Source organism: Candidatus Microthrix parvicella Bio17-1 (assembly GCF_000299415.1).
Lineage (GTDB): Bacteria > Actinomycetota > Acidimicrobiia > Acidimicrobiales > Microtrichaceae > Microthrix > Microthrix parvicella.
The window spans coordinates 1-53,493 of sequence record NZ_AMPG01000006.1; the positions used below are offsets into that span (position 1 = coordinate 1).

General features: G+C 64.9%; 67 protein-coding genes, 3 tRNA genes and 3 pseudogenes (1 of these 73 only partly in view). 58 read left to right on the forward strand and 15 right to left on the reverse strand.

The window, feature by feature from the left end:
- Positions 1-62 precede the first annotated feature (62 nt).
- The 3 genes from tuf to rpsJ all read left to right on the forward strand — a co-directional run bounded on the left by tuf (position 63) and on the right by rpsJ (position 2,715).
- Entirely contained in the window at positions 63-1,250 is a 1,188-nt protein-coding gene (gene tuf / locus MPARV_RS0117755) for an elongation factor Tu (RefSeq protein ID WP_020379226.1), read from the forward strand.
- A 92-nt stretch (positions 1,251-1,342) separates the two neighbouring features.
- Entirely contained in the window at positions 1,343-2,242 is a 900-nt protein-coding gene (locus MPARV_RS0117760; protein ID WP_020379227.1) for a hypothetical protein, read from the forward strand.
- 161 nt (positions 2,243-2,403) lie between these two features.
- Complete coding sequence (rpsJ, locus tag MPARV_RS0117765) at positions 2,404-2,715, forward strand: 30S ribosomal protein S10 (RefSeq protein WP_012229066.1); 312 nt, start codon at positions 2,404-2,406, stop codon at positions 2,713-2,715.
- Between the two features lie 80 nt (positions 2,716-2,795).
- On the opposite strand, the gene MPARV_RS0117770 is transcribed toward rpsJ, so the two are convergent.
- Entirely contained in the window at positions 2,796-3,296 is a 501-nt protein-coding gene (locus tag MPARV_RS0117770) for a serine acetyltransferase (protein WP_020379228.1), read from the reverse strand.
- Between the two features lie 464 nt (positions 3,297-3,760).
- On the opposite strand from MPARV_RS0117770, the gene rplC reads away from it, so the two are divergent.
- From rplC to MPARV_RS0117965, 40 genes and pseudogenes are all read left to right on the forward strand, one after another.
- Positions 3,761-4,420: a 50S ribosomal protein L3 gene (gene rplC, locus MPARV_RS0117775; protein WP_012229063.1), complete on the forward strand. Its 660-nt coding sequence runs from the start codon at positions 3,761-3,763 to the stop codon at positions 4,418-4,420.
- A complete protein-coding gene (gene rplD, locus MPARV_RS0117780; RefSeq protein WP_020379229.1) occupies positions 4,420-5,067 on the forward strand; it encodes a 50S ribosomal protein L4 in 648 nt (215 codons plus the stop codon). Before rplC ends, rplD begins: the two co-directional genes overlap by 1 nt.
- Positions 5,064-5,357 carry a 50S ribosomal protein L23 gene (gene rplW, locus MPARV_RS0117785; protein WP_012229061.1) on the forward strand — a complete coding sequence of 98 codons (294 nt, stop codon included), beginning with the start codon at positions 5,064-5,066 and terminating at the stop codon, positions 5,355-5,357. Before rplD ends, rplW begins: the two co-directional genes overlap by 4 nt.
- Positions 5,358-5,368: 11 nt before the next feature.
- Positions 5,369-6,205: a 50S ribosomal protein L2 gene (rplB, locus tag MPARV_RS0117790; protein ID WP_012229060.1), complete on the forward strand. Its 837-nt coding sequence runs from the start codon at positions 5,369-5,371 to the stop codon at positions 6,203-6,205.
- A 39-nt stretch (positions 6,206-6,244) separates the two neighbouring features.
- Positions 6,245-6,529 carry a 30S ribosomal protein S19 gene (gene rpsS / locus MPARV_RS0117795; RefSeq protein WP_012229059.1) on the forward strand — a complete coding sequence of 95 codons (285 nt, stop codon included), beginning with the start codon at positions 6,245-6,247 and terminating at the stop codon, positions 6,527-6,529.
- Between the two features lie 2 nt (positions 6,530-6,531).
- Positions 6,532-7,236 carry a 50S ribosomal protein L22 gene (gene rplV / locus MPARV_RS26190; RefSeq protein WP_020379230.1) on the forward strand — a complete coding sequence of 235 codons (705 nt, stop codon included), beginning with the start codon at positions 6,532-6,534 and terminating at the stop codon, positions 7,234-7,236.
- Positions 7,236-8,141, forward strand: a complete 906-nt coding sequence (gene rpsC / locus MPARV_RS0117805) for a 30S ribosomal protein S3 (protein ID WP_012229057.1) — start codon at positions 7,236-7,238, stop codon at positions 8,139-8,141. Before rplV ends, rpsC begins: the two co-directional genes overlap by 1 nt.
- Positions 8,142-8,145: 4 nt before the next feature.
- On the forward strand, positions 8,146-8,562 hold the full coding sequence (gene rplP, locus MPARV_RS0117810; protein WP_012229056.1) for a 50S ribosomal protein L16: 417 nt from the start codon (positions 8,146-8,148) through the stop codon (positions 8,560-8,562).
- Positions 8,562-8,780, forward strand: coding sequence for a 50S ribosomal protein L29 (rpmC, locus tag MPARV_RS0117815; RefSeq protein WP_012229055.1), 219 nt, complete (start codon positions 8,562-8,564; stop codon positions 8,778-8,780). The genes rplP and rpmC overlap by 1 nt, the downstream gene beginning before the upstream one ends.
- Positions 8,780-9,082, forward strand: coding sequence for a 30S ribosomal protein S17 (gene rpsQ / locus MPARV_RS0117820; RefSeq protein WP_020379231.1), 303 nt, complete (start codon positions 8,780-8,782; stop codon positions 9,080-9,082). The genes rpmC and rpsQ overlap by 1 nt, the downstream gene beginning before the upstream one ends.
- A complete protein-coding gene (gene rplN / locus MPARV_RS0117825; RefSeq protein WP_012229052.1) occupies positions 9,079-9,447 on the forward strand; it encodes a 50S ribosomal protein L14 in 369 nt (122 codons plus the stop codon). Before rpsQ ends, rplN begins: the two co-directional genes overlap by 4 nt.
- Before the next feature lie 32 nt (positions 9,448-9,479).
- Positions 9,480-9,782, forward strand: coding sequence for a 50S ribosomal protein L24 (rplX, locus tag MPARV_RS0117830; protein WP_031279177.1), 303 nt, complete (start codon positions 9,480-9,482; stop codon positions 9,780-9,782).
- 38 nt (positions 9,783-9,820) lie between these two features.
- Positions 9,821-10,399, forward strand: a complete 579-nt coding sequence (rplE, locus tag MPARV_RS0117835; protein WP_031279180.1) for a 50S ribosomal protein L5 — start codon at positions 9,821-9,823, stop codon at positions 10,397-10,399.
- Positions 10,399-10,584, forward strand: coding sequence for a type Z 30S ribosomal protein S14 (locus tag MPARV_RS0117840; protein WP_012229049.1), 186 nt, complete (start codon positions 10,399-10,401; stop codon positions 10,582-10,584). Before rplE ends, MPARV_RS0117840 begins: the two co-directional genes overlap by 1 nt.
- Positions 10,585-10,598: 14 nt before the next feature.
- On the forward strand, positions 10,599-11,003 hold the full coding sequence (rpsH, locus tag MPARV_RS0117845) for a 30S ribosomal protein S8 (protein ID WP_012229048.1): 405 nt from the start codon (positions 10,599-10,601) through the stop codon (positions 11,001-11,003).
- Between the two features lie 9 nt (positions 11,004-11,012).
- Positions 11,013-11,549, forward strand: a complete 537-nt coding sequence (gene rplF, locus MPARV_RS0117850; protein ID WP_020379232.1) for a 50S ribosomal protein L6 — start codon at positions 11,013-11,015, stop codon at positions 11,547-11,549.
- A gap of 19 nt (positions 11,550-11,568) precedes the next feature.
- The gene (gene rplR / locus MPARV_RS0117855) at positions 11,569-11,934 is read left to right on the forward strand and encodes a 50S ribosomal protein L18 (protein WP_012229046.1); all 366 of its coding nucleotides are present in this window, start codon (positions 11,569-11,571) and stop codon (positions 11,932-11,934) included.
- A gap of 2 nt (positions 11,935-11,936) precedes the next feature.
- The gene (rpsE, locus tag MPARV_RS0117860; RefSeq protein ID WP_012229044.1) at positions 11,937-12,524 is read left to right on the forward strand and encodes a 30S ribosomal protein S5; all 588 of its coding nucleotides are present in this window, start codon (positions 11,937-11,939) and stop codon (positions 12,522-12,524) included.
- Positions 12,524-12,709, forward strand: a complete 186-nt coding sequence (gene rpmD / locus MPARV_RS0117865) for a 50S ribosomal protein L30 (RefSeq protein ID WP_012229043.1) — start codon at positions 12,524-12,526, stop codon at positions 12,707-12,709. Before rpsE ends, rpmD begins: the two co-directional genes overlap by 1 nt.
- Positions 12,706-13,191 (forward strand): 50S ribosomal protein L15, encoded by a 486-nt coding sequence (gene rplO, locus MPARV_RS0117870; RefSeq protein ID WP_012229042.1) that lies wholly within the window; start codon positions 12,706-12,708, stop codon positions 13,189-13,191. The genes rpmD and rplO overlap by 4 nt, the downstream gene beginning before the upstream one ends.
- 17 nt (positions 13,192-13,208) lie before the next feature.
- Entirely contained in the window at positions 13,209-14,546 is a 1,338-nt protein-coding gene (secY, locus tag MPARV_RS0117875; RefSeq protein ID WP_012229041.1) for a preprotein translocase subunit SecY, read from the forward strand.
- Entirely contained in the window at positions 14,546-15,190 is a 645-nt protein-coding gene (locus tag MPARV_RS0117880) for an adenylate kinase (protein ID WP_012229039.1), read from the forward strand. The genes secY and MPARV_RS0117880 overlap by 1 nt, the downstream gene beginning before the upstream one ends.
- 206 nt (positions 15,191-15,396) lie before the next feature.
- Entirely contained in the window at positions 15,397-15,621 is a 225-nt protein-coding gene (infA, locus tag MPARV_RS0117885) for a translation initiation factor IF-1 (protein WP_081582421.1), read from the forward strand.
- A 51-nt stretch (positions 15,622-15,672) separates the two neighbouring features.
- Positions 15,673-15,786, forward strand: a complete 114-nt coding sequence (rpmJ, locus tag MPARV_RS23930; protein ID WP_081582422.1) for a 50S ribosomal protein L36 — start codon at positions 15,673-15,675, stop codon at positions 15,784-15,786.
- 48 nt (positions 15,787-15,834) lie between these two features.
- The gene (gene rpsM, locus MPARV_RS0117890; protein WP_012229037.1) at positions 15,835-16,212 is read left to right on the forward strand and encodes a 30S ribosomal protein S13; all 378 of its coding nucleotides are present in this window, start codon (positions 15,835-15,837) and stop codon (positions 16,210-16,212) included.
- A 73-nt stretch (positions 16,213-16,285) separates the two neighbouring features.
- Positions 16,286-16,684 carry a 30S ribosomal protein S11 gene (gene rpsK, locus MPARV_RS0117895; RefSeq protein WP_012229036.1) on the forward strand — a complete coding sequence of 133 codons (399 nt, stop codon included), beginning with the start codon at positions 16,286-16,288 and terminating at the stop codon, positions 16,682-16,684.
- A 17-nt stretch (positions 16,685-16,701) separates the two neighbouring features.
- Positions 16,702-17,319, forward strand: coding sequence for a 30S ribosomal protein S4 (gene rpsD, locus MPARV_RS0117900; protein ID WP_012229035.1), 618 nt, complete (start codon positions 16,702-16,704; stop codon positions 17,317-17,319).
- 98 nt (positions 17,320-17,417) lie between these two features.
- Positions 17,418-18,362: a DNA-directed RNA polymerase subunit alpha gene (locus MPARV_RS0117905; RefSeq protein ID WP_012229034.1), complete on the forward strand. Its 945-nt coding sequence runs from the start codon at positions 17,418-17,420 to the stop codon at positions 18,360-18,362.
- Positions 18,359-18,712: pseudogene (gene rplQ, locus MPARV_RS0117910) on the forward strand (50S ribosomal protein L17); the annotation flags it as partial. The gene MPARV_RS0117905 and the pseudogene rplQ, both read left to right, overlap by 4 nt.
- Positions 18,713-18,893: 181 nt before the next feature.
- Entirely contained in the window at positions 18,894-19,646 is a 753-nt protein-coding gene (gene truA, locus MPARV_RS0117915) for a tRNA pseudouridine(38-40) synthase TruA (RefSeq protein ID WP_020379234.1), read from the forward strand.
- Between the two features lie 138 nt (positions 19,647-19,784).
- Entirely contained in the window at positions 19,785-20,408 is a 624-nt protein-coding gene (locus MPARV_RS0117920; RefSeq protein WP_157789714.1) for an RNA polymerase sigma factor, read from the forward strand.
- A complete protein-coding gene (locus MPARV_RS0117925) occupies positions 20,405-21,406 on the forward strand; it encodes an anti-sigma factor domain-containing protein (protein WP_012229029.1) in 1,002 nt (333 codons plus the stop codon). The genes MPARV_RS0117920 and MPARV_RS0117925 overlap by 4 nt, the downstream gene beginning before the upstream one ends.
- A 347-nt stretch (positions 21,407-21,753) precedes the next feature.
- Positions 21,754-23,244 carry a molybdopterin-dependent oxidoreductase gene (locus MPARV_RS0117930; RefSeq protein WP_420886290.1) on the forward strand — a complete coding sequence of 497 codons (1,491 nt, stop codon included), beginning with the start codon at positions 21,754-21,756 and terminating at the stop codon, positions 23,242-23,244.
- Positions 23,245-23,522: 278 nt separating this feature from the next.
- Positions 23,523-23,918, forward strand: a pseudogene (locus tag MPARV_RS26270) (fasciclin domain-containing protein); the annotation flags it as partial.
- A 24-nt stretch (positions 23,919-23,942) separates the two neighbouring features.
- A pseudogene (locus MPARV_RS26275) lies at positions 23,943-24,455 on the forward strand (fasciclin domain-containing protein); the annotation flags it as partial.
- Positions 24,456-24,616: 161 nt separating this feature from the next.
- The gene (locus tag MPARV_RS0117945; RefSeq protein ID WP_012229022.1) at positions 24,617-26,020 is read left to right on the forward strand and encodes an NAD-dependent malic enzyme; all 1,404 of its coding nucleotides are present in this window, start codon (positions 24,617-24,619) and stop codon (positions 26,018-26,020) included.
- Positions 26,021-26,042: 22 nt separating this feature from the next.
- Positions 26,043-26,753, forward strand: coding sequence for an HAD family hydrolase (locus MPARV_RS23100; protein WP_031279196.1), 711 nt, complete (start codon positions 26,043-26,045; stop codon positions 26,751-26,753).
- 112 nt (positions 26,754-26,865) lie between these two features.
- Positions 26,866-26,941, forward strand: a tRNA-Glu gene (locus MPARV_RS0117955).
- Positions 26,942-27,196: 255 nt separating this feature from the next.
- A tRNA-Asp gene (locus MPARV_RS0117960) sits at positions 27,197-27,274 on the forward strand.
- 60 nt (positions 27,275-27,334) lie between these two features.
- Positions 27,335-27,407, forward strand: a tRNA-Phe gene (locus MPARV_RS0117965).
- A 91-nt stretch (positions 27,408-27,498) separates the two neighbouring features.
- Here MPARV_RS0117965 and MPARV_RS23105 read toward each other — a convergent pair.
- The 3 genes from MPARV_RS23105 to MPARV_RS0117980 form a co-directional block, all read right to left on the reverse strand.
- Complete coding sequence (locus tag MPARV_RS23105) at positions 27,499-28,482, reverse strand: DUF2017 family protein (protein ID WP_157789715.1); 984 nt, start codon at positions 28,480-28,482, stop codon at positions 27,499-27,501.
- A 70-nt stretch (positions 28,483-28,552) separates the two neighbouring features.
- Positions 28,553-28,864, reverse strand: coding sequence for an ATP-dependent Clp protease adapter ClpS (gene clpS, locus MPARV_RS0117975; protein ID WP_012229018.1), 312 nt, complete (start codon positions 28,862-28,864; stop codon positions 28,553-28,555).
- A complete protein-coding gene (locus tag MPARV_RS0117980; protein ID WP_020379242.1) occupies positions 28,861-29,913 on the reverse strand; it encodes a COX15/CtaA family protein in 1,053 nt (350 codons plus the stop codon). The genes clpS and MPARV_RS0117980 overlap by 4 nt, the downstream gene beginning before the upstream one ends.
- Positions 29,914-30,001: 88 nt before the next feature.
- On the opposite strand from MPARV_RS0117980, the gene MPARV_RS0117985 reads away from it, so the two are divergent.
- The 8 genes from MPARV_RS0117985 (at position 30,002) to MPARV_RS23110 (ending at position 38,680) form a co-directional block, all read left to right on the forward strand.
- A complete protein-coding gene (locus tag MPARV_RS0117985; protein ID WP_012229015.1) occupies positions 30,002-30,943 on the forward strand; it encodes a heme o synthase in 942 nt (313 codons plus the stop codon).
- A gap of 146 nt (positions 30,944-31,089) precedes the next feature.
- Positions 31,090-32,724, forward strand: coding sequence for a cbb3-type cytochrome c oxidase subunit I (locus tag MPARV_RS0117990; RefSeq protein ID WP_020379244.1), 1,635 nt, complete (start codon positions 31,090-31,092; stop codon positions 32,722-32,724).
- Positions 32,721-33,299: a cytochrome c oxidase subunit 3 gene (locus MPARV_RS0117995; RefSeq protein ID WP_012229013.1), complete on the forward strand. Its 579-nt coding sequence runs from the start codon at positions 32,721-32,723 to the stop codon at positions 33,297-33,299. The genes MPARV_RS0117990 and MPARV_RS0117995 overlap by 4 nt, the downstream gene beginning before the upstream one ends.
- A gap of 13 nt (positions 33,300-33,312) precedes the next feature.
- Positions 33,313-34,206, forward strand: a complete 894-nt coding sequence (locus tag MPARV_RS0118000) for a hypothetical protein (RefSeq protein ID WP_012229012.1) — start codon at positions 33,313-33,315, stop codon at positions 34,204-34,206.
- Between the two features lie 33 nt (positions 34,207-34,239).
- Entirely contained in the window at positions 34,240-35,403 is a 1,164-nt protein-coding gene (coxB, locus tag MPARV_RS0118005) for a cytochrome c oxidase subunit II (protein ID WP_020379245.1), read from the forward strand.
- A gap of 22 nt (positions 35,404-35,425) precedes the next feature.
- Positions 35,426-37,537, forward strand: a complete 2,112-nt coding sequence (gene ctaD, locus MPARV_RS0118010) for a cytochrome c oxidase subunit I (RefSeq protein WP_020379246.1) — start codon at positions 35,426-35,428, stop codon at positions 37,535-37,537.
- Positions 37,530-38,180 (forward strand): cytochrome c oxidase subunit 3, encoded by a 651-nt coding sequence (locus tag MPARV_RS0118015; protein WP_012229008.1) that lies wholly within the window; start codon positions 37,530-37,532, stop codon positions 38,178-38,180. Before ctaD ends, MPARV_RS0118015 begins: the two co-directional genes overlap by 8 nt.
- A gap of 11 nt (positions 38,181-38,191) precedes the next feature.
- The gene (locus MPARV_RS23110; RefSeq protein ID WP_012229007.1) at positions 38,192-38,680 is read left to right on the forward strand and encodes a cytochrome C oxidase subunit IV family protein; all 489 of its coding nucleotides are present in this window, start codon (positions 38,192-38,194) and stop codon (positions 38,678-38,680) included.
- A gap of 9 nt (positions 38,681-38,689) precedes the next feature.
- Here the strand turns inward: MPARV_RS23110 and MPARV_RS0118025 are convergent, their stop codons facing one another.
- Entirely contained in the window at positions 38,690-39,415 is a 726-nt protein-coding gene (locus MPARV_RS0118025; RefSeq protein ID WP_012229006.1) for an ABC transporter permease, read from the reverse strand.
- A complete protein-coding gene (locus tag MPARV_RS0118030) occupies positions 39,412-40,383 on the reverse strand; it encodes an ABC transporter ATP-binding protein (protein WP_020379247.1) in 972 nt (323 codons plus the stop codon). Before MPARV_RS0118030 ends, MPARV_RS0118025 begins: the two co-directional genes overlap by 4 nt.
- Positions 40,384-40,517: 134 nt before the next feature.
- Between MPARV_RS0118030 and MPARV_RS0118035 the strand changes: the two genes are divergently transcribed.
- Together MPARV_RS0118035 and serS are read left to right on the forward strand one after the other, a co-directional pair.
- Entirely contained in the window at positions 40,518-41,264 is a 747-nt protein-coding gene (locus MPARV_RS0118035; RefSeq protein WP_157789716.1) for an HAD hydrolase-like protein, read from the forward strand.
- Between the two features lie 95 nt (positions 41,265-41,359).
- Positions 41,360-42,646 (forward strand): serine--tRNA ligase, encoded by a 1,287-nt coding sequence (serS, locus tag MPARV_RS0118040; protein ID WP_020379249.1) that lies wholly within the window; start codon positions 41,360-41,362, stop codon positions 42,644-42,646.
- Here the strand turns inward: serS and MPARV_RS0118045 are convergent.
- Entirely contained in the window at positions 42,630-43,262 is a 633-nt protein-coding gene (locus tag MPARV_RS0118045; RefSeq protein WP_031279210.1) for a Maf family protein, read from the reverse strand. The two genes, serS and MPARV_RS0118045, sit on opposite strands and share 17 nt — an antisense overlap.
- Before the next feature lie 4 nt (positions 43,263-43,266).
- Positions 43,267-44,397, reverse strand: a complete 1,131-nt coding sequence (locus tag MPARV_RS0118050; RefSeq protein ID WP_081582436.1) for a tRNA dihydrouridine synthase — start codon at positions 44,395-44,397, stop codon at positions 43,267-43,269.
- A gap of 203 nt (positions 44,398-44,600) precedes the next feature.
- On the opposite strand from MPARV_RS0118050, the gene pdxH reads away from it, so the two are divergent.
- Entirely contained in the window at positions 44,601-45,257 is a 657-nt protein-coding gene (pdxH, locus tag MPARV_RS0118055) for a pyridoxamine 5'-phosphate oxidase (RefSeq protein ID WP_020379250.1), read from the forward strand.
- Here the strand turns inward: pdxH and MPARV_RS0118060 are convergent.
- The 4 genes from MPARV_RS0118060 to MPARV_RS24990 all read right to left on the reverse strand — a co-directional run bounded on the left by MPARV_RS0118060 (position 45,209) and on the right by MPARV_RS24990 (position 47,706).
- Entirely contained in the window at positions 45,209-46,150 is a 942-nt protein-coding gene (locus MPARV_RS0118060) for a cytochrome c biogenesis CcdA family protein (protein WP_157789717.1), read from the reverse strand. The two genes, pdxH and MPARV_RS0118060, sit on opposite strands and share 49 nt — an antisense overlap.
- Before the next feature lie 40 nt (positions 46,151-46,190).
- A complete protein-coding gene (locus MPARV_RS0118065; RefSeq protein ID WP_155852532.1) occupies positions 46,191-46,901 on the reverse strand; it encodes a TlpA family protein disulfide reductase in 711 nt (236 codons plus the stop codon).
- A gap of 48 nt (positions 46,902-46,949) precedes the next feature.
- Entirely contained in the window at positions 46,950-47,327 is a 378-nt protein-coding gene (locus tag MPARV_RS0118070; RefSeq protein ID WP_012228995.1) for a WhiB family transcriptional regulator, read from the reverse strand.
- A 166-nt stretch (positions 47,328-47,493) separates the two neighbouring features.
- The gene (locus MPARV_RS24990; protein WP_012228994.1) at positions 47,494-47,706 is read right to left on the reverse strand and encodes a hypothetical protein; all 213 of its coding nucleotides are present in this window, start codon (positions 47,704-47,706) and stop codon (positions 47,494-47,496) included.
- 164 nt (positions 47,707-47,870) lie between these two features.
- Between MPARV_RS24990 and MPARV_RS0118080 the strand changes: the two genes are divergently transcribed.
- Positions 47,871-48,572 (forward strand): acyl-ACP thioesterase domain-containing protein, encoded by a 702-nt coding sequence (locus MPARV_RS0118080; RefSeq protein WP_020379253.1) that lies wholly within the window; start codon positions 47,871-47,873, stop codon positions 48,570-48,572.
- 25 nt (positions 48,573-48,597) lie between these two features.
- Here MPARV_RS0118080 and orn read toward each other — a convergent pair whose 3' ends face one another.
- Positions 48,598-49,149 carry an oligoribonuclease gene (gene orn / locus MPARV_RS0118085; protein ID WP_012228992.1) on the reverse strand — a complete coding sequence of 184 codons (552 nt, stop codon included), beginning with the start codon at positions 49,147-49,149 and terminating at the stop codon, positions 48,598-48,600.
- Positions 49,150-49,206: 57 nt separating this feature from the next.
- Here orn and dut point away from each other — a divergent pair, with 57 nt between their 5' ends.
- Positions 49,207-49,728 carry a dUTP diphosphatase gene (gene dut / locus MPARV_RS0118090; RefSeq protein WP_012228991.1) on the forward strand — a complete coding sequence of 174 codons (522 nt, stop codon included), beginning with the start codon at positions 49,207-49,209 and terminating at the stop codon, positions 49,726-49,728.
- 51 nt (positions 49,729-49,779) lie between these two features.
- Here the strand turns inward: dut and MPARV_RS0118095 are convergent, their stop codons facing one another.
- Positions 49,780-51,090, reverse strand: a complete 1,311-nt coding sequence (locus MPARV_RS0118095) for a metallophosphoesterase family protein (RefSeq protein ID WP_020379255.1) — start codon at positions 51,088-51,090, stop codon at positions 49,780-49,782.
- Between the two features lie 315 nt (positions 51,091-51,405).
- Between MPARV_RS0118095 and MPARV_RS0118100 the strand changes: the two genes are divergently transcribed.
- Positions 51,406-52,260 (forward strand): SDR family oxidoreductase, encoded by an 855-nt coding sequence (locus tag MPARV_RS0118100; protein ID WP_012228989.1) that lies wholly within the window; start codon positions 51,406-51,408, stop codon positions 52,258-52,260.
- Positions 52,261-52,335: 75 nt separating this feature from the next.
- On the opposite strand, the gene MPARV_RS0118105 is transcribed toward MPARV_RS0118100, so the two are convergent.
- Positions 52,336-52,815, reverse strand: a complete 480-nt coding sequence (locus MPARV_RS0118105; RefSeq protein ID WP_020379256.1) for a MauE/DoxX family redox-associated membrane protein — start codon at positions 52,813-52,815, stop codon at positions 52,336-52,338.
- A 128-nt stretch (positions 52,816-52,943) separates the two neighbouring features.
- On the opposite strand from MPARV_RS0118105, the gene MPARV_RS0118110 reads away from it, so the two are divergent.
- Positions 52,944-53,493 carry the 5' end (the start) of a PQQ-dependent sugar dehydrogenase gene (locus MPARV_RS0118110; RefSeq protein ID WP_020379257.1) on the forward strand. Its footprint extends 653 nt past the window's final position, so the window shows 550 of its 1,203 coding nt (coding positions 1-550); its start codon is at positions 52,944-52,946; its stop codon lies beyond the right edge, outside the window.

Sequence of the window (53,493 nt, forward strand, 5' to 3'; positions counted from 1 at the left end):
CAATCACCCCCACCACAATCACCCCCACCACAATCACCCCCACCTGACAAGGAGCAACACTCATGGCCAAGGAGAAGTTCGAGCGGAACAAGCCTCATATGAATGTGGGGACGATGGGTCATATTGACCATGGTAAGACGACGTTGACTGCGGCGATTTCGAAGACGTTGGCTGATCGGGTGGAGGGGAACGAGGCGACTGCGTACGACAATATTGATAAGGCTCCGGAGGAGCGTGAGCGTGGGATCACGATCAATGTGTCGCATGTGGAGTATTTGACTGAGAACCGGCATTATGCGCATGTGGATATGCCTGGTCACGCGGATTATATTAAGAACATGATTACGGGTGCGGCGCAGGTGGATGGCGCGATTTTGGTGGTGTCGGCGGCTGATGGTCCGATGCCGCAGACTCGTGAGCATGTGTTGTTGGCTCGTCAGGTGGGTGTTCCGTCGATTGTTGTGGCGTTGAACAAGGTTGACATGGTTGATGATGAGGAGTTGTTGGAGTTGGTGGAGCTTGAGGTTCGTGAGCTTCTGAGCGAGTTTGAGTTCCCGGGTGATGATATTCCGGTGGTGCCGGTGTCGGCGTTGAAGGCGCTTGAGGGTGATGAGGCTGCTCAGGATCAGGTGATGGAGTTGATGGCGCAGGTGGATGCGTATATTCCGCAGCCTGAGCGTGATTTGGATCGTCCGTTTTTGATGCCGATTGAGGATGTGTTCTCGATTACTGGTCGTGGGACGGTGGTGACGGGGAAGATTGAGCAGGGTGCTGTTCATACTGGTGATGCGATTGAGATTGTTGGTTTGAAGCCGACGCAGAAGACGACGTGTACGGGTGTGGAGATGTTCCGTAAGTTGTTGGATGAGGGTCAGGCTGGGGACAATATTGGTGCGTTGTTGCGTGGTGTGGAGAAGGATGAGGTGCAGCGTGGGCAGGTGTTGGCTGCTCCGGGGTCGATTACTCCGCATACGGATTTTGAGGGTCAGGTGTATGTGTTGACCAAGGATGAGGGTGGTCGGCATAAGCCGTTTTTCTCGGCGTATTCGCCGCAGTTTTATTTCCGGACGACGGATGTGACGGGGACGGTGACGTTGCCGGCGGATAAGGAGATGGTGATGCCTGGGGATAACACGTCGATGACGGTGGAGTTGATTGCGCCGATCGCGATGGAAGAGGGTTTGCGGTTCGCGATTCGTGAGGGTGGTCGTACGGTTGGTGCGGGCCGAGTCACCAAGATCCTCAAGTAGCCCAGCCCGCCCGACAGGGCATCCAGTGACATGTTGCGACCCGGGCCTCGGCCCGGGTCGTTCCGCGTCCGAGTCTGGATAACGTTGGGCCCATGTCGCAGATCATCGCTCGACGTTCGGCGCTCGGGGTCATAGCCGGCGTCGCCGGTGCCGCTCTTGGCTCGTGTGGCTGTCAGGCACCACCGCCATCGGGCAGCGCTCTTGCGCCGTTTCGGGGTTTGGGAGCCTGGGCCTCGATGTATCAGTGGTCGCCCTCGGTGGCCGGTCACCCGGTGGTGAACCCCTCGGGGGTGGCGTCGCTGGCACGACGGGGTGTCTCGACGCTGTACATCCAAACATCGAAACAGTCGGGCACCGCTTTGCTGCTGGACCCGACCGTGCTGAAGAAGTTCGTCAGCGAGTGCCATCGTCACGCGATCGCCGTCGTGGGCTGGTACCTCCCCGCCCTGAACAACCTCGACCTGGATGTGTCCCGTCTGGTGGCCATGCGTGATGTTGGTGTCGATGCCATCGGCGTCGATATCGAGACCACCAACTACGCGCCCGCCGAACGCAGCCGTCGACAGCTTCAGGTGCTGGAACGTCTGCGGCAACGCGTTGGTCGTGGAACGGGCATCGGTGGCGTCGTCTATCCGCCCTTGCAGTTGAAACAGTTTCCGAGCATTTGGCCCAATTTCCCCTGGGCTCGGGTATCGGCGCTCTGCGACGTCCTGTTGCCGATGAGTTACTGGACCTTCCGGCGATCGCGTGCCCCCTACTGGGATAACGGATTTCGCTATACGGAAGAGAATTTCAAGATGTTCAGCCAGTTGACCGGTCGTAACGGCAACACCATTCACTCCATCGGCGGGATGTCCAGCGACCTCTTGGCGGGGCAGGCGGCTGATATGGCCAGGGCGGTCGCCAAGTACCGAGGTATGGGTGCCAGCCTGTATGAGTGGTCGGGCACGTCCAGCCGTGCGTGGAGCGAGTTGGCGCCGCTGGCCCGGTGAGATTGCCCACTCAGGTGTGAACCTGGTCCGCAGTGGTGGCCGGCCGAATCGGCCCGCTAGGGTGTCAGACCCCGGTGCACCCATCGTGCCCGCGTTCCTTGACACTCGACGATCCCCCAAAGCCGCCCCTTCCAGGGCGCGGCGAATCCAGGAGAGCCCCCATGGCCAACCAACGCATCCGCATCCGCCTCAAGGCCTATGACCACGAGGTCATCGACCAGTCGGCCAAGAAAATCGTCGAGACCGCTGTCAGAACCCAGGCTTCGATTCGTGGCCCCATTCCGCTTCCTACCGAGAAGCACCGGGTGACGGTGATCCGTTCGCCACACAAGTACAAGGACTCCCGCGAGCACTTCGAGATGCGGGTGCACAAGCGACTGATCGACATCCTTGAGCCCACCCAGAAGACCGTCGATTCGCTTCAGCGACTCGATCTTCCGGCGGGTGTCGAGATCGAGATCAAGATCCAGTAGCGACCTTCAACCCGTGAGCCGACCGAAGGCCGGGTGGCTGGGCGACGGGCGCGAGCGTCCACCGTCGAGGTTTGGCTCCGTCATGTTTTGGCGCGGTCGACGATCTCGGGGCGTGGCGGTCGAACCAGTGCCCCTGCGGGCACATCGGTGGTAACCACGCAGCCGGCCCCGATCATTGCCCCGGCCCCGATGCTGATTTCACCGAGGACGATGGCATTTGCGCCGAACTCCACCCCGTCGCCAACCACCGGACATGGTGTGAGCCCCCGGCGGCGTTTGATATTGCCGATGGTCACGCCCTGTCGCAGCATGATGTTGCTCCCAAGAACCGTGCCGGGATTGACGACGACCCCCTGGCCGTGACGGACCCGCAGCCCAGGACCGACGGTGGTGCCCGAAGGAAGCTCAAAGCCAAGTACCCAGGCGACCAGCACGCGGTAGGTCACGAGGATTGGAAGCATCGCCAGCCGTATGGCGGGGCTGAGCCGACCAAGCCAGCCGGCCTCCGCAGCCAAACGAAACGCCATGACCAACATGAGGCCCTTGGGGTCGTGTCGGTTGGCCGCAAAATCTGCACTCAAAACCTCGCGGATCCCAGGCGTGACAGCCGGCAACCCCGGGGCGACGTCTGGACGAGGCTTGGGCACGGAATACCTCCGGGGGATGGTCGTGGGCGTCCGGCTCGCAGTGTACGGGCGGTTGGGAGTGGAACGTCGGGTAGGGCCCGCGATGTGGGCGTGCACAAGCAATCCTCCACCGGTTTGTGGCTGAGCCCGACGACCGATAAGGTTTCCCTTTCGTGTGTGGGACGCCCCCGTCTCACCAACTGAGGCTCTCGTAGGCCGCCGGAACAACACCCTCGACCGCTGCGGTCACCGGGGCGCCGGATTGGAACCACGAGACACAACCGAGACGCCGCTCCGCCCGGGTTCGCCCGAGCGGAGCGTTTGCCTGAGTGGGCGAACAAATTACAGCCCCGTTATCTCGATTCGCTCGACGCACAGGCGTCGCCGGCGAAGGAAGCTACGACCAAGGACGAGCCGTCATGGCGAACAAAGCAATCGTTGGACAAAAAGTCGGCATGACCCAGGTATGGGGTGACGATTCACAGATTCAGCCCGTCACCGTGGTGAAGGTGGACCCCTGCCGGATCGTGGCGGTTCGTTCCGCCGACGGCGTCGACGGCTACGAAGCCGTGCAGGTGACCTTCGGAACAAAGTCGGCAAGCAAGCTGACGCTGGCCGAGGCGGGTCATTTCGACAAGGCGGGAGTTGATCCGGGCGTTCGCCTGGTCGAGCTCCGCATGACCGATGCATCCGCCTACGAGGTGGGTCAGCAGCTCGACGCGTCGATCTTCGCCGCGGGAGACCGGGTGGATGTTGCAGGGGTGTCGAAGGGTAAAGGCTTCGCCGGCGCCATGAAGCGCCACAACTTTGCCGGTCAGCCGGCAAGCCACGGAGCACACAAGGTGCACCGCAAGCCTGGTGCGGTCGGCGCATGTGCCACCCCGGGCCGTGTCTTCAAGGGGACCCGCATGCCCGGCCGAATGGGCGGGGAGAAGGTGACCACCCTCAACCTGGAGGTGGTGAGAGCCGATCCTGAAGCCGGCGTCGTGCTGGTCAAAGGCTCCGTACCCGGCCCGAAGGGGTCCTACATCGTGATTCGCGACGCGGTCAAGGCTCGCGTCGGCGGAGGTGAGAGCTGATGGCAACCGTTGATGTACTGAATCCCAGCGGGTCGCCGTCCGGTTCGGTCGAACTGGACGACACCCTGTTTGGCGTGGAGCCAAACGTGGCGGTCATGCACCAGGTGGTGACGGCACAATTGGCCGCTCGCCGCAAGGGCACGGCATCCACCAAGACACGTGCCGAGGTGCGTGGCGGTGGTCGTAAGCCATGGCGCCAGAAGGGCACCGGCAACGCCCGGCAAGGCTCGATTCGTGCGCCCCACTGGCGTGGCGGCGGAGTGGCCCACGGGCCCAAGCCTCGAAGCTACGCCCAGCGGACCCCCAAGAAGATGAAGCGCCTGGCATTGGCCTCAGCCCTGTCGGACCGTCTGGCCGACAACAGGTTGCTGGTGCTGGACGGTTGGGGCCTTGATGTGCCCAACACCAAGTCCGCCAAAGCAGCCCTGGCTGCACTCGGAGCCGAGGGCCGAATCCTGGTCGTGCTCGGACCCGACGATGGGACCGCCGGCCGTAGCCTGCGCAACCTTCCCGAGGTCACGCTGACCGATGCCGGGCAGGTCACCACCTACGACGTGCTGGTGTCGGATTACGTCATCTACACCCGCGGCGCCCTTCCCGGCGCTGATGCACCATCGACCGAGGCCGACACCGGAGACGAGTCATGAGGGATTCACGCAGCGTCATCATCCGTCCGGTGGTGTCCGAAAAGTCCTATGGGCTGATCGATGAGGGCGTCTACACCTTCATCGTGGCGCCCGACGCCAACAAGGTGGAGATCCGCCAAGCGGTGGAACAGATTTGGGGCGTGTCGGTGGTCAAGGTGAACACCTTGAACCGCCCGGGCAAGCGAATCCGCCAGCGCAAGCGCATGACGTACGGCTCCCGCGCCGATACCAAGCGGGCCATGGTCACCCTCGCCGAGGGTGACGAGATCGAACTCTTCGAAGTTCGCTGAGAGGGAGTTTCATGGGCCTCAGAAAGCGCAAACCAACCAGTCCGGCACGCCGGTTTCAGACCGTCTCGGACTTTGCCGAGATCACGCGGACGTCACCGGAAAAATCACTGGTTACACAGAAGACCAGGACCGGCGGACGGAACAACAAGGGCCGCAAGACCGCCCGCCACCGTGGTGGCGGTCACAAGCAGCGCTACCGCGTCATCGACTTCCGCCGCACCAAGGACGGAGTCCCGGCGAAGGTTGCCACGATCGAGTACGACCCCAACCGCAGCTGCCGCATCGCGTTGTTGCATTACCTCGATGGCGAAAAGCGCTACATCATCGCCCCCCGGAACGTGTCGGTTGGCGACGAGCTGCAGTCGGGACAAGGCGCGGAGATCCGCCCGGGCAACGCCCTTCCTCTGCGATACATCCCGGTTGGTACCACCATTCACAACATCGAGTTGAAGCCGGGTGGCGGCGCCAAAATGGCTCGCTCGGCCGGTGCTTCCGTGCAGTTGGTGGCCAAGGAAGGCGATTACGCGACGCTGCGGTTGCCCTCCACCGAGATGCGGCGCGTTCCCATCGACTGCCGGGCAACCGTCGGCCAGGTGGGCAATGTCGAGCACGAGCTGATCAAAATCGGCAAGGCCGGTCGCAACCGTTGGAAGGGCAAGCGCCCGCAAACCCGCGGTGTCGCGATGAACCCGGTGGACCACCCGCACGGCGGCGGCGAGGGCAAGACCTCCGGTGGCCGTCACCCAGTGTCGCCTTGGGGCAAGCCCGAGGGCCGCACACGAGATCAGAACAAGCCGTCTCAGAAGCTCATCGTGCGTCGTCGTCGCACCCGCGGTTCGCGCCGATGAGTATGAATCCATCGCTCAGCAACGTGAGGAAGTCCTGATATGCCACGCAGTCTGAAGAAGGGCCCCTTCGTTGACGACCACCTGTTAAAGAAGGTGGACGCGCTCAACGAGAAAAGCCAGAAGACCGTCATCAAGACGTGGTCGCGTCGCTCGACCATCATCCCCGACATGGTGGGTCACACCATCGCCGTTCACGATGGCCGCAAGCACGTGCCCGTGTACGTCACCGAGTCGATGGTGGGCCACAAGCTGGGTGAGTTCGCTCCAACCCGCACCTTCAAGTTCCACGCCGGGCAGGAGCGCACGGCGCGAGGCGGCCGATAGCCATGACCCAAACCGGAACCAAGACCAACGAGCGCCCCGGCACTCGGGCCGTCCTGCGCCATGCTCGATTCTCTGCCTACAAGGCGCGGGTCGTGCTCGACCTGATCCGCGACCTGCCCGTCGCCGAGGCCATGGACGAGCTGAACCGCTGCGAGCGCGAGGCGGGTCGTCCCATCTCCAAGTTGCTGGCATCGGCGGTCGCCAACGCCGGCAACAACGATGGCCTACCGGCCGACGAACTGTTCGTTGCGGCATGCTTCGCCGACGAAGGCCCCACCATGCGGCGCTTCCGGCCACGAGCGCGAGGGCGAGCCACCCGCATCAACAAGCGGACCACCCACATCACCATCATCGTGGGTCGGCTCTCCTCCGACGAGATCGCCGAGCGACGCGAGCGCGGCGGGGCACCCGCCGATGCCGCGGCAGCTCGTGCACGCCGTGTTGCAGCGAGCCGAGGCGACAATGCCGCCGAGGAGACACCTGCGGACGACGAGCCCGCCGAGGAGCCAATCGAGGCCTCTGAGGCGGAGTTGGTCACCGACACGGTCGACGAGAACACCGCCGCCGACCAAGCCGTCGAGGCAAGCAGCGAGACCGACGCAGACTCCGACGAGTCTGCCGACGACAGCGCCAAGACAGACACAGACGACACCAGCGCAGACTCCGACGAGTCTGCCGAAGGCAGCGACAGCAAGGACGACGCCTGATGGGACAGAAGGTCAACCCGTACGGCTTCCGGCTGGGAATCACCACGGACTGGAAGTCCAGGTGGTACGCCGACCGTGAACAGTATGTCGACTACGTGGTCGAAGACTGGGAAATCCGTCGCTACCTGATGAGCCGCATGGCGAACGCAGCCATCAGCCGTATCGAGGTGGAACGCACCCGTGACCGAGTGCGGATCGATCTGCACACCGCTCGACCGGGCATCGTGATCGGGCGTCGTGGCGCCATGGCCGACGAGCTCCGCCAGGAGCTGGCCCGCATCACCGACAACCCGAAGGTTCAGCTGAACATCCAGGAGATCAAGCAGCCCGAGCTGGATGCTGCCCTGATCGCCCAGGGCGTGGCCGACCAACTGGCCAACCGCATGGCATTCCGTCGTGCGATGAAGCGTGCGGTGCAGAACGCCATGAAGGCCGGTGCGCTCGGTATCCGGGTGCAGTGTGGTGGCCGTCTGGGCGGGGCCGAGATGAGCCGTTCCGAGTGGTACCGCGAGGGGCGGGTGCCGCTGCACACGCTGCGGGCCGATATCGATTACGGCCTCCGTGAAGCCGCAACCAGCACCGGCCAGGTCGGCGTGAAGGTGTGGCTCTACAAGGGCGACATTCTTCCGTACAAAGCGCAGGGTGAAGACAAGGCCTCCAAGGAGGCGGCGATGGCGGTGGGCGAGTCCACCGGCCAGGAGGCCACCCCACGCGTGGTCTCGTCCCGTCCGACTCCGCCGAATGCCGGCGATGCCGCCGACGAGGGCACCGAAGAACCGGCGCCGTTGTTGAAGGAAGCGGATCCGGAGTTCGAGAAGCTGCTCACCGAGGAAGAAGAAATCGAGCGCCAGGCCCAGTCACGTTCCAAGGGCCCGGAGCACTTCCGACCGAACGAGGGGGAGTGACCTCATGTTGATGCCACGCAAGGTCCGCCACCGCAAGCACCAGCGCGGACGCCTCAAGGGCAACGCCAAGGGCGGCACCGCGGTCAGCTTCGGCCAGTATGGGGTTCAGGCTCTCGAGCCGGGCTGGATCACCGCTCGCCAGATCGAGGCCGCCCGTATCGCCATGACCCGCCACATCAAGCGTGGGGGCAAGGTCTGGATCACGGTGTTCCCTGACAAGCCGGTCACCCAGAAGCCCGCCGAGACCCGCATGGGTTCAGGCAAGGGCAACCCCGAGCGGTGGGTTGCACCAGTGAAGCCGGGCCGCATCATGTTCGAGCTGAGCTACCCCGACGAGGACGTCGCCCGTGGCGCACTCGAGCGGGCCATTCAGAAGCTGCCGATCAAGGCACGCATCGTCACCCGCGAGGAGGGCATCTGATGGCCAAGAGCGACACCCCCATCCGAGAAATTGCCGATTCTGAGTTGCTGTCGCAGCTTGGCGAACGACGTGAAGAGCTGTTCAACCTGCGTTTCCAGTTGGTGACCGGGCAGCTCGACAACTCCGCCCGGCTGGGCGAAGTGAAGCGAACGATCGCACGAATCATGACCGAACTGCGAGAGCGTGAGATCGCCGCCGCCGAGAGGGAGCACGCGTAATGCCAGAGTCCACCACCAGCCCCGATGACACGGCCGCTGAAATCGCTGAGGATCGCCCCGCCCGTAAGGTGCGCGAGGGCATCGTGACCTCGAACGGCATGGACAAGACCGTCGCCGTCAGCTTCACCCAACAGGTGAGCCACCGTGCCTATACCAAGGCTGTTCGCCGCACGAAGCGCTTGTACGTCCACGATGAGGAGAACACCCTCAACGTGGGGGACCGTGTTCGGGTGGTGGAAACCCGCCCGCTGTCCAAGAACAAGCGTTGGCGTTTGCTCGAGATCCTGGAGCGTGCCCGATGATCCAACAGGAAACCCGCATGCGGGTGGCCGACAACTCCGGTGCCCGAGAGGTACTGGTCATCAAGGTGCTCGGTGGCTCGCGTCGCCGCTACGCCTCGATCGGAGACATCGTGGTGGCCACGGTCAAGGACGCGCTGCCCGGCGCCGCTGTCAAGAAGGGCGAGGTGGTGCGCTGTGTCATCGTGCGCACCAAGAAGGAGAAGCGTCGTAGCGACGGCTCCTACATCCGATTCGACGAGAACGCCGCCGTGCTGATCCGCGACGATCGGGCCCCACGAGGCACCCGGATCTTTGGGCCGGTGGGTCGTGAACTGCGGGATGCCAAGTTCATGCGCATCGTGTCCCTGGCTCCGGAGGTGCTGTGATGTCTCGTTCCAAGACAAAGGCGCCGACGAAAATGAAGATCCGAGAGGGCGATCGAGTGATCGTGTTGCGGGGCAAGGACCGTGGCACCGAGGGCCTCGTCATCAAGGCGATGCCCAGGACCCAACAGCTTCTGGTCGAAGGTGTGAACGTGCAGAAGCACCACGACAAGCCACGTGGCCAGAACGAGCCCGGCGGTATCCGAGAGGCCGAAGGGCCCATCCACGTGTCGAACGTGGCCATGGTTGAGGGCGGTACCCCAACCAGGGTCGGCTACAAAATGGCCGACGACGGCACGAAGACCCGAGTCTCCCGGAAGAGCGGAGGTGACCTGTGAGTTCCGATACCGCAACCTCACCCGAGTCGTTGATCGACATGGGCGGTTATGACGGCGCCTCACCGGGGCCTCGTCTGAAGAACCGTTACAACGATGAGCTTCGTGATCAGGTTCAGGCTGAACTCGGCCTGGAGAATGTCATGGAGGTCCCCCGCCTCACCAAGATCGTGGTGAACGTGGGTGCCGGCGCTGCCACCGAGCAGAAGGCGCTGATCGAGAAGATCGTCACCGACATCACCATCATCACGGGGCAAAAGCCGATTGTCACCAAGGCCAAGAAGTCGATCGCAGGCTTCAAGCTTCGAGAGGGCAACCCCGTAGGCGTGAAGGTCACCCTCCGGGGCGACCGCATGTGGGAGTTCTTCGACCGGTTGGTCAACCTGGCCATCCCTCGGATTCGAGACTTCCGAGGTCTCTCCCCCAAGAGCTTCGACGGCCGGGGCAACTACACCTTCGGGGTCACCGAGCAGTTGATCTTCCCCGAAATCGATTACGACCAGGTGGACGCCTCCCGAGGCATGGACATCACCTTGGTCACGACCGCTCGTACCGATGCTGAAGGCAAGGCCCTGCTCGATGCCTTCAGTTTCCCGTTCCGACGTGAGGGGCAGCAGTAATGGCGACCAAGGCACTCATCGAGAAGGCCAACCGCAAGCCGAAGTTCAAGGTACGTGGCTACACCCGCTGCAAGCGCTGCGGTCGCCCACGTGCCGTCTACCGGAAGTTTGGACTGTGTCGTATTTGTCTGAGAGAGCTGGCCCACGCGGGGGAAATCCCCGGGGTCCGCAAGGCGAGCTGGTGAGAGGAGTCTGAACCATGTCAATGACTGACCCCATCGCCGACATGCTCACCCGTATCCGCAACGCGAACATCGCGATGCACGATCAGGTGCGCATGCCATCGTCCAAGCAGAAGCTGGCCTTGGCCGAGCTGCTCCGTCGTGAGGGCTACATCGGCCCCTACGAGGTGAACCCGGCTCCCAACGGTCCCGGCGAAACGCTGACGATCACCATGAAGTACTCACCGGAGCGCCGACGCGTGATCTCCGGTCTGCAACGGGTTTCCAAGCCCGGCCTTCGTATCTACCGCAAGTCCAGCGAGGTGCCCCGCGTTCTGGGTGGCCTTGGGATTTCGGTCCTGTCCACCAGCCAGGGGCTGATCACCGACCGGGAGGCGCGTCGCCGCCGGGTCGGTGGCGAGATCCTCTGCAACGTCTGGTAGGAGCGACACATGTCACGAATCGGAGAACAACCGATCACCCTGCCCGCCGGCGTCACGCTGGCCATTGACGGCGCGACCGTCACCGTCACGGGCCCCAAGGGCGAACTGAGTCAGGAGATCCCCGCCGGCATCGACGTGTCGCTGGGCGACGGCCTGGTCTCGGTCACGAGGCGGGACGACGAGCGGGAAACCCGTTCGTTGCACGGCCTGGTGCGCTCGCTGGTGAACAACATGGTCGTTGGTGTGTCCACCGGGTTTCAGAAGGACCTTGAGATCGTGGGTACCGGCTACCGGGCCACGGCGAAGGGCAAGGGCATCGAGCTCCAGTTGGGTTTCTCCCACTCGATTACCGTGGACGCCCCCGAGGGCATCACCTTCACCCTTCCTCGAAACACCTACATCGAGATCGCCGGCATCGATAAGCAGCTGGTGGGCCAGGTGGCGGCCAACATTCGGGCATTGCGTTCGCCGGAGCCCTATAAGGGCAAGGGTGTCCGCTACGCCAATGAGCACGTGAAGCGCAAGGCCGGTAAGGCCGGCAAGTGAGCCGGTCCAGGAGCATGAGATGACGAACAAAACCAACGCCAAACGCCGATCCCGGATTCGCCGCCACGCACGCGTGCGCAAGGCCGTGGCCGGAACCGAGCAACGCCCCCGCCTCGCCGTGTTCCGCAGCAACCGCCACGTGGTCGCCCAGGTGATCGACGACACGGCCGGGGTCACCCTGGCCGCAGCCTCCACGCAGGAGGCCGATCTGATCGGTGGCGCCACATCCAACAAGGAGGCGGCCGCGACGGTCGGCGAGCGAATCGCCGAGCGTGCCAAGGCTGCTGGAGTGACCACGGTGGTCTTCGACCGGGGCGGCTTCCGCTTCCATGGTCGAGTGGCCGCCCTGGCCGATGCCGCCCGTTCCGGCGGACTGGAGTTTTAGAGATGGCCAACAACAACCGTGGTAACTCCCGTGGCGGCGACGATATGTCGCTGCGCGAACAGCGGGTGATCAACATCAACCGTGTGGCCAAGGTGGTAAAAGGCGGACGTCGGTTCTCCTTCACCGCTTTGGTGGTCATTGGTGATGGTGCCGGTCGTGTCGGGCTTGGCTACGGCAAGGCCAAAGAGGTGCCCCTGGCGATCCAGAAGGGCACCGAAGAGGCCAAGCGAACCCTCATCAAGGTGCCGATGGCCGGATCGACCATCGTTCACCCCATCATCGGTGAGCTGGGAGCCGGTCGGGTGATGTTGAAGCCCGCTGCACCAGGTACCGGTGTCATCGCCGGCGGTGCCGCCCGCGCAATTCTGGAAGAGGCGGGCATCGGAGACGTGCTCTGCAAGTCGCTCGGTTCGCCCAACTACATCAACGTGGCCCGGGCGACCATGAACGGGCTCACCAGCCTTCGTCGCCCCGACGAGATGGCCCGCCTCCGCGGCCTCGACCCCGAGGAGTTCATGCCCCCCGCCCTGTGGCGTGCGTGGCAGGAGTCCGAGCGGGGCCCCGATGCCGAGCCCACCGAGGTTCGATAATGGCCAAGATCAAAGTGACCCAGACACGGTCGTCCATCGGTTCGAAGCCCAAGCAGCGTGGTTCGCTCAGGGCGTTGGGGCTTGGGCGGATCGGAAAGTCCAATGTCTTGGAAGACACCCCGGACGCCCGGGGCCAGATCAACAAGGTTCCTCACCTCATCAGCGTCGAGGAGGATGACTCATGAAAATTCACGACCTTGAACCGGCACCCGGTTCCAAGCGCCGCTCCAAGCGGGTCGGTCGCGGCATCGGTGGCAAGGGCGGCAAGACCGCCGGCCGCGGCACCAAGGGCCAGCGGGCCCGCAACACCGTGCCCGTCGCCTTCGAGGGCGGCCAGTTGCCGCTGTTCCAGCGCCTGCCAAAGCTTCGCGGCTTCAACAACCCGTTCCGGGTGGAGTATCAGCCCATCAACCTCGATACCATCTCAGAGTGTGGGTTGGACGAGGTGACCCCCGAGACCCTGTTGGGCATCGGGCTGGTGGGTAAGGGCTCGCTGGTGAAGGTGTTGGGCCGTGGCGAGATCAGCCGCGCCGTCACCGTGAAGGCGCATGCGTTCTCCGCATCCGCCGAGGCGGCGATTATCGCAGCCGGCGGCAGCGTTGAGCGCCTCGACCTGCCCTACAGCGTGCGGCCCGCCTTCCACGGATCTGCCCACACCAACCGCTAAGCGGTACTGGAGCACCTGTGTTTTCGTCGCTGCGCAACCTTTTTAAGATTCCGGAACTTCGGAACAAGGTGCTTTTCACGCTGTTCATTCTGGCGTTGTACCGACTGGGGTCCTACATCCCGGCGCCGGGCATCGACCAGTCGGCAGTGGCGGCAATCAAGGCGCAGGCCGAACAGGGTGGTGTGCTCAGCTACCTCCAGTTGTTCTCGGGTAACGCACTCACACAGTTCGCCATCTTTGCGTTGGGCATCATGCCGTACATCACGGCATCGATCATTCTGCAGATCCTGGGCGTTGTGATCCCCAAGCTGGAGGAATGGCAACAGCAGGGGGCGGTGGGCCAGCGGAAGATCACGCAGTGGACCCGCTACGTCACCATCGGCATCGCCGTGTTGCAGTCGACCGGCTTTGTCTACCTCTTCCAGAACGGTGGCGGCGGGCTGAGTACCAACGAGAACATCTCGCTGGTGACCAACTTCAACCTGGGCACGCTCTCCCTCATCGTGGTGACGTTTACCGCAGGTACCGCACTGCTCATGTGGATGGGCGAACTGATCACTCAGCGCGGCATCGGAAACGGCATGTCGCTGATCATTTTCTGCTCGGTGGTGTCCAGCTTCCCGTCGGTTGGTGCCAGCCTGCGAGCTTCGAACGGCTGGTTTGCGGTTGCGTTGGTTGCCGTGGTCGCCGCCATCCTGCTGGTGTTCATCATCTACATCGAAAACGGCACCCGTAAGATCCCAGTGCAGTTTGCGAAGCGTCAGGTGGGCCGTCGTATGTATGGCGGACAGAGCACCTACATTCCGCTGAAGGTCAACCAGGCGGGCGTCATCCCGATCATCTTTGCGTCAGCGTTCCTGCAGATGCCGGTGCTGCTGGTGAACGTGCTGCCCCAGACCGACTGGGGCAACGCCATTCGAAAGTGGATCAACGACAACCTGGTGGCGGCGGCCTCGCCGATCTATCTGGGCATCTTCGGATTGTTGATCTTCGCATTCAGCTACTTCTACACGTCGATCGCGTTCGACCCGGTGCAACAGGCCGATCAGCTGCGCAAGCAGGGCGGCTTCATCCCCGGCATCAGGCCAGGCCCGCAGACCGAGCGTTACCTGGCCAAGGTGCTCAACCGGATTACCTTCCCGGGCGCCCTGTTCATCTCGTTCCTTGCGCTCGCCCCAACCATCATCATCATCATGATCGTGGGCAAGGCCAACTCGGGCATTGCCTTCTCGATCGGTGGAGCATCGCTCCTGATCGCCGTGGGTGTGGCCCTCGAACTGATGAAACAGATCGATGGCCAGTTGATGTTGCGCAACTACGAGGGCTTCCTCTCCGACAAGCCGGAGAAACACTGATGAGGTTGGTCATCTTTGGTCGCCAGGGTGCCGGTAAGGGCACGCAGTCGAAACTGCTCGCGTTGCACCTCGACGTGCCCCACATCTCCACAGGGGACATCTTCCGCGCCGCCATCTCCGCAGGATCCGAGATCGGCCTGGCGGCCAAGGCCATCATGGACCGCGGCGACCTGATTCCCGACGACGTGCTGCGCGGCATCGTCGCCGAACGCCTGGCGCAGCATGATGCCGCCAATGGTTGGTTGCTGGACGGGTTCCCCCGCACCCCGAAGCAGGCCACCGACCTTGATGAGATCGCGGATCCACCGTTGGACCTGGCCATCAACCTCGAGGTTCCCGAGGACGTCGTGGTGCAACGGATCGGCTCGCGCCGAGTGTGCGAGGCCTCCGGCCACATTTATACCGTCGGCGACCCCGCCGCGGATTCGGCCCGCTGCGAGATTGACGGTAGCCCGGTGGTTCAACGCGACGATGACACCGAGGAGGCGGTTCGGCACCGCCTGGCGCTTTACGCCCAACAGACCGAACCGCTGCTCGGTCGTTATGACCGCGCCGGCATGTTGGTGACCGTCGACGGCGTTGGAGATGTTGATGAGGTCGCACAGCGCGTGGCCTCCGCCGTCGAGGGGCGGAAGGCCACATGAGCACCTCGGTTTTGTCTCACCGCCGGTTGGGGATAAGATTGTCAGTCGGCTCGGGCGCTCTTCGAACTTCGCAGCACGGTATTGCACCGTATGCGCCCATTTCTCCGGTTTCCAACCCCACCCGGGGCGCTGGCCGTTGCCGCCGCCCACACCTCGCACTCGGCCGCAATGGTCGAGTCCCGTCCGTCCGCAACTGAGGAGTTACCCTGCCGAAGTCCAAAGAAGACGCCATCGTCATGGAAGGCACCGTCAACGAGTCGCTGCCCAATGCGATGTTTCGCGTCGAGCTGGAAAACGGCCACCAGGTGCTGGCCCACATCTCCGGAAAGATGCGCATGCACTACATCCGCATCCTGCCCGGCGACAAGGTTCAGGTGGAGCTCACCCCCTACGACCTCACCCGAGGTCGCATCACATACCGGTACAAGTAATCAACCAGCAAGTTTCGACGGCAACGTCGTCGAGGAGCCCGAGAGGCAGCCATGAAGGTTCGAACCAGCGTCAAGCGCATGTGTGAAAAATGCACGGTCATCCGTCGGGGTGGCACCGTGCGGGTGATTTGTGACAACCCGCGTCACAAGCAGCGTCAGGGCTGAGGTCGGAATCCATGGTTGAGATCCAGATGATCGAGGAGCGCTAAAGACATGGCACGTATTGCCGGAGTGGACATTCCACGCGAGAAGCGGTTGGTGATCTCCCTCACCTACATCTATGGCGTCGGCCCCAGCCAGGCGTCGGCGATCCTGGAGAACATCGGTCTCCCCGAGGACACCCGTGTCCGCGACCTGACCGAGGCTGAGGTCAGCCAACTCCGCGCCTACATCGAGGCCAACCTCAAGGTGGAGGGCGACCTGCGCCGAGAGGTGCAACAGAACATCAAGCGCAAGATGGAGATTGGCTCCTATCAGGGGCTTCGGCACCGTCGTGGCCTCCCCGTGCGGGGCCAGCGCACCCACACCAACGCCCGCACCCGTAAGGGCCCGAAGAAGACCGTGGCCGGCAAGAAGAAGGTCCGCAAGTAATTCCTGCGGACCTGCCCCGATCATCACCGATCACCGAACGATCCATACACCGGAACGAAGCTGAGGAAGACGAATGGCCAAGCCCCAAGCCGGCGGACGCAAACCCCGCCGTCGTGAGCGCAAAAACGTCACGCATGGCGTCGTGCACATTAAATCGTCGTTCAACAACACGATCATCGCCATCTCCGACCAGGAGGGCAACATCCTCGCCTGGGCGTCGGGTGGCAACGTTGGTTTCAAGGGCTCTCGGAAGTCCACGCCCTACGCCGCCCAAATGGCGGCCGAACAGGCGGGCCGGAAGGCCATGGAACATGGCGTCCGGCGAGTGGACGTGATGGTCAAGGGACCCGGTTCCGGTCGAGAGACCGCCATCAGGTCGATTCAGAACCTCGGTATCGAGGTCATCGGCATCAAGGATGTCACCCCCGTACCCCACAATGGCTGCAAGCTGCCCAAGCGGCGCCGTCAGTAGCAGGAAGGAACAAACACATGTCCCGCTACACAGGACCCCGGGCGCGCGTCTCGCGCCGCCTCGGCACCAACATCTGGGGAACCAAGGGCGAAGACCTCGCCATGGAAAAGCGTCCCTACCCACCAGGTCAGCACGGCCGCACCCGACGACGCGGCAACGTGTCGGAATATCTTGTGCAGTTGCAGGAGAAGCAGAAGGCGCGCTTCAGCTACGGCCTGACTGAGAAGCAATTCCGCAAGCTGTACGAAGAGGCCTCCCGCCGGCCTGGGGTCACGGGTGAGACCCTGCTGATGTACTGCGAGCTGCGTGTCGACAATGTCGTCTACCGCTCAGGACTGGCCGCCACCCGGCCCCAGGCCCGCCAGCTGGTGAGCCACGGTCATTTCGAGGTGAACGGCAAGCGGGTGCACACCCCCAGCTACCGCCTGCGGAAGGGCGATGTGGTCACGCTGCGCGAGAAGAGCCGCGAGATGATCACGATCACCTGGAACAAGGACACCCTCGATCGCACCCCTCCGGCCTGGCTGGAGCGTGGGGAGAACAACAACTCCATCACGGTGCGCGAACTGCCGGTGCGCGAACAGATCGACATCCCGGTGCGCGAACAGCTCATCGTCGAGCTCTACTCCAAGTAAGGCCGACGGAACCGCCCCCCGACCCGGGGGCGTCCTCCACCGGCGAAGTACCAACGAAGTTTCTCCACGATCACCCCCCCTAGGAAGGTGCGACCACCATGCTCGTGATCCAACGACCCACGGTCGAAGCCCTCGACGAGGGCGAAGGTACCCGTCAGCAGTTCGCCATCGGCCCACTTGAGCCCGGCTTCGGGCACACGATGGGCAATTCGCTGCGCCGTACATTGCTGTCCTCCATCCCGGGCGCTGCCATCACCTCTGTGCGATTCGATGATGCGCTGCACGAGTTCGACACGATTCGCGGTGTGGCAGAGGATGTCACCGACATCATCCTGAACCTGAAGGATGTCGTCGTCTCGTCGGAGTCCGATGCGCCGGTGGTTCTCCGCCTCGATGTGGCGGGCCCCGCCACGGTGACCGCCGGCAACATTCGTACCACCACCGATGTGGAGATTCTCAACGGCGAGCTGGCGTTGGCCACGGTGAATGAGGATGGTCACTTGGCCATGGAGCTCACCATCGAGCGTGGCCGTGGCTACTCGCCCGCCGACTCGACCAAGGGCAACACCACCATTGGTGCAATTCCCATCGATGCCATCTACTCACCGGTTCGGCGCGTGTCCTTCACGGTGGAGCCCACCCGGGTTGAGCAGTCGACCAACTACGACCGCTTGGTGATCGACATCGAGACCGACGGTTCGTTGGAGCCCCGTGATGCATTGGCCTCGGCCGGCGCCACGTTGACCGGCCTCGTACAGCTCGTTGCCGAGCTGACCGACGAGCCCGAAGGACTCGAGCTGGGCGATTTGGCACCCGCTGCCGGTTTGTCGCCCGATCTTGAGCTGCCCATCGAAGACCTGGAACTCTCCGAGCGTCCCCGCAACTGCCTGAAGCGGGCCCAGGTGAACACCGTGGGCGAACTGTTGTCGAAGACCCCCGACGACCTACTGGCCATCACCAACTTTGGACAGAAGTCCCTCGACGAGGTGCTCGTCAAGCTTGACGAGCGAGGGCTGTCCCTCAACTCACGGGAGCTCGGATGAAGGGCACACCAACCAAGGGCAAGCGCATGGGCGGCTCGGCCAAGCATCAGCGGCTGATGCTGGCCAACCTGGTCGCTTCGCTGGTGGCTGCGGAACGAATCGTCACCACCGAGGCCAAGGCCAAGGCGTTGCGCCCCGTGGCCGAGAAGGTCATCACCAAGGCGGCAAAGGGCGGCCTGCACAATCACCGCCAGATCCTCGCGTTTCTCAACGACACCGAGATCGCCGACAAGCTGATGGAGGACGTCGGTCCGCGCTATGCCGACCGGCCGGGTGGGTATACCCGCATTCTGAAGCTGAGCGACCGCCGCAAGGGTGATAACGCCCCGATGGCGATCATCGAACTGGTCTGACGCTCTTTGGGGCGGCAGCACCGAGCGGCAATGACCCCCTGGGCCGCCTCGCTCTGCCTCTGGGCGCCATCACCCGACGGCACTACCTCGATGCGACCGCTCGACCCCTTCGATGGGGCGGGTGGTCGTCTCGCGTCGGCGTCGCTCAACCCGACGTCGGCGTCGGGGGAGAGCTGAGGTGACGCGGTGGCGGCTGGATGTCGCCTATGACGGCTCCGGCTTTAGGGGGTTCGCCGTCAACGTTGGGATCCGCAGCGTTGCCGGGGAGTTGCAGGGTGCCCTGGCGAAGATGTGCGGCCACGCGGTGGTGCTGGTGTGTGCCGGTCGGACCGACGCCGAGGTGCACGCCCGGCGCCAGGTGGTGCATTTCGAGAGCGATGCCAACCTGGACTCGCTTCGGATGGTGCGTTCGCTCAACCGGATGTTGGGGCCCGAGATCGCCGTGATCGCGGCACTCGTGGTGCCCGGGTCGTTCGACGCTCGATTTTCGGCGATATGGCGCCGGTATCGCTACTCGGTGGTTACCTCGGTATGGGTTGATCCCCAGCTGGCCCGCTTTGTTTGGCACACCGAGGGCGACCTCGACGCGGAGGCGATGCGCGAGGCGGCTCAGACGTTTGTTGGCCGGCACGACTTCTCTGCATTCTGTCGTCGCACGCCGCCGGCGCCTGGCAGGCCGGAGCGATCGCGGGTCCGCAACCTTTTCGAGTTTGCCATCGTTCCCGACGGTACAAATCGGCTGGACTTCTGGGTGCTTGCCAGCTCGTTCTGCCATCACCAGGTGCGATCGATGGTGGGAACGCTCGTCGAGGTGGGAGAGGGCCGACGCAGCGTGGCCTCGGTTGCTGAAGCCCTGGAATCTCAAGATCGACAGCAGTGCGGGCGGGTGGCCCCGGCTCATGGCTTGACGCTGTGGGAGGTGGGGTACTGATACCGTCGGACCTCCGACGAGGGACACCCAACGACGTACACCAGGTCGGCTCAGCGCTGTCAGGTTGGCGTCATCCTACGAAGGTGTTTCTCGGTCATGCTGCTGCGTGCTCGTGGGACTGGGAGGGGAATTTGCACCGTGAGTGATCCAGATGGCCATGCAGCCTCGGAATATGAGCAGATGGACCCCGAACTGGCTGCCCAGTCCGATGCCGCCCTGGTGGTGGCAGTCGGCCGATACGACGAAGGGGCGCTGCGCGAGCTGTATCGACGTCATGGCGATGCTGTGTATGGCCTGGCCAACCGGGTGATCTGCGATCGTCACATCGCCGAGGAGGTGCTCCAAGACACGTTTGTTCGTCTCTGGAACTCTCCTGAGAAGTTCGACTCGGAACGGGGCACGCTGCGCACCTACCTGTTGCGCATGACCCACGGCCGGTCGGTCGATCGGATTCGTAGCGAACAGGCCAGACGCAATCGTGAGGAGCGTCACGAGGTGGATCTGGCCACAACCAGGCCTTCGGCCGACATCGAGCGCGAAGCCTGGGAAATGATTCGGTCATCCAACATCCGGGATGCCCTCGAAGAACTCTCGACCTCCGAGCGCGACGCAATCGTGCTGGCCTACTTCGGTGGCCGAACCTACCGGGAGGTTGCCGAACAACTGTCCATCCCCGAAGGCACGGCCAAGAGCCGGATCCGGCTGGGGCTCGCCAAGCTTGCCTCGCATTTGGAGGCGGCAGGACTAGGAGTCCAGACATGACCGCCAACTTCGATGGTGCCGCCGGCAACGGAGACGGCGCCGCTGAGTCGATCGAAACACTCTTGGGGGTCTACGCCCTCGATGCCGTCTCCCAAGAGGAGCGAGCGGAGGTTGACGCGTTGTTGCAACGCTCTCCCGACGCCCGCGCCGAACTGGCAACCCTCCAGGTCGCCGTGGATGCGCTGGCGGCCGAGGCTGCCTCCGCCCCTCCGATCGGCACCTGGGACCGTCTGCGCGACCGGCTGGCCGAGTCTGACGGGGCGCCTGGTGAATCGACAGGAGGAGCGCCCTCCGTCTCAGCCTTGTTTCCGGAGGGCTCGCTCAGCGGACGGCCGGGCATGATCGCCACGACGGGGCCCACCGACCGGTCTTCTGGGCCGAACCCCGGAGCGGGTGCCGCGCCTGGCGGCGATGCGTTGGAAGACGGCCATGCCAGGGCGGTGCCCGACGAGCTGAGCAGCCGACGGGAGGCACGAGGCCACAATGTTCCGCCTGGCGCAGCCGTCGCAGGTGGTGGCTCGGTGAGCAGCCTGCGGTCGAAGGTCTGGCCAATGTTGGCGGCCGCGGCCGCTGTGGTGGCGGTGCTGATGCTTGGTGGCCTGGTGGTTCGCCAAGGCGACCGAATCGACAACCTGAGCGCCGAGATGGCCTCGGGGAGCATCGAGCGGTCGGCCCAGGAAGCGCTTGCCGATCCGTCCTCCGAGTTGGTCGACCTTGCAGGGGATGATTTGAAGGTCAACCTGCGGGCGGCGGTGAGGCCCGATGGAACCGGCTACCTGTTTGCCGACAATCTGCCTGAACTGCCTGCGGATCAGACCTATCAGCTGTGGGCCGCCCGGGACGACAACGTGGTCTCGGTCGGCGTGCTGGGTAACCGCCCTCGGGTGAGCGCGTTCCAGACCGCCACCGATGCCAGGGCGCTGGCGATCACGGTCGAGACGGCAGGTGGCGTGGTCAGCTCTGATCACGACCCCGTGGCGGCGGGCGAGTTCACCTGACCCCTGGCCGCCGGGTGGCGTGACCCTCCAGCGGCCAACCCAGCGCCACCCCTCCACGGGGTGGCGCTGCCGCGTCACCCCGTGGGAGCGGCCCGCAACTGGGTGCGTGGGGTGCGCTTCTATGTGAGTCTCGGCCCCTCTGTGATGTGTCGCGTGTCACACCCATTTGGGTGATCCGGGGATGCGGACAGCCCCGAAGAAGAGTTGTGAACGCACCCACCCCCCAGGAGTCAGGCTCCCCCCGTGTCGACTCCGCCTCCTCCCTCCCCGGGGTCTCCCGGGTGGAGGAGGCCGTGGGTGCGCTTCGTGGTCCCCGCCAACAGCAGGGCGGATGGATCAGCGGCCTGGTGGCCGGTCTGGCCGCCGCCGGAGCCGCCCTCGGAGTAGCCGAACTGGTGGCTGCGCCATTCAGTTCGGTCTCATCACCGGTGGTCGCCGTGGGCAATGTTGTCGTCGACAATGTGCCCAATGCCGTCAAGGAATTCGCCATTGCAACGTTCGGGCAGAACGACAAGATCGCCCTGATCTTCGGCACCACGATCTTCCTCTTCATCTTTGGTGCGGTGCTCGGCATGCTCACCACCAAGCGCCGCATCGCCGCCCCCGTCGGTGCCGGTGTCTTCGCCCTCGTCGGTGCGGTCTCAGCGTTGAGCCGCACCGGCGCAGGGCCGCTCGCCGTTCTCCCCAGCATCCTGGGCGGTCTCACCGCCGCAGCGGTGCTGGATCTGCTGCTGTGGCCACCACAGCGGCAGGCGGGGGTTTCCGATTCCGCCGACCGTCGTCGATTTCTGGTCGGCTCCTCCCTCGTCGTCGCAGGTGCGGCGGCGGCCGGCGGGCTCGGGAAGGCCGTTTCCGGACTGTTCAAGGTGTCGACCAATCGGGGAGAGATCGTTCTGCCCAAGCCGGCGGAGGCCGCAAAGGCTCTTCCTTCTGGCATAGATCCGGACATCGCTGGACTCACCCCCTTCATCACCCCGGCCAAGGACTTCTACCGGGTGGACACCGCCCTGGAGATCCCCCGGGTCAACGGCAAAGACTGGAAGCTCGACATCCTGGGCATGGTGGACAACGAGCGCAGCTACTCGCTCGCCGACCTGCTTGACCGCCCCCTCATCGAGCGCACGATCACGCTGGTGTGCGTCTCCAACCAGGTTGGGGGGCGTCTGGCCGGCACCGCGAAGTGGTTGGGCGTGCCGCTCGCCGAGCTCCTCGACGAGGCCGGACCGCAGGACGGGGCCGATCAGGTGCTCAGCCGTTCGGTGGACGACTTCACTGCCAGCACCCCACTGAAGACGATCTACGACGGGCGGGACGCAATGGTGGTCGTCGGTATGAACGGCGAGCCGTTGTCGCTGGAACGGGGCTTCCCGGCACGTCTGCTGGTGCCCGGACTGTACGGATTCGTCTCGGCAACCAAGTGGCTGTCCGAACTGAACGTCACCACCTTTGAGGCCGAGCAGGCCTACTGGACCAAGCGTGACTGGGCCACCGACGCACCGATCAAGACCCTCAGCCGCATCGACCGCCCCGGCGGCCTCGGCGACACGGTCGATCCTGGCACGGTGCCCGTGGCGGGCGTCGCCTGGGACCCGCACGTCGGGATCGACAAGGTGGAACTCAAAATCGACGACGCCGCCTGGGTCGAAGCCGACCTGGCACCCGTCCCCTCAGCCGACACCTGGGTCCAGTGGTCCTACCCCTGGAAGGCCACCTCAGGCAGTCACACCATCGTTGTCAGAGCAACCAATGCCGACGGCGAAACTCAACCGTTCGACCGGGTCAAACCCATCCCAGATGGTGCAACCGGTTGGCAAAAGATCGTGGTGAACGTGACATGAACGTCCACTACGTCCACGAAAACCCCTGCGAAAGGAACCCATTCATGCGTTTCAACACCAAGCCCCGCAAAGCCATCGTCGCCTTCGGCCTCGTCGGTTCATTGATTCTCGCCGGTTGTTCCGACGATGACGGAAGCACCAATGCGTCCGACACGTCGGCTCAGACCACCGAGACGACGGCCGCCTCCGGCGACACTGCCTCAGCAGATTTCAGTCAGGACAACTTTGGTGAGGGCTGCGCTGCGGTCCCAGCTGACGGGAAGGGCAGCTTCGAGGGCATGTCGGAGGATCCGGTGGCCACTGCGGCCTCCAACAACCCGGCGCTTTCCACTCTGGTTGCCGCGGTCACCGCCGCCAACCTTGGTGACACCCTGAACTCGGCTGAGGCCCTGACGGTGTTCGCTCCCGCCGATTCGGCGTTTCAGAAGATCCCCAAGGAGACGCTGGACACGCTGCTGGCCGACCCGACCGGTGACCTGACCGACATCTTGAAGGTGCATGTGGTTGAGGGCAAGATGAGCGCCCAGGACCTGATCGATGCCGGTTCGGTGAAGAGCCTGCAGGGCTCCGAGCTGAAGATCACCGCTGATGGCGACACCATGAAGGTGAACGACTCCACTGTGGTCTGCGGCAATGTTCAGACCGCCAACGCCACCGTGTTCATCATCGACTCGGTGCTCATGCCCGAGGCAGCCGACGCCGCCTCCGGCGACACTGCCTCCGCTGCGTTCGCCGACGACAACTTTGGTGAGGGCTGCGCTGCGGTCCCAGCTGACGGGAAGGGCAGCTTCGAGGGCATGTCGGAGGATCCGGTGGCCACTGCGGCCTCCAACAACCCGGCGCTTTCCACTCTGGTTGCCGCGGTCACCGCCGCCAACCTTGGTGACACCCTGAACTCGGCTGAGGCCCTGACGGTGTTCGCTCCCGCCGATTCGGCGTTTCAGAAGATCCCCAAGGAGACGCTGGACACGCTGCTGGCCGACCCGACCGGTGACCTGACCGACATCTTGAAGGTGCATGTGGTTGAGGGCAAGATGAGCGCCCAGGACCTGATCGATGCCGGTTCGGTGAAGAGCCTGCAGGGCTCCGAGCTGAAGATCACCGCTGATGGCGACACCATGAAGGTGAACGACTCCACTGTGGTCTGCGGCAATGTTCAGACCGCCAACGCCACCGTGTTCATCATCGACTCGGTGCTGATGCCCAGCTAGTGAGCTGCTAGCCCAACGAGCCGGACATTGAGTCCAGCGGATTTACGACGATGCGGGAGGTCTCCTCGGAGGCCTCCCGCACCATCGCGTCGGTCCCTCGGTCGCTCGTTGCCGGGTCATGACTTCCGTAACCATCCTTCGAGGGAAGTAGCGTCGAGAAAATGGCTGATACCCCCACCCCCGCGTATTCACTGCGCCTGCGTGTCCGCATGGAGAACCGCCCCGGCATGTTGGGCCGGCTGGCCATGGCCATCGGCGAGGTGGGTGCCAACATCGCCGCGCTCGACGGGTTCGAGGTGAAGACCTCGCATCTGGTGCAAAACGCCGTCGTGTATTGCAGGAGCGAGTCGCACCAGGAGCAGGTGCTGGCAGCGGTGAACGACATTGACGGCATCATCGTGCTCGAGTGGTCCGATCAGGTCTTCGACCTGCACCAGGGCGGCAAAATCGAGCTGAGCTCGTTGTCGGAACTGCGTGACAACGATGACCTGTCGATGGCCTACACGCCGGGTGTGGCCCGGGTCTGCATGGAGATCTCCAAGAATCCGGCGAGGGCGCACGACCTGACCATCAAGGCCAATACGGTGGCCATCGTGTCCGACGGCACCGCAGTCCTCGGTTTGGGTGACATCGGCCCCGAGGCGGCCATGCCGGTGATGGAGGGCAAAGCGTTGCTGTTCAAGCATTTTGCCGGGGTGGATGCCTTTCCCATCTGCCTGGACACCAAGGATCCGCAGGAAATCATTGAGACCGTGGCCCGCCTGGCCCCGACCTTCGGTGGCATCAACCTGGAGGACATCGCCGCCCCCGGTGCATTCGAAATCGAGGAGGCGCTGGTGGAACGCCTTGACATTCCGGTGTTTCACGACGACCAGCACGGCACGGCCATCGTCACCCTCGCCGCGCTGGACAATGCGTTGCGGATTGTTGGCAAAGCGCTCGGCGAGATCAAGATCGTGGTGTCCGGTGTGGGTGCCGCAGGAGTTGCCGTTTCCAAAATCCTGATGGGCGCGGGAGCGACGCATGTGGTTGGGGTCGACTCGCAGGGCGCGGTGCACACCGGTCGGGAGAATCTGAACAGTTCGAAGCAGTGGTTTGCCGAGCACACCAACCCCGAGGCGCTCGCCGGCAGTCTCACCGATGTGATGGGTGGCGCCGACGTGTTCATCGGGTTGTCTGCGCCCAATGTCTTGACCCGGGAGGATGTCGAGAGCATGAACGCCGACCCGATCGTCTTCGCGATGGCCAACCCCGACCCCGAGATTCGGCCCGAGCTCATCGCCGACATCGCGGCGGTGATTGCCACCGGCCGCTCGGACTTTGCCAACCAGATCAACAATGTGTTGGCCTTCCCCGGCGTGTTCCGAGGTGCCTTCGATGCAGGGGCCACCAAGATCACCCAGGGCATGAACCTGTCGGCCGCGCATGCGATCGCCTCGGTGGTTGGGGACGATCTTGCTGCCGACCACATCATCCCGTCGGTGTTCGACCCGCGTGTCGCCGATCGGGTGGCGGCGGCAGTCAGTGCCGCGGCCCGGAGTGAGGGAGTGGTGCGCAATCGCTGAAGCCCGTCGAGTCGACCGCCCGTTGATCCGCGCAGTCACCTACGATTTCTGGAACACCCTGATCGGTGAGCACGATTCGCCCGAAGATCAGCGGGTCGACCGGGTGATGGTGGCCTTGGCGTCGGTGAAGGCCGATGTGGCCAAGGAGGCACTTCTCGCGGCCACCGCCGCCGCAGAGAGCTTCTACGAGGTGCGCTGGCGGGAGAACCGACCGTTTTCACCCGAGGAATGGTCGGCTCAGGTGCTGGGGGAACTTTCCATCGATGACCCCGCGGCCCACGATGCCGTGGCTGCGGAGTTGCACCGAGGGCTGCCCGTTACCCAACGTATCCTGGCCCCCGGGATCGCGGACACGCTCCGCACCCTCAAGGACGCAGGCATCAAGGTGGGCATCGTCTGCGATGTCGGTATCACCCCGTCAACGGCACTTCGGGGGTACCTCGAGCACTTCGAGGTGCTGAAGTACTTCGATCACTGGTCGTTTTCTGACGATGTGGGCATCTACAAGCCCGACGCACGCATCTTCGATCATGCACTCGACGGGCTGGGTGTGGCGGCGGGTGAGACGGCGCACGTTGGTGATCTGCGACGCACAGATGTGACCGGGGCGCTCGGCAGGGGCATCACCGCGGTGCGCTATCGCCACTGGCGCGATGATCAGACCGAGTTGCCGGAAGCCGACATGGTTCTGGACCACCACCCGGACCTGCCTGCAATGTTGGGCATCGGCTGAGCCTCGGTGCTCGCAGCGGTCGGCGCCGCAACGCCGCAACCGGTGCTGATTGCAACCGGCTTCCGGTTTGTGGTCCGGCATTGGTACGCTCTGAGGCTCCCGCGAGGGACTGGCCCCCATCGTCCAGCGGCCTAGGACACCGCCCTTTCAAGGCGGCAACACGGGTTCGAATCCCGTTGGGGGTGCCAGAGCGAGGTCCGGCGTGGAGGCGGTTGCCGCCTCAAACCCAGCGGGCGTGGACCCCTGGTAGGCGTATCCGGCCATCCGGCGGTGGCTTCATGCAGGGACTCATCGCACTCAGCATCAAACGCGCAACCCGCTCCCGAACGGGGCGTGCGCGGCGCTTCGTCGTGCCTGACCGGATACCGACTGGCGGAGACCGCCTGCGTATCGGATAAGGTGTCGCTTCCTGATCGGGCCTCGGCTCGTGAAGGAATAGCGCTGGTCCCGTGGTGCAGTTTGGAGTGCACGCCGGCCTGTCAAGCCGGAGGTCGCGGGTTCAAATCCCGTCGGGACCGCCACCACAGACACCGGAATCAACCCTGGGGGCACGTGCCCCAAGGGTCCGGGTTTGTGGTCTTGGTCGGGTAGCTCAGTTGGTAGAGCGACCGCCTGAAAAGCGGTAGGTCACCGGATCGACGCCGGTCCCGACCACATCATCACGAGACGGGTCGGGCCTCAGGGCTCGGCCCGTCTCGCGTCCGGGCCAGACCTCGGAGTGAGGGCCCGGCCGATGTACGGGGGGTTACAGCTGCGTGCGCAGGGCCATGACGGCCTCGTGCACCAGGTTGCCGAGGAGCGAATAGGAGCGCCAGGCGGGGAACGTGGGGTCCCACGGAACTGGCGGTGGCTGCTCGTCATGGTCGATTTCCAGGTTGGTGCCCATGACCAGACGAACGTCGTTGAATGTCCGCATCCAGGCGGCGAGCGTATCGGCGTCGATGATGCGCTCGCCCAGCGAGGCCTGCATTGATTGGAGTGCGTTGCGTCGCCCCATCATGAGGTCGTCCCGGGTTAGCGAGGCGAACTCGGCCGAGCGAATTGCCGCATCGGGGTCAACATCGCCGTAGCCGGGAGGAAACAGCGGCGCCAGGTCGGGTGTGTCCTCGGCAAGCCGCTGCTGCTGTTCGGCCAGCACACGTGCAACCAGCACACGCTCGCCGCGGCGCAGACGCACCCGAAACCGGCCGTCGTCCATTGGTACAAATCGTCTCCACATGGCGTGGTGAAACTCCTCGGACGTCCGTTGCAACCACCGGCCTTGTTGGGCCACCGCAGACTCGTCGGTGGTGGCGGCCACTATGGCAGCGATCACTGCACCATCGTGAGCAGCCCCAAACGCAGCGCCCAGATCCTCGCCGGCCAGCGTGCGACCATCGCAGACCTCGGCGAGTGTTCCCAGCGCGTGCTCCATGGCCGCCATCAACTGCTGGTGGTTGAAGTGCTGCCCGCCCTCTGGATTTTGGTGGGCCAATTCGGGCAACTCCTGGGTGAGCCGGTGTGCGAGTGACCGTGTCACTGCGCAAAGCCGATCTGGAAGCTGTTCGTCGATCGCCCAGCCACTCCACGCCAGGGTGGTGCCCGGAGCCACGCCGGACAGCCCGCCAGCGGCGTCATCGGCGGCGTCATCGGCGGCATCATCGTGCTCGACGGCGTCATTGCCGGATGCGGCTTCGGCGTCGTCCTGGACGTTGTCACCCCACGCCCCATCCGGGCCCTCCGCGGTCATCACCGGCACGAACCAGGGCCGCTCGCCATCAGGTGGCGCACCGGGTTCCGTCACGGCGGGGGCCGGGTGGTCACGAATCCTGCTCCATCGTTGCCCACAGGCCGTGCTCGTGCAGACGGGAAACGTCGAGCTCGCACCGCTCCCGGGTGCCGGTGGCCACGGTGGCTCGGCCCAACTGGTGCACGTCCAGCATCAATCTGGTGGCCTTCTCCTTTGAAAAACCAAACAGTGACTGAAAGACGAAGGTGACGTACTCCATCAGGTTGATCGGGTCGTTCCAGACGATGACCACCCATGGGCGGTCCAACGAGAGTGATTCATCGACCTCGGTGCGTTCGAGGGTGTCGGGTGCCGTGGTGCTCAGTGACGATCCGCGGATCATTCCGTCGACGCCCACGGGAGGAGCGGACGGGCACCGGGTGTGACCGGGGTGAGCAGCACGAGGCGGGTGACCGCTACGACCAGCAGGGTGACCCCGACGATGTGGGCCGCCACCAACACCGGGGGCACGCCCAGGGCGTACTGCGTGTAGCCGATGGCGCCTTGGGCGAGGGTGAGCAGCACGATGATCTGAGCCCGGAAGGTCGTGGGGCCGTCGCCGCTCCGGCCTGCCTCAATCGCCAGCCAGACCACGGCACCCACCAGTAGCCAGGCGGTGAGCGAGTGCAGCCGGACGACCGAGGTGAGGTTGAAGCCAAACCGCGGGGCGGTGGCATCGCCGGCGTGCGGCCCGGTGCCGGTGACCACCGGGCCGGTCAGTACCACCAGAGCCAAGGCGGCGCCCGCCGACCTGGCAGCGACGCTGACGCGAGGGAGCGCACCGGGCTTGACGGGCGATGGCCCGCCTGCCCCGTCGGCGTCGCCGGCGCGCACGTGCAACACGGTGGCCGACCACACCAGCACCATCGAGATCAGAAAGTGACCAATGACCACCGCCGGGTTCAGGTCGGTCAACACGGTGACGCCGCCCCAAACGATCTGGGCCACCACGCCCGCCACCAACGACCAGGCCCAGACCGTGAGACTGCGACGGTACGGCCGGCGGCGAACGGCGCCGAGCACCGCAGCGGCGACCGCCACCGAGACTGCGCCGGTGAACAGGCGGTTGGCCTGCTCGACGCCTTGGTGACCGGACAGCGTGCCGATGACCTCGGTGTCGGAGCATCGGGGCCAGTCTGCACAGCCAAGGCCGGATCCGGTGAGCCGCACGGCGGCGCCGGTCAGGACGATGATGCCGAGGAGCAGCAGTGCCGCAAAGGTGAACCTGCGGTAGGCGCGGGGGCTCACCGGTTGACGAACGAACCCGGTCATCTTGCGAAGCGCGGAGGCCGAACCGCCAGGGTTCTGGGCCCCGGTGCCGTCCGTCGCCGCCCGTTCGGAAGCGCTGTCCTCGCCCGCTCGCAGGCTTGGTTGGATGGGACCGGGGTTCACGGCCGTCAGGCTAGCGCTGGGTTGGCGTTGCCTCGATGGCAGGTTGTTGCTTGGCCACCGGCCGTCGGCGGGGCGTACCCTTGACGCGATGGCGACGGCAACACACCTCACTCACACGACGCCGTCTGCGGTCGCGGGCTCGAGCGCTAGAGGGTGGAGTGCGATCGGGGCGTACGTGGCGCTCACCAAACCCCGGATCATCGAACTGTTGTTGATCGAGACCGTGCCGGTGATGATCGTCGCGCAGCGTGGCCTGCCGTCGATCTGGCTCATGGTGGCCACCGTGGTCGGGGGCACGCTGTCGGCGGGCGGAGCCAACGCCGTCAACATGTTCATCGACCGTGACATCGACGCCAAGATGAAGCGCACGGCAAACCGCCCCCTGGTGACCGGAGCGGTCACCCCACGCAACGCCCTGATCTTCGCGCTGACGATCGAGGTGGTTGCCGTGACCCTGCTGTGGTTTGCGGTCAATCCGCTCAGCGCCATGCTGGCGTTCGCCTCGTTTGCGTTTTACGTGGGCGTGTACTCGATGTGGCTGAAACGTCGATACTCCTCGAACATCGTCATCGGTGGCGCCGCAGGGGCAGGTCCGGTGCTGATTGGCTGGGCGGCCGTCACCGGCTCGCTGGGCTGGGCGCCATGGTTGCTGTTCCTGCTGATCTTCCTGTGGACGCCGCCACACTTCTGGGCGCTGGCGGTGAAGTACCGCGAGGACTACGCCTCGGTCAACGTGCCGATGCTGCCATCGGTCACGACGCTGAACGTCACCGCCCGCAAGATCCTCGCCTACACGCTGGCCCTGGTGGTGGTGTCGCTGGTGCTGGCACCGGTGGCCGACCTGGGTTGGATCTACATGGGGGCGGCCCTGATCAGCGGTGGAGTGTTCATCTGGTCTGCACTTGCTGTGCTGCGAACACCCACTCCCGCTGCGGCGATGAGGCTGTTCGGATGGTCGATCACCTATATCACTGTCCTGTTCGGGGCGATGGCCGTCGACCAGTTGGCAGGGCTGGGCTGGCCCTGGTGACCCAGTCTCCCCTGGTCGACGGTTTTCCAACCGCCGGTCTTCTGGGAGTAATGTCCGCATCGGTCGCGCCGTCGAGCACAGCACGACCCTGAACGGCACAGCAACACGAACCATGAATCACTCTGACGTCGAGGTAGGGAACGGACATGGCAGTAACCGACACCACGGTTGAGGCGCCCCCTGCCGCACCACCCGCGCTGGCAGCGGCAAAGCCCGAGAGCCGGCCGCAGGCGGCCGCAGCCGAGTTGACCGCGATCGAGCATTACCTCGGTGCCGTCGACCACAAGCGTCTGGGACGGCGGTTCACGCTGGCGGCGCTGCTGGTGACCGCAGGTCTGTTCGTGGCACGGGCGGTGGGCTGGGCCGGCGCCAACAGCGCTGATCCACTGCTGGGCACATGGTCGGTGCAGGTTCGACAGTCGGCAGACATCGCCGTCATCGTGCTCGGGGTGATGGCCCTCATCGTGGGACTCGCCATCTATGTGGTGCCGCTTCAGGTTGGCGCCCGCGGCATTTCGTTCCCACGGTTGGTGGCGCTGTCGTATTACTCATGGCTGATCTCCACGGTGCTGTACGTCGTGTCGATCCTCGGTGACGGGGGTCTGGGCGGTAACTCCTACGAGATGGGGCGCCTCGGGATCTTTTCGCTCGCAGCCGGCGCGGTTTCGCTGTTGGGCGGCATGATCGCAGTGATGACCACGGTGCTCACGTTGCGGGCTCCCGGGATGACGCTTGCCCGCACCCCGATGTTCGCCTACTCGATGTTGGTGTCGGGGGCGCTGTGGCTCGCAACGGTCCCGGCGATTGTGGCGGTCGGCGTGCTGATGCAGGCCAATCGTGCCGAAGCAGGCGCCATCAAGATTGGCGCCGTTGCGGACCTGCGATTTCTTGGCTGGCAACCTGCGATCTGGATCATCGCCATCCCGGTGATCGGCTTGGCCGTCGACGTTCTGCCGGTGGCCACCGGCGCCCGCCTGATGCAGCGCTTCGTCTTTCGAGGTCTGATCGTCGTACTTGGCGTCGCCTCTTTCGGGGTCTGGGCGGTCGACCCCAACCTGGCGGTCAACACATTTGTCTGGGCTGCACTGGCCGTGCTGGCCCTCGTGGCGGTGTTGGCCACCCTGGCAGGGTTGCTTCCGCAACTTCGTCGACTCAGCGGCGCTCCGGCCGCCCCAGACGCCCTGGTTGGTGTGCTGGCAGCACTGGGGCTCCTCGCATTGGCCGGCATCGTCGGAACTTTGGCAGCACTCAATACCTACGGCGGCGGTGAGGACGGGCTGCTGGGTTTGCCTGCGGTCAACGGACTGATCGACGGTCAATCCAACATGATCCTCGGTGGTGCGGTCGCCGGTTTGTTGGCTGCCCTCGCCTTCTGGGGCGTCAAGTTCACGGGTTCCATGCCTGCCAAGGGCGCAGCGGCGGGCATGGCGCTGCTGGCTGCGCTTGGCGGCCTGCTGGCTGGCGTGGGCGGAGTGATCGACGCTGTTGCATCCATCGATGGCGGCGCCGGTGCGCCTGAGACGGCCGGTTGGCTGATTGCAGCGGGTTCGGTCCTGCTGGCGCTGAGCGTTCTGGGTGCCGCCGGTGGGTTGGCTGCCGGGCTGCGCGGAGGTGAGTCTGATGGTCCTGTCGATCCATTCGACGGTCACACGCTGGAGTGGCTCACGTCCTCTCCGCCGAGCACAAACAACTTCGATGACGAGTTGCCCGAGGTGGTCTCCGCCTCGCCGCTGCTGGACGCTCGTGAGGCGTCCGGCACTGCCGAAGGGAGCGAGCAATGAGCACCATCCCCGCCGAGGTGACGCCCGCGGTGTTGCCCAAACGCCGCCAGACGGTGGCGGGTGCGGCCTTCGCCGCAGCCTCATCCGCCATGCTGGTGGTCCTGTTGCTTGGCAACTACCTGGAGATTCGCTCCGCCTCGGAGAAGTTCTTTGACGGCGTCTCGATGCCGCTCGCTCAGCCCAACGTGATGTTCTGGGGTCTTGGCCTCTCGGTGCTGTCGATCCAATGGGCGGTGTGGGCCATCGCCAGGGACGAGCGGTCTCAGGCCTATTGGGCCATCGGGATTACAGCGCTGCTGGGGCTGTCGTTTCTCAACAGCACCTGGTACTTGATGTCGCAAAGTGACCTGGCGGTTGGCGTCCAACCCGAGGCCGGCGCAACCTTCGCCGTGGTGGGAGCGCATGTCGCCATGGTGCTGGTGGGCCTCTTGATGGTGGCCGTCATGGCCTTCCGCACATTTGGTGGACAGTTCTCCAGCCGCTATCCCGACGGATGGTCGGCGGCTGCGCTCTATTGGCATACCACGGTCGGCGTGTACGTACTGGTTTGGTACGCCGTCTACGTCACGAAGTGAGGCGAAGGCACCCATGATCAACACAGGGTCACGTACCTACTTTGGCCTCGCAATCGGGGCCTTCATTTCAGCCGTGCTGTATGGCTTCATCACCAACACCATGGACGCGGGCACGTGGAGCACACTTGCCGGCGACGGTGCGGTGGGCGCTGTTCTCGGTCCGTTGACGTTCGGCTACAAGGGCGGCGTCGGCGACCACTTTGGCTATGCCGCGTTGATGGGTTTTGCTGGGCTCAGCGTCGGCCTGGGCGCGCTGACCACCGCATTTCGAGACGGCGACGCCGTGTCGATCGTGGAGGTGGAAGCACCTGACCGTTCCTACGTCGACCAGCCGCCCATGGATGTCGTGCCCTGGCCTGCACTGTTTGCCCTTGCCCTCGGTATCGCAGTGGTCGGCCTGTCGTTCCAGCCGTTTCTCTTTGGTCTGGGTTTGTTCGCTGCGTTCCTGATCGGTGCCGAGTGGACACTGACCGTCTGGAGCGAGCGCACCTCGGCCGATCCGGAGGTCAACCGCACGGCGCGCCGCCGGGTTTTGTGGCCTCTTGAGGTGCCGGTGGGCGTTGCGGTCGGTCTTGGCATCGTGGTGTTTGCGCTTTCCCGTCTCTTCCTGGCCACCGCCGGTATGGGCGCAGCGATCATTGCCGCCGGGTTGGCGCTGGCCGTCATGTCCACCGCATTCGCGCTGTCGGCTCGGCCCACCATCAATCGTGGCGTCGTGTTGGCCGTGGTGATCCTGTTTGGCGTCATCGTGATCGGCGCCGGCATCTGGGGCGGTCTGGCCGACGATCACAAAGAGCATCCCGAGGACAATGAGGCCGCCTGGCTGCTGGTGGACAACCAGGGCCAGACTGGTGCGATGCCGTCCTCGATCTCTGCACCGGGGCCATCCGCCCTGGTGGCAGCGTAAGCACTTGTTCCAACTCGACCGATGGACCCTTCTATGAACCTCCTCAGCAGACTTCCCGCACCGGTTCGCCGCACCGTGCACGGCGTGGTTGGCGTCGCCTTGGTGGCGGCGTTGGCGTCGTGTGGCAACCAGGACACCTATCCGCTGACCACCCTCAGCCCCAAGGGACAGCAGGCGGACACGATCCACACCCTCGTCAAGCCGATCTTCATCATCGCCGGCGTGGTGTTTGTCGTCGTGCAGGTGGTGATCGTGGTCATCGTGATCAAGTTCCGCCGTCGCCGGGGCGAAGAGCATGGTGAGAACGACCCGGTGCAGATCCATGGCAACACCCCGCTCGAGCTCACTTGGACTGCTCTGCCGGCGATCCTGCTGGCTGGTCTGGCCGTCCTGAACGTCCAGACGATCTTCAAGCTGGAGCAGCGGGTTCCAGACGCCATCCATGTCGACGTGTACGGACAGCAGTGGTGGTGGGAGTATCGATACGACCTCGACTCCGATGGTCAACCCGACATCATCACCGCAAACCAGATGGTGGTACCGGCGGGCCGTCAAGTTGAACTGAATATCCGCAGCCGCGACGTCATCCATTCGTTCTGGATCCCCGCGCTGAATGGAAAGATGGATGCCAGTCCAGGCTCCACACACTTCATGGCCATCAATGCCAACAAGCCAGGCATTTACGAAGGTCAGTGCACCGAATTCTGTGGACTGTCGCACGGTTACATGCGCATGGAGGTCAAGGCCTTGACCCCGGCGGACTACGACCAGTGGGTGACCGATCAGACCGCGTCCCCCGCAGAGCCGGGCAACAAGTTGGCCGAGGAGGGTCGCACGGCCTTTCTGTCGCAGTGCGCCTACTGCCACCAGGTGAACGGATTGACGGCCGAGGGCGAGTACAGCAATGCGGGGCCGGTGGCCGACTACAAGGGCCTCGACGGCAAAGCCGTGCCCACCGTCCGACCCGGCGTGGCGCCAAACCTCACTCACCTGATGTCCAGGGAGCGCTTTTCGGGCAACATGTTCCCCCTTCACTACGAGGACGGAAAGCCCGATGAGGGCAACCTCAAGGACTGGCTGACAGATCCAAAAGCCATGAAACCGATGATGCCCGACAACCAGCAGGGCATGCCGAACCTCAACCTCGACCCGGCCACAATCGATGCCCTGGTCGCCTATCTCGTCACCCTCAACTGACCCAACGGATCGAAGGACCAACATGACGATCGTTGAACCAGACAAGAAAGACCTCCCGGCAACCGTCGACCCAGACGGCAACGGCTCGGGGGCCTTAGTGCCATCCACCAACGGAGCGCAGCCGGCGCGGCCTCTTGGCGTCTTCACCCGCCCGCAGAGCACCACCGGTTGGCGCTCTTGGATCACCACGGTGGACCACAAGCGCATCGGCATCATGTATGCCTGCACGGCCATGGTGTTCTTCGTGATCGGCGGGAGCGAAGCGTTGCTGATTCGTGCGCAACTTGCTGCGCCGGGTCAGAAGTTGCTGTCAGCCGACCTGTACAACCAGGTCTTCACGATGCACGGCATCACGATGATCTTCCTCTTCATCATGCCGTTCGCTGCAGGCATCATGAACTACATCATCCCGCTGCAGATCGGTGCCAGGGATGTGGCCTTTCCCCGAATGAATGCGCTGAGCTATTGGGTCTACCTGTTTGGCGCCATCTTCGTGAACAGCTCGTGGTTCCTCGGCGGCGGGGCCGATGGTGGCTGGTTCAACTACGCACCCAACTCCAGCGTGGTCTTTTCACCCAGCCACGGCATCGACTTTTATGCGGTCGGTCTCCAGATCGTGGGCCTCGCCTCACTGATCGGCTCGATCAACCTCATTGTGACGGTGTTCAACATGAGGGCTCCGGGCATGACGTGGTGGCGTATTCCGACCACCACCTGGATGTCCCTCGTCACCCAGTTCCTGCTTGCATTCGCAGTGCCGGTCATTTCGGTGGCGTTGTTCCTGCTGACCTTTGACCGTCGTTTCGGCGCCACCTTCTTCAACGCATCCAAGGGTGGCGATCCGTTCCTGTGGCAGCACCTGTTCTGGATCTTCGGCCACCCCGAGGTGTACATCATCGTGATGCCGGCCTTCGGCATCGTGTCCGACATCATCCCTGTGTTCAGCCGTAAGCCGCTGTTTGGCTATCGCTTCGTGGTGTTCTCAGGTATCGCCATCGGCTTCCTGGGCTTCGGCGTGTGGGCGCACCACATGTTCGCCTCGGGCATGGGGCCCATGTCGGTCACCGCGTTCTCGTTGGCAACCATGACCATCGCAGTACCAACCGGCGTGAAGGTGCTCAACTGGATGGCCACCATGTGGGGCGGCCGTATCCGCATGACGGTGGCCATGATGTATTCGGTTGCCTTCGTTGCCATGTTCACCATCGGTGGACTGTCGGGCGTGACCCACGCCTTCGCCTCGGCCGACCAACAACAGACGGACACCTATTACATCGTCGCTCACTTCCATTACGTGATCTTCGGTGGGGGAGTCTTGGGCTTCCTGGCGGCCGTCTACTACTGGTACCCGAAGATCTTCGGCTACCTGCTCCAGGAAAAGCTGGGCAAGGTTGCATTCTGGTTCGTGTTCGTGGGTTTCAACGCCACCTTCGGGCCGATGCACGTGTTGGGCATGGAAGGTATGAGCCGCCGGATCTTCACCTACAGCGACTACCAGGGTTTCAACCTCTGGAACATGGTGGCCAGTATCGGCGCCTACACCATGGCCATCGGCGTTGCCCTGTTCCTCTACAACGTCTACTCCAGCTACAAGGCTCACAAGGCCAACCCGGTAGCCGTCGGGCCGGACCCATGGGACGCCCGAACCCTGGAGTGGACCATCCCGTGCCCCACTCCCGAGTACAACTATGACCCGATCCCCACCGTGCACGAGCTCGACGAGGCCTGGTACCTGAAGTACGGCCACGATGAGGACGGCCGCCCGGTGCGTATCGCAAACATCGAGGATGTCGCACAGAAGGGCGATTCGGTCGGCGTGCACCTTCCGTCGCCGTCCTACCAGCCCATCCTGCTGGCCTCGGGCCTGCCGTTCATCGGTTACGGGGTCATCTTCAACCTGTGGTTTGCCGTGCTCGGCGCTGCGCTGGTCATCGCCGGCATGGTCGGCTGGGCGTTGGAACCACCCGATGACGTCGATACAGCTCACGATGCGCACCACGACGTCGGCCCCTCCGAGGATGCCGAGACGGCCCTCTCCGACGGGTCGGATCAGGACGAGCCAACCGACGCAGCTGCCGCCGACATGCAGGTGAGCGACGCGAAGGTTGCAACCGAGGAGCCCGCCAATGTCTGATACCGCCACGATCACTGCGGGCGCTGACGGCTCCGAGGCCGGCCACGGTCATGGAGCGGTCCATGACACCGGCACCGGCGTCTCCAACGAGAAGTTGGGCATGTGGGTGTTTCTCGGCTCGGACTGCATGCTCTTCGGTGGCTTGATCTCCACCTACCTGCTGTACAAGAACCGCCCGCTTGCACCTGGCATCTCCGGGTCCACCGAGCGAATCTCCGATGTGTTCGACATTGCGTTCACCTCGGCCAGTTCGTTCGTGTTGCTTATGAGCTCGCTGACCATGGTGTTGGCGGTGACCTCAATCGCACGCGGTGACCATCACCGCCTGCGGCTCTGGCTGGGAACCACAGCGTTTCTTGGTGCGATCTTCATCGGTGGTCAGGTGTACGAGTTCACCGAGTTCGTCAGGGAGGGTTTCGGCTACACGACCAACGTGTCGTCGTCGGCATTCTTCACTCTCACCGGGTTTCACGGTGTCCACGTCAGTTTCGGCATCCTCATGCTGCTGACGTTGCTGGTGCTGTCGTTCAAGGACCGGATCCCCCAATCCAAGGCCGAGTCGGTGGAGATCATCGGCTTGTATTGGCACTTCGTCGATGTGGTGTGGATTCTCATCTTCACCGTCGTCTACCTGATCAAGTAGGAGCGTCTCCCGTGAGCACCACCAGCCCTGAAGACTCGGGTTCGTCCAGCATCGAGTCACTACCCGGCTCGCCATTCAGCGAGCACGACACGCTGACCGCCGCTGAAATGGCCACCCTTGAGGCCGATCCCGGCCTCGATCGCATGGTGCACCACTCCGACATGATCTATGTCAAGGTTGGCGCATTGCTGGCGGTGCTGACCGCCATCGAGATCGCACTGCCCGAACTCCTCGACAACGGCAGGATCTATGGTCCGATCCTGATGGTCTTGATGTTGATCAAGTTCCTCATGGTGGCCGGGTTCTTTATGCACCTGCGCTATGAGAGCAAAGTGCTGAGCAGGGTGTTCTACGGGGGCGCCATCGCTGCGGTGATCGTGTACACCGCCGTGCTCTCCGTCTTTGTGTTCTGGGTGGACTCGGGCATCCCGGAGTTCAATGACCCACCGCCTCCGCAGACGACGGTGCCCCTTGACGCGGCGCTCACACCCGGCGGATAGCCAAGACCTTTAGCCGTCCCAGCGAAAGGTCTTGGCTGCGACGAGCGGTGCCCCGATCGCCCACAAGGTGAGCACCAGCCAGAGTGGGCCCGTGGCGAATTTCTCAGGGCCCATGGTGGTGATGACCAGGCCGGAGAGTGACGCTGCGGGAAGGCCATGAGCCAGGGCGGCGAGCGGGCCGGGGAATTTCTCCAGAGGTACCACCATGCCGCCGATGAGCAGCAGCACCAGGTACACGCTGTTGGTGGCCGCCAGATTTGCCAGTGCGGGAAGCGCGCCCGCCAGAGCCAGGCCGATGCCGGCGAAGGCAGCCGTGCCGAGCGCAAGGGCCACGATGCCCAGCGGCCAGGTGGCGGGAGGCCGCCAGCCGAGGGCCGCACCGACGGCGCCCAGCATGGCCACCTGGCCCACTTCAATGGTGGCCACTGTGGCCACTTTGGCGGCCAACCAGCGGCCACGCCCCAGCGGGGTGGCACCGAGGCGCTTCAGGACGCCGTAGTTGCGGTCGAATCCCGTGCCGATGCCAAGGCTGACCATGGAGGTCGACATCACGGCCAGCGCCATCGTGGCCGGGGTGAGGTAGTCCACCGCTTTGACGCCGTCGAAGCTCACCACGTCGATTTGGCTGAAGAAGACCAGGATGCCCAACGGAATGCCCACCGACACCAGCAGTTGCTCGCCCTGGCGCATCGCCAGAGTCAACTCGGCTCGCCACTGTGACAGGAAGGGTTTCATCGGCCCTCACGGTCGGGGGTGGTGGACGGCGTGTCGGGTTGAGTTACTCCAGCGGCTGCGCTGCTTGCCTCACCCGTCAGGCGCAGAAAGACATCGTCGAGCCGCTTACGGCCGGCTCGGAGGTCGGCCAACGTCACGTCCCATTCGGCCAGCGTGGACGTGAGGGCCGCCACCAGTTGCGGGGTGCCGGCGGCGGCCACCAGATACTCGCCCCGGCTGGGCTCGGTCACGTCGACTCCCAAGCGTCGCGACAACTCGTTGGTGTCCAGGTGCGGATCAGCCCCGAAACGCACCTCCTCACCAGACTCAAGGCGCAGCAACTCGTCGGGTGCCCCGGAGGCAACCACGACGCCCCGGTCGACGATCACGATGTGGTCGGCCAGGCTCTGCGCCTCGTCCAGGTCGTGGGTGCTCAGCACGACGGCGACACCGTCGTCTCGCAGTTGTGAGATGAGCGAGCGGATCAGCAACCGTCCTTCAAGGTCGACTCCGGCCGACGGCTCGTCGAGGAACGCCACACGAGGGCGGCCGATCAGAGCCAAGGCCAAGGAAAGCCGTTGCTGCTCGCCACCGGAGAGCCTGCCCCAGGTTGAGCGGGCGCGATGGGTCAGCGATACCTGCTCAAGGAGCTGGTCCGGGTCGAGAGGATCGTCATAGAAGCCGGCGAACTGCACCAGCACATCACGAGGACGTTGGTGGCGTGGTAGGCCCGAGCCCTGCAACATCACACCGATGCGCTCCGTGACCGCCTGATGGTCGGCGATCGGGTCAAGGCCATCGACACGAACCCGCCCGGAGGCTGGTCGGCGATAACCCTCGCAACACTCGATGGTGGAGGTTTTCCCGGCGCCGTTGGGGCCAAGCACCGCCGTGACGGCACCGAAGTCGGCGGTCAGCGAGAGCCCGCTGACCGCTTCGAGCTCGCCGTAGCGGATATGTAGATCGTCGACCTCAACGGCGATTCCCAAGGGAGACGACGCTACCTTCGCACCGGCCAGGGAACTCAGTCGGCGTGGTGTTGTGCATTTCGGGTGGCCGGGAGTTTCAGCGCGAACGAAACGTCGGGGCCCGTGCCCGGACTGCTGCTCGTAAGATCGGTGAGATGTCCGAACCGACGGAGCCTCTGGCAGTGCCTCTTGACGGGAACCTCGCTGATCCCCTCAACGGAGCGGTGGTGTTGTTCGATGTCGACGGCACCTTGGTGGATTCCGCTCCAGCAATCACCCACTGCCTGGCCCGTGCCATCGAGTCGGTTGGCCTGGAAGCACCGCCAATGGAGGCCTTGGGGGCCGACATCGGCCCGCCCTTGGAGGAGGCGCTGTCGGCCCACGGCGTCCCAGGCGAAGCGATGGAACAGGCAAAGGCCACCTATCGAAGCTGTTACGCCACCGAGGGGCTCGAGCGCAGCGCGTTGTACCCGGGTGTTGCGGCGATGCTGGCGGATCTTGGCTCTGCCGGCCTGCGCATGGCGACAGCAACATCCAAGCGGGTGGCCATGGCAACCGACGTGTGCCGGCATCTGGGGATCCTGGACCACTTCGAAGTGATCGGTGGCGCCGATGAATGGGGCCGCCTGCACAAGCCCCAGATCCTCAGCTGGACCTTGGATCAGATGGGCGGTGCGCCGGCGGGGCGGACGGCGATGGTGGGTGATCGCCGATTCGACATCGAAGGAGGAACGGCCCACGGGTTGCCGTCGATCGGCGTGCTGTGGGGGTACGGCACGTCAACGGAGTTGCAGGCCGCCGGCGCCGCCATGACGGTGTCCGAACCCGGCCGGTTGCCCGGCGCGCTGGTCGCTGTGATCCGTGACGGCGAACCAGGCCGCGTTGGTGGGTCACGCTGGTAGACGCGTGTGGCGCCACGGTTGGTTGACCTGACCTGATATCGGCCACCGCCGAAGTCGTTCGGACCGAGGGCGCTCCTGCCGCTACCGTCTCCGGCATGCTGGACGTCCGCACGCTTCGCACCGATCTTGACGGCGTTACGGCGGCGCTTGCCCGCCGTGGGGACGAGTCCCTTGACGCGGACGTGGTCAGGGCCGCAGCCATGGATGCGGAAATGCGTCGCTTGGCCGCCGAACGAGATCAGCTGCGTGGCAGGGTCAATACCCTCTCCAAGGAGGTCGGCGCGCTCTTCCGGGAGGGTAGACGGGACGAGGCCGAGGGCCTCCAGGCCGAGAGCCGCTCGTTGGGGGACCGCGAGAAGGAGTTCGATGCTCAGGCGGACGCCGTCGCCGCGGAGTTGCGCTCGCTGTTACTGGTGATACCCAACGTGCCCCATCCGGAAGCGCCCGATGGTGCCGGCGACGCTGACAACCCGGTGCTCCAATGCGGTGGGCCGGATCCTGCCGGCTACGGTGCCGCCCAGCGTGTGCCCCACTGGGACATCGGCGCCGACCTGGAGATCCTCGACACCGAGCGGGCCACGAAGTTGAGCGGCGCCATGTTCAGCCTGCTGCGCGGGGCGGGCGCCACGCTCAGCAGGGCCCTCACCCAGTACGGCCTGGACCGCAACGCCGATGCGTTCGTCGAGATCCGTCCACCGTCGTTGGTGACCAGTGAAACGCTGACCGCCACCGGGCAGCTCCCGAAGTTTGCCGATGACGCGTATCACCTGGAACGGGACGACCTCTGGGCGATTCCCACCGGCGAGGTACCGCTCACGTCGATGCACCGCGACGAGGTACTCGCCGAGTCGGACCTCCCGCTGCGTTACATGACCGCTACTCCGTGCTACCGGCGCGAAGCTGGTTCGGCCGGCCGTGACACCCGGGGCATGCTCCGTAGCCATGAGTTCGACAAGGTTGAGATTTTGGCCTTCTCGACCCCCGAGCAGGCGCCTGCCATGTTCGAGGAGTTGCTGAACCGTGCACTCGATGGAATCCGGGATCTGGGTCTCAGTTGGCGCACGGTTGACATCTGCGTCGGAGATCTCGGCCAGAGCCACCATCGGAGCATCGACATCGAGGTGTATGCGCCGGGGGCCGATGCCTGGCTGGAAGTGTCATCGGTGTCCTGGTTCAGCGACTACCAGGCGCGCCGGGCCAACATCCGATACAAGGGTGATGGCGGTGGTGGCACACATCTGGTGCACACGCTCAATGGCTCGGCGCTGGCCGTGCCGCGGGTGTGGGCCGCCATCTTGGAGAGCAACCGCAATGACGACGGCACCGTGAATGTGCCTGAACCGCTCCGCCCCTACATGCGGGGCATCACTCGGCTGGGGTAGCGGCAAGACCCTCTGGGGATTCGGGATGGCACGGAACGGTGACACCGGCCATGCGGAGGAGCCGTCGGGTCGACGCGAGATCCAGGCCGATCACCGTGTCTCGACGGCCTTCGATGTGGTCGACGAAAGCCCCACCACCGCCCTGGATGGCGTACGCGCCCGCCTTGTCCATCGGTTCGCCGGTGGCGACGTAGGAGTCGATCTCGGCGCGGCTCAGCGGGCGGAAGGTGACCTTGGTGGCGGACAAGGCGCCACGGGGCTCCGAGAGGTCACCATCACCGGCGCGGGATATCACGGCCTGGGCTGTCAAAACCTGGTGTGTGCCGTCGGACAGCAGGGCCAACGTCGCCGCAGCGTCGGCCGGACCGCCCGGCTTTCCCAGAACCCGGTGCCCCAGCACCACAACGGTGTCGGCGCCCAAGGCCACCTCGCCGGGCCCGACCGAGGCGCCCGCTTTGAGTGCGGCCAACCTGGTCACGTAGCGGCCCGGACCCTCGTCAGGGTGCCGGGCCTCGTCGACGTTGGGTGGCCGCACCACGGGATGCAGCCCCAGCGTGGCCAACAGCTCGAGCCGTCGGGGTGACCCACTCGCCAACACGAGGGTGGGAGGCGGCACCGGGTCAGCCACCCGAGGTGAAGGCCTCGGCCGCCGGGTCGAGGCGGGGATCCTCCTCGGAGTCGTTCAGCCAGCCATCGGGCAGCGCGACCCGACGCGGACCGCCGGAATGGGAGCGGACCAGCCGTTCGTTGCCGGGAATCAGCTCGGCAGCCGGGTTGAGTGAGCCAAGCAACGCCTCAACATCGGCAAGGGTGCTCACCTGCGACGCAGCTCGTCGCACCTCGCCACCGGTGGGGTAGCCCTTGAGGTACCAGCTGAGGTGCTTGCGGAACGCGGTGATGGCCCGGTTCTCAGCGCTCTGGGGCGTGCGGGCACGCCGAGCAGCGGCTCGGCTACGCCTGGGCGGCAGGGCCTCATGCCCGGCTCGCCACGCCACCGCCTCGCCGGCGTGCTCAAGGGCGGTGGCGCACGCCTCGCCCAGCGTTGGAGGCGGAGGTACCTCGACGCCTTCAAAAACGGCTCGGAGATCGGAGAACAGCCATGGCTTTCCCAAACAGCCGCGCCCGATCACCACTCCGGCGCACCCGGTCCGATCGATCATGTCCAACGCGTCGGTGGCCTCGAAGATGTCGCCATTGCCCAGCACCGGGACCTCCAGTGCTGCCACCAACTCGCCAATGGCCTCCCAGCGCGCGCTCGGTGCATAGAGTTGCTCGGCGGTGCGGGCGTGCAGCGCCACCCAGGCCACCCCTTCGTCCTGGGCAATGCGGCCGGCGTCGAGGAAGGTCAGGTGCTGCTCGTCGACGCCCATGCGAAACTTCACGGTGACCGGGATCGACCCGGCGGCCTCGACCGCTGAGCGGATCATTCGTGCGAACAGCGGCCGCTTGAAGGGCAATGCGGCGCCTCCGCCCAGGCGGGTCACCTTGGGGGCGGGGCAGCCGAAGTTGAGGTCGAGATGATCCAGCGGCCGGTTCGCCACCAGGTAACGCACCGCCTCGCTCAGGTAGTGCGGATCGGTGCCGTACAACTGGAGTGAGCGCAACGGCTCGGTGGGATGATGATCCAGCATGGCCAGCGTGGGGGCATGGCGCTCAACGATGGCGCGGGCCGTCACCATCTCGTTCACGCACAGCGGCGCACCACGCCGTGAACAAATGACGCGGTAGGGGGTGTCGGTGACGCCTGCCATCGGCGCCAGCACCACCGGTGGCCAGATCCGGTGCCGCCCGAGCGACAAGGCGTCCGCAGACGAGCCGGCATCGATCGAACCGGTTGCGTGCGCGGTTGTGGCTGCGACGAGGGCTGACACCCATCCAGTATGACGGTGGTTCCGATCTGCGCCACAGAAGCATTGGCCTGGCCGCAGCGCATCCGAGCGTGAAGACTGTGCCGATGACGACCCCAGGAGCAGGCACGGACCCCACCGCGGGTCGTGTGGATTACAACGTCGGCTCGCTGTCGCGCGCTGACCTGGCACCACATCCGGTGGTGCAGCTACGTCGTTGGTTGGCCGACGCCGCAGAGGCAGGTGATGCTGAGCCCAACGCGATGGTGCTGGCAACGGTCGACGGCGAGGGGCGCCCCCGTGCCCGGAACGTGCTGCTGCGCGACCTGGATGAGCGGGGGTTGGTCTTCTACTCCAATCGCAACAGCGCCAAGGGCCAGGCGATTGCCGCCAATCCGGTGGCCGTGGCACTCTTCAGCTGGCTGGGCATGCACCGCCAGGTCAGGGTGGACGCCGACGTGGAGTTGCTCGACGATGACGTGGTTGACGCCTACTGGCGGACCCGGCCGCGTGACTCACAGCTGGCCTCGGCGGCATCACCCCAAGGCGAGGTGGTGGCCGACCGGGCTGTGTTGGATGCCACGGTGCAACGACTGAAGCAGGAGTGGGAGGGCCGCGAAATTCCAAGGCCGCGCCAGTGGGTTGGCTATCGGTTGGTGCCGTACACCTACGAGTTCTGGCAGGGTCGCCATGCCCGGTTGCACGACCGGTTTCGTTACCGTTTGTTGGACGGTGCATGGCGGGTCGACCGGTTGGCACCCTGACCGTCGGAGCCGGCATCGGCGACCGGCTTGTTCAGTGCGGTTTTACCTCGGAGACGGCCGATGGTGATCCAGGTGATTGCGGCGATCACGAGCGCTCCGCTCACCCAGCCGAGGGTGGCCTGATGGTTGACCACCCAGGTCTGCACGCTGCCCTGCCAGTCCTGAGCTGCCACGCTGAGCCCGCCTTCGATGCGGTCGCCCCGGGTGATGCGGTACTCGGTCCAGCCGTAGTACGCCACGAAGAGCCCGGCGATCACCAGGAGGCCGCCTGAGATCCGTTGAATCCAGGGAAGCACCCTGCGCATGTTGCGCACGATGGAGGTGCGACCAAGCGCCACCGCCATGGTCAACACGGCGAGGAGGAGGCCCATGCCCAACCCGAAGGTGGCCACGACCAGTCCGGCAGCGACCGGGCTGGAGGTCTCCAGCGTCGAGGTGAGCACGCCGGCAAACAGCGGCAGCGTGCAACTGAGCGATGCCACTGCGTAGCTGATGCCGTAGAAGAACATCGACGTCAGCTGTCGATTGCCCACCGACAGTTCCAGCTTGGGCAGCCCAACCGTGGGCTCATATCCCGCCAGCATGGCCACACCCAGAACGACCACCAGGGTGCCGATTCCGATCGTGATGAACGGCAGGTTGGGCTGTAGAACGCTGCGGAGCGAGCCCCACAGCAGCCCCATGGTGCCGAACACGACCAGGAACCCGGCGGTCATCGCACCCGACACTTTGAGGGCCCGTGCGATCGACGTGGCCGTGGATGGGCGCTCGTCCTCCGACGTCTCGTCCAGCCCGAGGTAGTAGGTGAGGTAGGTGGGTAGCAGTGCGAAACCGCAGGGATTGACCGTGGCGGCCATACCGGTGGCGAAGGCCCAGGCGAAGGGCGCGTTCATCAGCGCCGGCACCCCGGAGACCTGGCCTCACGGGATCTGTTCATGCCGACGGGACCTTGAGGTACTTCTCGATGTTGGACCGCAGCGCAGCCTCGTCCATGGCCCCGAGCCGGCGGTGGGCCAGGGTGCCGTCGGTGTTGATGAACAGCGTCATCGGTAGCGCCACCAGGTCGAGCGCGTTGGAGTGGACCTGCTCGGGGTCCTCGGCCAGCGGATAGGTGATGCCCAACTTGTCGGCGAATGGCTGCCCGTCGGCCTTGGACTCCCCCGAATCGATGCCCACAAAACTCACGCTGTCCCCCAGGTCCTGGTGGACCGCCTCGAAATCGGGCATCTCCCGGAGGCATGGCGTGCAAGTGGAAGCCCACACGTTCACCACCATGGGGCGGTCGAGTAGGTCGTCAAGCGTGGTGGTGGTGCCGTCGAACAACTTCAGGTCGAGGTTGGGCACGGGGTTGCCCACCTCCAGCGAACCCGCTGCCGCTCCGGTGTCCTGGGGTGTCAGAAACTCCTCGTCCGGGACCGCGTCGCTGGACCCCTTGTTGGTGAACGTGACGACAGCGATGGCAATGGCGAACGCGATGACGAGCGAGACGGCCGTGATGGCAGCCATATCACGGCCGGACAGCCGCAAACGGCTTGACCCGGGTGGCGCCTTGGCGGCGCCCTCCGGAGCGTTGCTGGAGTCCGTCTGGGGGGTTGCCGGGCCCTCGGGCGGAGGGGAATCGGGGGTGGGGGTGGTTCCGCTCACGAATGTCACGGTACCGCCCCCAGCCGCCCCGACCCCTTCGCGCCCGGCTCAGGCGCTGAGCTGTTCCCGCAGGTGTTCGGGGATCGGCACCTGGGGCAGGTGCTCCTCTGGCCGGGGAACCTTGGGTGGGCGGCCTCGCGCCCGCTTGAAGTGGACAACCTTGCCGCCCACAAACAGCTGGCCGCCCCAGACGCCGAACTGCTCGTTGCGGGCGATCGCCGTCTCCAAGCAGTCGGTGAGCACCGGGCACCCGGCGCAGAGGCTCTTGGCCACGGCGATGTCGGCCAGGTCGTCGGAGAAGAACAACCGGGTCACCTCGCTGGTGGAGGCGGCGCAGGCAGCCATGACCTCCCATCCGGGAGTGCCCGCGTCCAGGACTGGAACGGGTTGGGCTGCTTCGTGACGAGCGAGTTCGGTGACAGACATCTTTGTTTCTTTCTCGGAGTGGGATCGGGAGCAGGGATGGATTTGGCGGGATCGGGGGCAGCGGGATCGGGGGCAGGGTGACTCGCTGCGAAAATGCAGAAAGGCCGCCGGTTCCCGTGTTGGGATCCGGCGGCCTCGGTGGAGGTTCTTGGTTGATCCTGTTGGATCAACCAGCACCTCGTGGCAGTCGGATCCCGACGTCAATCGGGTTGGCGTAGGCGTCGGCCGGCTTGGTCCCGGCGTGCAGCGAGTAGGACGCCTTGGCGTGCCACGTGCCGGGGACAACGGTTGCCAACGAACGCCCGGACATCTCGCCCAGCGTGCGATGTGCCGATGCGTTGCATCGCCGGATCGCTACGTTGAAGGCGGATGCAAACATGGCTGACCTTTCGCAGGGGTGTCCAGGACCGAACGTCCAGGGTGGAACCAGATGAGAAAACCACTTGGCGGCCACCCCGTCAACCTCTTTACAAGAATATCTTCGAACCGGGCCCCCGATCCGTGCCGAGCTTCCGGGTTGATCGGTTCGATAGCTTGCGGCGCGTGCAGGATGCTCCTCTCGGCCAGTCCAACCGACCGACCGTCACGTTGCGGGTGCCCCCCGCCGGTTGCGAGCCCGACCGTCGAGCTCGTCTCGACACGATTGTTCGGCTCTGCGACGTGGCGCTCTGGGACCTCGACGTGCCCATGGAACCGGCCCCGGGTGCGGTGTGGGTCGTTCGCCGCACCGTCCTGGAGGTGCAGCGCTGGCCGGTGGCAGCGGAGACGCTTTCCGTCTCGACGTGGGCATCGGCAGCGGGTCGGGTGTGGGCCGAGCGGCGGATCGACCTGACAGGTCAGTGTGGTGCCGGCGTTCGTCTGGCCACCCTGTGGGCGTCGGTCGACCCGATCAGCGGGCGTCCCACCCGTCTGTCCGGGCTGCCGGGCGTTGCCGATCCGAGGCGGAGGGTCCCCATCGGTTTGACCCACCTGGAGCCTCCCGACGGATCGACGTCACATCTTTGGCCGATCCGCCGGAGTGACATTGACGTGCTGAACCACGTAAACAACTCGGTGATCTGGACGGCGTGGGAGGACACCGAATGCGGAGCCGTCGCATCGGTCGGAGCCGGGGGCCGCTTTGAGACCGAGTACCGATCCCAGCTCTTTCACGGTCCTTGTGAACTGACCAGGTCCCCCGATGGCACTCAGGTGTGGCTCGGCGTCCCAGGTGAGCGCCCAGCGGTGTCCGTCCGTTCCGTCTGAGTAGCGCCGTCGACGCGGGCTGGGCTCAGTCGGTGGGTTGAGTGACTGGCAGAAAGACCTTGGAGCGCCAGTAGCGCAGCTCCTCCACGCTTTCCAAGATGTCATCGAGGGCCCGGTGACTGGTGGCCTTTCGAGGCAGGTCGGAGAGGGCCTGGGGATACCACCGGCGGGCCAGTTCCTTGATGGTCGAGACATCAACCGACCGGTAGTGCAGGTACTCCTCGATCTCGGGCAGGTAGGCGGCGAGGAAGCGCCGGTCGGTTCCAATCGTATTACCGCAGAGAGGCACGGTTCGGGCCTTGGGGGCGTGGGTCCTGATGAAGTCCAACGTGGCGGTGCCCGCCTCCTCCAGGGTGACCGTGGACTCGGCGATGGCATCGAGGAGGCCGGAGCTGGTGTGCATCTTCACCACAACCGGGTCCATGTTGGCCATGGCCTCCGGCGGCTGGTGAACCACCAGGTCCGGTCCTGCAGCGACAATGTTCAGATCGTCGTCGGTCGCCAGCGTGGCGATCTCCACGATGACATCGGAAGTGTGATCCAAACCGGTCATCTCAAGGTCCATCCAAATGAGCACAACGTGGATCGTACGCCCAGTGGGCGCAGGTCGTGATTCGGCGGCCATGATGGCACCATGGCGAATGACGCGATCGTTCAATCCGACACCCACCTGGCACCCAACGATCCGGACGGTGAGCCTGGCGCGGGGGAGGTCGGCCCTCTGGAGATGCAGGTTCGCCAGATCGATCCCGACCTGGCGCTGCCGGCCTATGCGAAGCCGGGCGATGCCGGGCTGGATCTGCGCTCGACGATCGATGTGACCCTCGATCCGGGCGGCGGACGTGCATTGGTTCCGACCGGCCTTGCTGTGGCCATCCCGGCCGGTCACGCCGGGTTTGTGCTACCCAGATCCGGGCTGGCGCTGCGGTCGGGGGTAACGGTGACCAACGCCCCGGGACTGATCGACGCCGGCTACCGGGGGGAGCTCCGGGTGATCCTTGCCAACACCGACCCACATGAGGCCGTGGAGGTCAAGCGGGGCGACCGCATCGCGCAGTTGGTGGTGCAGCGGGTCGCTCACGTGACGCTGGTGCCGGTGGACGAACTGTCCCCCAGCGAACGTGGCGAAGGCGGCTTTGGTCACTCGGGCCGTTGACCGACCGCGACAGCCCGGTGCTGGGCGATGCCGGTGTGGCCCATTGCCGTCTTACCCGTGTGCGGGGGTTGCCGGGGCCCGAAGTTCCATCTTGACGACCGGTTCGCCATCGATGCTTCCGATGGTCTGCATCGGCCCGGGTCGAACGGCGATGCGGTGGGCGGGGTCCGTGGAGTCGGTGACTGCGGGCGGGACCTCCACGTCCGAGCGACGTGCATAGGCCATGAGGACCGGACGGCGATCGTTCGACGTGCCGTCCCATTCGACAGCGGTCAGGAACCGTTCGCCCACCCCTGAACCGGCGTTGACGTAGCGCCGGTAGCGGCTGTTGGTGCCCGGGTCCCACGGGCCGTCTCCGGGGACATGGGTGTGGCCCAGCACCAGCCATGGTCCGGCCTCCTCGCCGAAACAATCGGCGAATGCTTCGTGAATTTCCGTCTCGTTCAGGGTGAACTGATCCCGATCCATCGAAAATGGGCCCCGAATCGACCGCAGCCGGTTACCTGCCCGCCCCCCCAGGAGGGCTTCCCGGGCTTCGCTGCCGGTGATGCCCAGCTCGTGCCCGCGCAGGTCGGCGATCGAGTTGGCCAGCCAGGTGACGATGCGGCCTCTCCAGGCACCCCGGGGGCCGTTCCACGGGTCGGTGAGGTGACCGTGGGTCAGCACCGCCTCGGGAGTTTCCCCTGGTTCTCCCAACGAGATCAGATCCTGTACCGCAAAGCCGGGGATGATCAGGCGCAGGGCCAAGGCGACCTCCGGTCGGCTCAGCGAGTCGTCGTGGTTCCCGCTGATGCGCCAATAACGCCCCTGCGAGGCAAACTGGTCGGCGATCGTGGCGTAGGTCGCTGCGTGATTGTTGACGATCTGGCGAACCTGATTGCGGGCTGCGGCGTGGCTGAACCGTTGGTCGATCGGCCACAGCGCCGCGCCGAGAAGTCGAAGGCCATCGATGGCGGCACCGACGGCCGAACCGCCGACCATCCACAGATCTTCGACGTCGCCGGCCTCGACGAGCCCCCAGCCGTGTTCGCCGTAATGGTCCAGGAGCACGCCGTACAACCGATCGGTACGTTGCATGCGAGGCCAGTCTCTGGCGCCGGGGAGGCTCCTGTGGAGATCGCTGGTGATGACATAGCACTCGTTGGGGTCGAGATGAATGTTGTTGCCCAGCACAGTGGGGTCACTCGCCGAGAGGGCTCCCGGCAGCCGCTGCGCGCGCCGCCGGTTGGCGGCGGTGTCCAGCGGCAGCGTTCCGAACATGGCTGCGGCGAACGCCGGCAACACCGGCAGAAAGCCGGCCAGCTTGGTGGCCGCCCATGCTTTGGTGACAGCCTCGTCCGGCAATGTCGAGGCGCGTTCCATGAGGGCGTCAATTGCAGCTTCGAGGCGCGTGCGTGGCCTCGTGGGAGTGACAGGTCGGTTGGTTGCCTGCGCTGGGGCATTTGCTATCGGCTTCATATCGAGCCTCGCGCTCGGGTTGGGGGTGGTCAGACCGGGGCGAGGCAGGGTAGTTCCTGAAGGTGATACGTACTCCATGCATTCGAGGCGTTGGCAATATCGATGAGAGACCGCTCAGGGGTTGATGTGACTTCACACCAGCTCTGCCGATGCGTCGGGAGGTCTCATCATGGTGGTCACGGTTAGATTCGCTTCGTTGAACTCTTGGGGAGAGCTGCCATGTCTGAAAACCCAACCGCCTGCCTGCCGCTGAATGGGACGGCGGCGCTGATCACCGGTGGTGGCAGCGGCATCGGTTTGGCGGCGGCTGCTGCGTTGGTCGCCGACGGTGCCGACGTCACGTTGATGGGACGAACTGCGGCGAAGCTGGAGGCCGCAGCCGTCGTGTTGCGGGCAAACGCACCTGAGGGCGTTCGGGTGAGCGCCTACGCGGGAGATGTCACCGCTGATGCTGATGTGGCGGCCGCTGTTGGCTTGGCTGACGCCGAGGGACAGCTGCGCATCGCCGTGGCGTCGGCGGGCGACGGCACGATGGGGCCGGTGGTGGCCACCTCGACCGACGAATGGAACCGCGTGATCGGTGTCAGCCTCACCGGGGTCTTTCTGACGTTTCGGGAGGCGGGAGCGGCGATCGTGCGCAACGGCGGCGGATCGATGGTGGCGGTGTCGTCGGTGGCCAGCCGGCTGACCCACCGGTTCATGGCGCCATATTCGGTGGCCAAGGCGGGGGTCGACATGCTGGTGAAGGTGACCGCCGACGAACTGGGTCAGGCGGGTGTGCGCGTCAACGCGGTCAATCCTGGGATCATTCGCACCGAGTTGGTGGCGATGATCGAGGAGGACTCCTCGGTAGGGCAGAGCTACCTGACCAACACCCCGTTGGGTCGATTCGGTGAGGTGGACGACGTGGCGCCGCTGATCCGGTTCTTGTGTGGGCCCGAGTCGGGGTTCATCACCGGCGAGACCGTCGGCGCCGACGGGGGCCACCACCTGCGCACTGGGCCCGACTATTTGGAGTGGGCCGAAGGGTTGTACGGGGATGCCGCCCACGGACGGGTTCCTGCTCCTGAGTGAGCGGGGTTCGGTCCGCGGTGTGCCGGACGCTGCCTCGGGGCAGGACGCCGACCTTGGCGCATCCCCTCTGGGGTCTTAGCCGGTGTGGAGGCGGCGGAGGGCTGGGACCCCTACTGCGATGCCGACGATCAGGAGCGCCGTGATCGCTTGGCTGCGGTCGGCATCGATCAGGCCGGGGGTGGCGACGAACACGCCGACGGCCGCAAGCGCCGCCGTCAACAGGTCGGCGGCGACCTGCCGCGGCCTGATCGGCGTCGACGTCCGGCCGAAGCACCCGCAGCTGATGTTGGCGCCGTTGCGATGCAGTAGCGCCAGCAGTGCTGCAAACGCCAGGTAGACCGCAGCGATCAAGCCCCACAGTACGAAGCCGCCGACTACCAGCGCACCTGCGCCCAGCAAAATCTCGAGCACGCCCAACACCAGTGGCGCACGAGCCGAGGTCAGCCCGATGGCAGCGAGTACATCGGCCATCGTGTCGGGGTGGCGCACTTTCGACGCCCCAGCGACCAACAACAGCCCTGCGGCGAGGTAGGGGAGGAGATCCAACGCCGCCATGCGGGTGAAGGCTACCGACCCACTCACGAGTCGCCGAAGCTCGAGATGGCGGCGGGGCCCTTGCCCGAGGTTGCCGACGGTCGGGCAGGGATGGCGGCACACCCCGAAGGCAGCTGTACCTTGGCGCCGTGACCTTCCCCGGTAGACGCCAGTTCACGCTCGTGGCCACGTTGACGCTGCTGGTTCCGCTGGCAGCGTGCGCCGATCGGGATGTCGCCCAGGCCGACGACTACGGATCGCCGTTGGTGGCGGTCGAGGTGGAAGCGGTCGAGGTGGCGAGCCTGCCGCAACCCACCGAGTTGGTGGGGAGCAAGGATGGAACCCTGCTGGTCGGTCAGCGCACCGGTGTGGTGACACGCATCGACCCCGCCGGCAAGGTCGAACCGAGGGTGGTTGTCGACGTCTCGGACGACGTCGCCGAAACCGAAGGCGAAAGCGGCTTCCTGAGCATGGACCTGTCGGCCGACGAGGACGAGTTGTACATGGCCTACACGCGGGCGTCCGACGATGCGACCAGGCTGATGGGGTTTAAAATGAACGGAGACGGCACGGCGGAGACGCCGGGGCAAGAAATTCTGGTGGTGCCGCAGCCGGAGACATCTCACAACGGTGGCCGGGTGTATCTCGATGACGGCGGCCTGCTGTGGTGGGGGCTCGGGGACGGCGGGTATGGCATCG

What these genes read in the sequence shown, in the direction of transcription:
- tuf (WP_020379226.1), top strand. Translation starts at nt 63, where the DNA reads ATGGCCAAGGAGAAGTTCGAGCGGAACAAGCCTCATATGAATGTGGGG.
- MPARV_RS0117760 (WP_020379227.1), top strand. Translation starts at nt 1,343, where the DNA reads ATGTCGCAGATCATCGCTCGACGTTCGGCGCTCGGGGTCATAGCCGGC.
- rpsJ (WP_012229066.1), top strand. Translation starts at nt 2,404, where the DNA reads ATGGCCAACCAACGCATCCGCATCCGCCTCAAGGCCTATGACCACGAG.
- rplC (WP_012229063.1), top strand. Translation starts at nt 3,761, where the DNA reads ATGGCGAACAAAGCAATCGTTGGACAAAAAGTCGGCATGACCCAGGTA.
- rplD (WP_020379229.1), top strand. Translation starts at nt 4,420, where the DNA reads ATGGCAACCGTTGATGTACTGAATCCCAGCGGGTCGCCGTCCGGTTCG.
- rplW (WP_012229061.1), top strand. Translation starts at nt 5,064, where the DNA reads ATGAGGGATTCACGCAGCGTCATCATCCGTCCGGTGGTGTCCGAAAAG.
- rplB (WP_012229060.1), top strand. Translation starts at nt 5,369, where the DNA reads ATGGGCCTCAGAAAGCGCAAACCAACCAGTCCGGCACGCCGGTTTCAG.
- rpsS (WP_012229059.1), top strand. Translation starts at nt 6,245, where the DNA reads ATGCCACGCAGTCTGAAGAAGGGCCCCTTCGTTGACGACCACCTGTTA.
- rplV (WP_020379230.1), top strand. Translation starts at nt 6,532, where the DNA reads ATGACCCAAACCGGAACCAAGACCAACGAGCGCCCCGGCACTCGGGCC.
- rpsC (WP_012229057.1), top strand. Translation starts at nt 7,236, where the DNA reads ATGGGACAGAAGGTCAACCCGTACGGCTTCCGGCTGGGAATCACCACG.
- rplP (WP_012229056.1), top strand. Translation starts at nt 8,146, where the DNA reads ATGTTGATGCCACGCAAGGTCCGCCACCGCAAGCACCAGCGCGGACGC.
- rpmC (WP_012229055.1), top strand. Translation starts at nt 8,562, where the DNA reads ATGGCCAAGAGCGACACCCCCATCCGAGAAATTGCCGATTCTGAGTTG.
- rpsQ (WP_020379231.1), top strand. Translation starts at nt 8,780, where the DNA reads ATGCCAGAGTCCACCACCAGCCCCGATGACACGGCCGCTGAAATCGCT.
- rplN (WP_012229052.1), top strand. Translation starts at nt 9,079, where the DNA reads ATGATCCAACAGGAAACCCGCATGCGGGTGGCCGACAACTCCGGTGCC.
- rplX (WP_031279177.1), top strand. Translation starts at nt 9,480, where the DNA reads ATGAAGATCCGAGAGGGCGATCGAGTGATCGTGTTGCGGGGCAAGGAC.
- rplE (WP_031279180.1), top strand. Translation starts at nt 9,821, where the DNA reads ATGGGCGGTTATGACGGCGCCTCACCGGGGCCTCGTCTGAAGAACCGT.
- MPARV_RS0117840 (WP_012229049.1), top strand. Translation starts at nt 10,399, where the DNA reads ATGGCGACCAAGGCACTCATCGAGAAGGCCAACCGCAAGCCGAAGTTC.
- rpsH (WP_012229048.1), top strand. Translation starts at nt 10,599, where the DNA reads ATGTCAATGACTGACCCCATCGCCGACATGCTCACCCGTATCCGCAAC.
- rplF (WP_020379232.1), top strand. Translation starts at nt 11,013, where the DNA reads ATGTCACGAATCGGAGAACAACCGATCACCCTGCCCGCCGGCGTCACG.
- rplR (WP_012229046.1), top strand. Translation starts at nt 11,569, where the DNA reads ATGACGAACAAAACCAACGCCAAACGCCGATCCCGGATTCGCCGCCAC.
- rpsE (WP_012229044.1), top strand. Translation starts at nt 11,937, where the DNA reads ATGGCCAACAACAACCGTGGTAACTCCCGTGGCGGCGACGATATGTCG.
- rpmD (WP_012229043.1), top strand. Translation starts at nt 12,524, where the DNA reads ATGGCCAAGATCAAAGTGACCCAGACACGGTCGTCCATCGGTTCGAAG.
- rplO (WP_012229042.1), top strand. Translation starts at nt 12,706, where the DNA reads ATGAAAATTCACGACCTTGAACCGGCACCCGGTTCCAAGCGCCGCTCC.
- MPARV_RS0117880 (WP_012229039.1), top strand. Translation starts at nt 14,546, where the DNA reads ATGAGGTTGGTCATCTTTGGTCGCCAGGGTGCCGGTAAGGGCACGCAG.
- rpmJ (WP_081582422.1), top strand. Translation starts at nt 15,673, where the DNA reads ATGAAGGTTCGAACCAGCGTCAAGCGCATGTGTGAAAAATGCACGGTC.
- rpsM (WP_012229037.1), top strand. Translation starts at nt 15,835, where the DNA reads ATGGCACGTATTGCCGGAGTGGACATTCCACGCGAGAAGCGGTTGGTG.
- rpsK (WP_012229036.1), top strand. Translation starts at nt 16,286, where the DNA reads ATGGCCAAGCCCCAAGCCGGCGGACGCAAACCCCGCCGTCGTGAGCGC.
- rpsD (WP_012229035.1), top strand. Translation starts at nt 16,702, where the DNA reads ATGTCCCGCTACACAGGACCCCGGGCGCGCGTCTCGCGCCGCCTCGGC.
- MPARV_RS0117905 (WP_012229034.1), top strand. Translation starts at nt 17,418, where the DNA reads ATGCTCGTGATCCAACGACCCACGGTCGAAGCCCTCGACGAGGGCGAA.
- MPARV_RS0117925 (WP_012229029.1), top strand. Translation starts at nt 20,405, where the DNA reads ATGACCGCCAACTTCGATGGTGCCGCCGGCAACGGAGACGGCGCCGCT.
- MPARV_RS0117945 (WP_012229022.1), top strand. Translation starts at nt 24,617, where the DNA reads ATGGCTGATACCCCCACCCCCGCGTATTCACTGCGCCTGCGTGTCCGC.
- MPARV_RS23105 (WP_157789715.1), bottom strand. Translation starts at nt 28,482, where the DNA reads ATGACCGCGGAGGGCCCGGATGGGGCGTGGGGTGACAACGTCCAGGAC.
- clpS (WP_012229018.1), bottom strand. Translation starts at nt 28,864, where the DNA reads ATGATCCGCGGATCGTCACTGAGCACCACGGCACCCGACACCCTCGAA.
- MPARV_RS0117985 (WP_012229015.1), top strand. Translation starts at nt 30,002, where the DNA reads ATGGCGACGGCAACACACCTCACTCACACGACGCCGTCTGCGGTCGCG.
- MPARV_RS0117990 (WP_020379244.1), top strand. Translation starts at nt 31,090, where the DNA reads ATGGCAGTAACCGACACCACGGTTGAGGCGCCCCCTGCCGCACCACCC.
- MPARV_RS0117995 (WP_012229013.1), top strand. Translation starts at nt 32,721, where the DNA reads ATGAGCACCATCCCCGCCGAGGTGACGCCCGCGGTGTTGCCCAAACGC.
- MPARV_RS0118000 (WP_012229012.1), top strand. Translation starts at nt 33,313, where the DNA reads ATGATCAACACAGGGTCACGTACCTACTTTGGCCTCGCAATCGGGGCC.
- coxB (WP_020379245.1), top strand. Translation starts at nt 34,240, where the DNA reads ATGAACCTCCTCAGCAGACTTCCCGCACCGGTTCGCCGCACCGTGCAC.
- ctaD (WP_020379246.1), top strand. Translation starts at nt 35,426, where the DNA reads ATGACGATCGTTGAACCAGACAAGAAAGACCTCCCGGCAACCGTCGAC.
- MPARV_RS0118015 (WP_012229008.1), top strand. Translation starts at nt 37,530, where the DNA reads ATGTCTGATACCGCCACGATCACTGCGGGCGCTGACGGCTCCGAGGCC.
- MPARV_RS0118025 (WP_012229006.1), bottom strand. Translation starts at nt 39,415, where the DNA reads ATGAAACCCTTCCTGTCACAGTGGCGAGCCGAGTTGACTCTGGCGATG.
- MPARV_RS0118035 (WP_157789716.1), top strand. Translation starts at nt 40,518, where the DNA reads ATGTCCGAACCGACGGAGCCTCTGGCAGTGCCTCTTGACGGGAACCTC.
- serS (WP_020379249.1), top strand. Translation starts at nt 41,360, where the DNA reads ATGCTGGACGTCCGCACGCTTCGCACCGATCTTGACGGCGTTACGGCG.
- MPARV_RS0118050 (WP_081582436.1), bottom strand. Translation starts at nt 44,397, where the DNA reads ATGGCAGGCGTCACCGACACCCCCTACCGCGTCATTTGTTCACGGCGT.
- pdxH (WP_020379250.1), top strand. Translation starts at nt 44,601, where the DNA reads ATGACGACCCCAGGAGCAGGCACGGACCCCACCGCGGGTCGTGTGGAT.
- MPARV_RS0118060 (WP_157789717.1), bottom strand. Translation starts at nt 46,150, where the DNA reads ATGAACGCGCCCTTCGCCTGGGCCTTCGCCACCGGTATGGCCGCCACG.
- MPARV_RS0118070 (WP_012228995.1), bottom strand. Translation starts at nt 47,327, where the DNA reads ATGTCTGTCACCGAACTCGCTCGTCACGAAGCAGCCCAACCCGTTCCA.
- MPARV_RS24990 (WP_012228994.1), bottom strand. Translation starts at nt 47,706, where the DNA reads ATGTTTGCATCCGCCTTCAACGTAGCGATCCGGCGATGCAACGCATCG.
- dut (WP_012228991.1), top strand. Translation starts at nt 49,207, where the DNA reads ATGGCGAATGACGCGATCGTTCAATCCGACACCCACCTGGCACCCAAC.
- MPARV_RS0118095 (WP_020379255.1), bottom strand. Translation starts at nt 51,090, where the DNA reads ATGGAACGCGCCTCGACATTGCCGGACGAGGCTGTCACCAAAGCATGG.
- MPARV_RS0118100 (WP_012228989.1), top strand. Translation starts at nt 51,406, where the DNA reads ATGTCTGAAAACCCAACCGCCTGCCTGCCGCTGAATGGGACGGCGGCG.
- MPARV_RS0118105 (WP_020379256.1), bottom strand. Translation starts at nt 52,815, where the DNA reads ATGGCGGCGTTGGATCTCCTCCCCTACCTCGCCGCAGGGCTGTTGTTG.